We start from the raw sequence: 57,671 nt of genomic DNA on the forward strand, positions 1-57,671 counted from the left end.
GAACAGCGCGCAATCAGAACCGATGTTTGCGCCCGGTGCGATACCGATGCCGCCAACCTGTGCCGCCAGGGCATCAGAGATGTAGTCACCGTTCAGGTTCATACAGGCAATAACGTCGTATTCAGCAGGACGCAGCAGGATCTGTTGCAGGAAGGCATCAGCGATGACGTCTTTGATGATGATGTCTTTACCATTGTTCGGGTTCTTGATTTTCACCCACGGGCCGCCATCGATCAGCTCACCGCCGAACTCTTCACGCGCCAGCTGGTAGCCCCAATCCTTGAAGGCACCTTCGGTGAACTTCATGATGTTGCCTTTGTGAACCAGCGTCAGTGAATCACGATCGTTAGTGATGGTGTATTCAATCGCCGCACGAACCAGACGCTTGGTGCCTTCTTCGGAGCAAGGTTTGATGCCGATACCGCATTCCTGTGGGAAACGGATTTTCTTCACACCCATTTCGTCTTGCAGGAATTTGATCACTTTGTCGGCTTCAGCAGAGCCAGCTTTCCATTCGATACCCGCATAGATATCTTCGGAGTTTTCACGGAAGATCACCATATCGGTATCTTCCGGACGTTTAACCGGGCTTGGCGTGCCGGTGTAATAACGCACCGGACGCAGACAGATGTACAGATCGAGCTGCTGGCGAAGGGCTACGTTCAGGGAGCGAATGCCGCCGCCAACTGGCGTAGTCAGTGGGCCTTTGATAGCAACACGGTAATCACGGATCAGATCCAGAGTTTCTTCTGGCAGCCATACGTCTTTGCCGTACAGTTCTACTGATTTCTCACCGGTGTAGATTTCCATCCAGGAGATTTTACGCTCACCTTTGTAGGCTTTCTGAACTGCCGCATCAACAACCTTGATCATGGCTGGAGTCACGTCAACGCCGATACCATCACCTTCGATGAATGGGATCACAGGATTATTAGGAATAACCAGTTTACCCTGAGCGTCTACTGTAATCTTTTTACCTTCAGCCGGAACAACTACTTTGCTTTCCATTAACCTCTCCTTCGAGCGCATTTTTGTTAAAAATTTGTAAGATGCCGGTTGATACTACTCGAATATTTCCCGCTAGCCAATCCGAAACATTTTTCAAGTATAATGCGCTAATTCTCTCTAACTTCAATGCCTATGAACCCGCTATCTTTTAAAAATCACAACGTTAAACGTTTCAGCAAACGGCCTGCCAAAGAACAATCTGCCCCAAAAGGGCCGAGAAAAGTGATTCTCTTCAATAAACCGTTCGATGTACTGCCACAATTCACTGATGAGGCGGGTCGCGCGACACTAAAGGATTACATTTCGTTAACAGACGTGTATGCCGCAGGCCGTCTGGATCGCGACAGCGAAGGTTTACTGGTGTTGACCAACGATGGCAAACTGCAGGCTGTGCTGACACAACCGGGCAAGCGTACCGGGAAGATTTACTATGTTCAGGTCGAGGGTGAACCCGATGCTGCGGCGGTTCAGGCGCTGCGTGAGGGCGTTGTACTGAAGGATGGTGCCACCCTGCCCGCTGGCGCTGAAATCGTTGATGAACCGGAATGGTTATGGCCGCGTCATCCGCCAATCCGTGAGCGCAAAGCGATCCCCACTGCGTGGCTGAAAATCACGTTGTACGAGGGGAGAAACCGCCAGGTGCGCCGCATGACGGCACACGTGGGTTTTCCGACGCTGCGTCTTATCCGTTACAGCATGGGCGAGTTTACACTCGGCGACTTACAACCCGGCCAATGGAAGGAAATTTCACATGTTTAAACCGCACGTTACCGTTGCCTGCGTCGTACAGGCTCAGGGAAAATTTCTGGTGGTGGAAGAAACCGTCCACGGTAAAGTCACCTGGAACCAGCCCGCCGGTCATCTGGAGGCTGACGAAACATTAGTCAGCGCCGCGAAACGTGAATTATATGAAGAAACGGGCATTCATGCCGAACCTCAGTCGTTCCTTGGTCTGCACCAGTGGCAGGCACCGGACGGCACGCCCTTCCTGCGTTTCGCCTTCGTGATTGATCTGCCACACATGTCCGACACCGCGCCGCAGGACGACGACATCGACCAGTGCCGCTGGGTCACTGCCGAAGAGATTATGGGTTCCTCACAGTTGCGCTCGCCGCTGGTGGCGGAAAGCATCCGCTGTTACCAGCAATCCCCGCGTTACCCTCTGGAAATCCTGCACAATTTCAACCTGCCGGAATAACCTGCCGGGCCGGTTGTTGCTTTCCTGTGAATCAGCGATGCAGCAACCGGCCTGACGTGATAAAATTTCGCGCGTTCTTTTTTGCGTAATCTTTAAGAAGTAACCGATGTCCGGGTTGCTGTGGTGTTTTTTGTCGCGCGCGGCCTTCATCCTCGTGGGACAAATACCCTGAAAAACACCGTCAGCGCCGGGCAATTAATTCCTATGTTTCGGGACTATTATGTCTGACAACAGCCAGAAAAAAGTGATCGTCGGGATGTCCGGCGGTGTCGATTCCTCCGTATCTGCCTACCTTTTGCAACAGCAGGGTTATCAGGTCGAGGGCCTCTTCATGAAAAATTGGGAAGAGGATGACGACGAAGAGTATTGCACAGCAGCCACCGACCTCGCCGATGCACAGGCCGTGTGCGACAAACTGGGCATTGAACTGCACACCGTGAATTTCGCGGCGGAATATTGGGACAACGTGTTCGAATTATTCCTCGAGGAATATAAAGCCGGACGCACGCCGAACCCGGATATTCTGTGCAACAAAGAAATCAAATTTAAAGCCTTCCTCGAATTTGCAGCAGAAGATCTGGGCGCGGATTACATCGCGACCGGTCACTATGTGCGCCGTCAGGATATCGACGGTGTCAGCCATTTGCTGCGTGGCGTCGATGGCAACAAAGATCAGAGTTATTTCCTCTACACGCTCGGTCACGAACAGGTCGCACAAAGCCTGTTCCCGGTGGGTGAACTGGAAAAACCGGAAGTCCGCCGCATCGCGGAAGAACTGGATCTGATCACCGCTAAGAAAAAAGACTCTACCGGCATCTGTTTTATTGGTGAGCGTAAATTCCGTGACTTCCTTGGCCGCTATCTGCCTGCACAACCGGGCGTGATTAAAAGCGTTGATGGTCAGGTCATGGGCCAGCATCAGGGGCTGATGTATCACACGCTTGGTCAGCGTAAAGGTCTGGGTATCGGCGGCCAGAAAGACGGCAGCGAAGAGCCGTGGTACACGGTGGAAAAGGATGTGGAAAACAACATTCTTTACGTCGCACAAGGCCACGAGCACCCGCGTCTGATGAACGTCGGTCTGATTGCCCAGCAGTTGCACTGGGTCGATCGCAAAACGCTGACCGCCCCGCTGACCTGCACGGTGAAAACCCGTTATCGCCAGGAAGATATTCCCTGTGTGGTGACACCGCTCGGCGAAGACCGCATTGAAGTGCGTTTTGATGCGCCTGTTGCGGCCGTGACCCCCGGCCAGTCAGCGGTATTTTACCTCGGTGAAATCTGTCTGGGCGGCGGCATTATCGAACAACGCCTGCCACTTCAGGTCTGATACTGAACAATCTGGCGCATGAATACGGGACGCTTTCGGGCGTCCCGCTTTATTTCTGCCCGCCTGTGACGTTCTGCACTGATTCCGAACTGTGTTTAGGGGCAGTTTTATGGCATGATCTGTCGCCATTAGTTTGGGCTATTTTCTTTGGCACCGCGTCTCATCGTTTCGAAAACGCTTACAGGAGTAAACGTGGCTAAAAATTACTATGACATTACGCTGGCATTGGCGGGGATCTGTCAGGCAGCACGCCTGGTTCAGCAACTGGCACATGACGGTCAGTGCGCTCAGGAAGAAATGTCAGTTTCACTGCGCAGCCTGCTGGAGATGAATCCGGCGTCCACGCTGGCGGTGTACGGTAATAATGAAGCCAATTTGAAGATGGGGCTGGAGACACTGTTAGGCGTACTCAACGCCAACCGTCAGGGGCCGGGCGCTGAGTTAACGCGCTACGCATTAAGCCTGATGGTGCTGGAGCGCAAGCTTTATGCCAATAAGCCGGCGATGAATCAGCTTGGTGAACGCATCGATCAGCTCGACCGCCAGCTGGCACATTATGAGCTTGAATCAGACACCATGATAAGTTCACTGGCCTCAATTTATGTTGATGTCGTCAGCCCGGCCGGTCCGCGTATTCAGGTGACCGGTTCACCGGCCATTTTACAAAACTCTCAGGTGCAGGCGAAGGTTCGCGCTATTTTACTGGCCGGTATCCGTTCCGCTGTGCTGTGGCATCAGGTCGGCGGTGGCCGCCTGCAGCTGATGTTTTCCCGTAATCGTCTGTTTGAACAGGCGAAAAATATTCTCGCTCATTGTTAATAAGATCCCAGGAGTTGCTACCGATGGAATTATCCTCACTGACCGCCGTTTCCCCCGTTGATGGACGCTACGGTGATAAAGTCAGCGCGCTGCGCACTATTTTCAGCGAATTTGGCCTGCTGAAATTCCGTGTGCAGGTTGAAGTACGTTGGCTGCAAAAACTGGCCGCCTGTGCAGAAATCAAGGAAGTTCCTGCTTTTGATGCCGACGCAAACGCTTTCCTTGACCAGTTAGTGGCCAATTTCGATGTCAACGATGCGCAGCGCATCAAAGACATCGAAAAGACCACCAACCATGACGTCAAAGCGGTGGAATACTTCCTGAAAGAAAAAGTGGCTGCCATCCCTGCCCTGCACGCGGTGTCTGAGTTCATCCACTTCGCCTGCACCTCAGAAGACATCAATAACCTGTCCCACGCGCTGATGCTGCAAACGGCACGTCAGGACGTTGTACTGCCGTACTGGAAACAAATTATTGATGCGGTCAAAGGTCTGGCGCACAAATACCGCGACATTCCGCTGCTGTCACGCACCCACGGCCAGCCTGCGACGCCATCCACCATCGGTAAAGAACTGGCTAACGTCGCTTATCGTATGGATCGCCAGTTTAAGCAGCTGGAAAACGTTGAAATTCTGGGGAAAATCAACGGTGCTGTCGGCAACTATAATGCCCACATCGTTGCCTATCCGGAAGTGGACTGGCACCAGTTCAGCGAAGAGTTTGTGACCTCTTTAGGCGTGACATGGAACCCGTACACCACGCAGATCGAACCGCATGATTACATCGCGGAATTGTTCGACTGCGTGGCGCGTTTCAACACCATTCTGATCGACTTCGACCGCGACATCTGGGGTTACATTGCCCTGAACCACTTCAAACAGCGCACCATCGCTGGCGAAATCGGTTCTTCCACCATGCCGCACAAAGTCAACCCAATCGACTTTGAAAACTCAGAGGGTAACCTGGGTCTGTCCAACGCCGTATTGCAGCACCTGGCGAGCAAACTGCCGGTATCACGCTGGCAGCGCGACCTGACCGACTCCACCGTACTGCGTAACCTCGGCGTGGGTCTGGGCTATGCGCTGATCGCTTATCAGGCAACCATGAAAGGCGTCAGCAAGCTGGAAGTGAACGAAGCGAATCTGGCGAATGAACTGGATCACAACTGGGAAGTGCTGGCCGAGCCAATCCAGACCGTGATGCGCCGTTATGGTATTGAAAAGCCTTATGAAAAACTGAAAGAACTGACGCGCGGCAAGCGTGTTGATGCTGCGGGTATGCAGACGTTCATCGATTCTCTCGAATTACCGGAAGAAGAGAAAGTCCGCCTGAAAGCCATGACACCGGGCAATTACATTGGCCGTGCAACCAAAATGGTTGATGAACTGAAGTAATGTTCTCTTCACGGACGCGCCTGCTCAGCGGGTGCGTCCGTGTTGTTTGTATGGCTTAACTCTGGGTCTGGAATTTACTCTGACGCAAATCACCGATGATGTCGTTCATCCGGTCTTCAGTTAAACGGTAATAGCGGATGGAGAACGCGGTAATCAGATAGAAAATTGCCGGTAAAACGGTAAACAGAATTAATACACCCCGTATCGCTTCTGCTGACTGTTGTTCAACGCCTGCCTGATAACCAAACCATGCCAGCCCCCAACCTGTCAGTGCACCACCGATTGCCACGCCGAGTTTAATGACGAAAATATTCGCCGCAATATTCATGCCCGTAATACGACGTTGCGTTTTCCACTCGCCATAGTTATTGGCATCGGTAATCATTGACCATTGCAGCGGTGCATTTATACCCTGTAATAAATTCAGCGCGATATGCACGATAAATGCGGGGATCCAATATTCTGTTGGCAGTACAAAGAATAATAACCCGACCAGCGCACTTAATACGTTAACCCACACGGAAGCGCGGATTTTACACATCCACGTACCCAGTGATTTCGCGAATAAACTCCCGATAACAGAAGCGACTGTCGTTGCCAGCATAAAGATGGAAATAATACCGCTGCCCTGGTGCAACACATATTGCACGAAATAGACCAGCAGGCTTCCGCGAACTACTACCCCACAAAGCATGGCAAGATTATAGACAGACAGGATCCGCCACTGGTCATTTTTCATCAGAATACGCACATCCCGAAGGATATTCATATTCTCTTCTTTGACCGGCGTAATACGCTCGCGCGTCGTCAGGAAGCAGGTCAGGAACATCAGGCAACCAATCACACCAAAAATCCCCATCGCCCACTGCATGCCGGTGGCACGATCGCCGGGAGCGATAAAATCAGCCAGCGGCAGGATGAGTGCAGTCCCCATTGCGCCACCGATAGGAGCAATCGCAAAGCGCCAGGACTGGAGTGACAGGTTGTCCTGCGGGTCTGCGGTAATTGCTGCCCCTAACGAACAGTAAGGAATATTGATTGCCGTATACATGATCGTCATGAAGATATAGGCCAGCACCGCGTAAACAATTTTCGCCGTTTGTCCGAAGTCAGGTGTGGAATACACCAATACGCAACTCACGGCAAAAGGCACACAAATAATCAGTAACCAGGGGCGGAAACGTCCCCAGCGACTTTTCGTCTGATCGGCAATTGCGCCCATTATCGGGTCAGTAATCGCATCAAGTATGCGTACCACCAAAAATAGCGTGCCCATCACGGCGGGAGAAAGCCCGTAAATATTTGTATAAAAGTAAGCCAGAATAGCGACAGAGGAATCAAAAACGATATGGCTTGCCGCATCACCTAATCCAAAACCCAGCTTTTCTTTGTTGGTGATCCTTTCAGTTAACGCTGACATGCATTCACCTTAATTTTTAAATTAGAATTCCTTTGTCTTTATAATTCCTGGCATTGAGGCGGGATATTCTGATATTTCACTTATGTTTTATGCTTTTAATCAAATGTGACGCAGGCACGGCTTATTCCTGCTTTTTGTAATAAAAAAAATTAATATATTCGAGCCGCATCACATTTAAGGGAGAAAACCAAAAAACATAAGTTGGATGGCGGTTTCGGCAATTGTTGTGTTTGCTTTGCGCTACCAGTATTGATGGTCAGAAAACATATCCGCGCCGTCGTGCGGATGGCAACACTTACAAGGGGAAAGCATGTCTGCCATTTATAAGGATGCCCACCGTCCGGTGCCTGAACGTGTCGCCGATTTGCTGGCACAAATGACGCCAGAAGAGAAATTCGCACAGATGCACGCGTTCTGGCTGATATTGTCCGCCGCGGGCGATCATCGCGAGCGCACCGATCTGAGCGATGAATTCGCCGGCGTCACTCAACAGGCGGCGCTCAGCGAACGCCTTAAACGCGGGATCGGGCAGATTACCCGTCCGCTGGGAACGCATATTGTCGAACCCAAAGAAGGGGTTCGCGCCCTTAATCGTCTGCAAAGAACCTTAATGGAAGAAACCCGTTTGGGTATTCCGGCTTTATTTCATGAAGAATGTCTGGTCGGTTTACTTTGCAAAGATGCCACTCTGTTTCCTTCGTCGCTGAACTACGCCTCCACCTGGGATCCGGCGTTGATGCAACGTATCGCTGCCGCCATTGGCGATGAAGCCCGCAGCACCGGTTGCCGTCAGGGGTTAGCGCCGGTACTGGATGTCTCCCGCGACGTACGCTGGGGGCGGACTGAAGAGACGTTTGGGGAAGACCCCTACCTGACGGGTGTGATGGCGACCCGTTTTGTGCGGGGTTTACAAGGTGAAAAACGCGATGTGCTGGCGACGCTGAAACACTATGTCGGGCACTCTTTCAGCGAAGGGGCGCGCAACCATGCGCCGGTGCATCTGGGGTTTAGTGAGCTTAATGACACCTTTCTCCTGCCGTTTGAAATGGCAGTGAAACTGGCAAATGCCGGTTCAGTCATGCCTGCCTATCACGATATTGATAATCAGCCCGGCCACTCAGATGCCTTCCTGATGACGACGCTGCTACGCGAAGAATGGGGCTTTGACGGTCTGATAGTGGCGGATTATGGCGGCATCAGTCTGCTGCACCAGCATCATGGTATCAGCCGCAACGCCACAGAATCCGCCGCGCTGGCTTTTAACGCCGGTCTGGATATCGAGCTGCCGAAAGATGACTGCGCACGCCATCTTGCGCAAGCCGTTGAACAGGGTCTGATCTCCATGGCAAAAATCGACGAGATCGTCGGACGCGTTCTGCAGGAGAAATTCCGTCTGGGGCTGTTTGAGCACCCTTATACTGATGAAAATGCCATTGCGCTGCAAAGACCCGAAACCCGTAAACTGGCGTATGAAGCCGCAGTGAATTCCATCACGATGCTGGAAAATAATGGCGTTTTGCCGTTGGCTGGCCAGCAACGGCTCGCGGTCATCGGGCCGACGGCCGATGATCCGCTGGCGCTGCTCAGCGGCTACAGTTTTCCGGTTCATCTGATCATCAGTGATATGCAGGACAGCGCGTCGCAGGTCGTGACGCCCTTACAGGCATTACAAGAACGCGTAAGCAGCCAGAATCTGCGCTATGCCAAAGGCTGCCACATTATTGAACATCGGGTGGCGGGTGCTCCGGTCTTCCCCGGTGATACAGGTAAACCGATACAAACCTCCCCCGTCTCACGGGATACCCGGTTGATTGCACAAGCGGTTGAAGCCGCAGAACAGAGCGATGTCGCGCTGGTCTTTGTCGGTGATCTGGCCGGATTGTTCCAAAGTGGCACCGTTGGCGAAGGGTCAGATACAGACAGCCTGCGCCTGCCCGGCGTACAACAGGAGCTTGTCGCCGCCGTGGTGGCAACAGGAAAACCTGTGGTTGTCGTGATGACTGGCGGCCGCCCTTATAATCTCGGCGGGCTTGAAGATCAGGTCGCCGCATTGGTGATGGCATGGGCACCAGGCCAGGAAGGCGGAAATGCAATTGCCGATGTGCTGACCGGCGTGCGGGAACCTGCAGGGCGCCTGGTGGTATCCGTTCCCCACAGCGCGGGCGCCATGCCCTATTACTACAACCACAAACTCAAGAGCGGCGGCACACCCTATGCTTTCCATTTCGGCTCACGCTATCCCTTCGGGTACGGTAAAACATGGACCACATTCCGTTATGGCGAACTGTCGATTGTTCAGCCACAGGTAGCGTCGCTGAACGGTAACGTCATCGTTAAAATTACCGTCAGTAATAGCGGGGATAAAGACGGCAGCGAGGTGGTACAAGTGTACGTTCGCGATCGCGTGGCCTCGCAGGTTCGCCCGGTTCAGGAGCTGAAAGCCTTCCAGCGGGTGCATCTGCGCGCAGGCGAAAGTGCTGAGCTGACCTTCACCCTGCCCACCGACATGCTGAATTTCACTCAGCGTAACGGGCAGCGCGTGGTCGAACCCGGAGAGTTTGACATCCGCGTGGGGGCCTCAAGTGGGGATATCCGCAGTCAGGGCGTAGTGGAAATCACCGGCGAAGCACGTGCGCTCGAGAAAATGTGGCGGATGGAAAGCCACTGCGTCATCACACATTAACCTTGCGGGGCGTTTGAATTTATCTTTAACGCCCCTTTTCCCTCCCGCAGATTTAATCCCGCATACGCGTAAAATGTCACTGCAAAAATTCTCTTTCCTTCTAAAATAGAGGCCATTACAGCCATCAGGAAAAGCCCGTATGAGCATGGACACTAACCAGCAGGTGCTGGAAAAACTGAAAACCGATCTGGCTCAGACAGGCACTATGCCGCTGTATTTGTGTTTTAAAGAATCGGTTCGTCAGGCAATGGAATCGGGTATTTTGCAGGACGGCGATTTCCTGCCAAGTGAGCGACAGTTCACCGAAGCGCTGGGGATCTCACGGATCACCGTGCGTAAGGCGCTGGCAAAGCTGGAACAGGACGGGCACATAGGCCGCTCACGCGGTTACGGCACCTTTATCAAAAAAGCGGTTGATGCCAGGCTTTCTTACTCGCTGGCCGGGGTGAAAGGGTTTTCGCGCGAAGTGATGTTACAAGGCCGCAAGCCCGATACGCTGTGGATCAGCCGTGATCAGATACCGGCATCCGCGCTGATTGCCAGCAAACTGGCGATCACCGAAGGCACACCGGTTTATATGCTCAAGCGAATTCATTACATCGACACGCGCCCGATGTCCGTGGCGGTTTCATACGTGATCATGGCCGCCATCGGGGATGTGCAGGATATCGGCGTCTCGCTCTATGACTATTTCAGCCGCAATAATATTGAGCTTGGCGCACTGCAAAGCCGGGTCAGTGCAGCAATGTCTGACGCTGAAACGTTGCAATCTTTGCAGCTGACTGAGCCCATGCCGCTGCTGATCATAAAGCAGACACTGTTCGACGGGCAAAACCGGCCGATTGAATACAGTGAAAGCTTTTGCCGCAGCGACATGTATGAGTTCATCAGCGAAGACTGATTCACAGCGGCGGTTCACTCTTTTCAAACGTGCTGGCCAGTTGCGCCAGCGTCGGCGCGCAATCCCCGCCAGTCTGCGAAACAACATAGGCCGCCACGCAATTTGCCAGCGTCATGCTTTGCCAGTGTGTCAGGCCGAGTGAAAGCCCTGCCAGCAAACCGGCGCAATGGCTGTCACCCGCACCTATGCTGTCAGCCACGGTGATTTTACGCGCCGCAATCCAGCCGCAATCACTGACCTCCGCAAAATAATAGCTTCCCTTTTCCCCGCAGCGCAGGACCACCAGCTCACCGGTTTTAGTATTCAGCTCACGGCAGAAGGCTTCGGCGTCATCGGTAAACCCCAGCAGCGTGGCTTCCCGTTCGTTGAGCGTCAGGATCACGCCGGGGCGGATCACGCGGCGAATGCGCTCTTCGGGCATCACATCCAGACGCGGCCCAAAATCCACCACCACACGCACCGCATCGGGCAAGGTTTCCAGCCAGTCGAGCAGCACCGTTCCCTGTTTCGCGCCTAACTGATAACCCGACACATACACCAGCCCGTTTTGTGGAGTAGCGTCGGTCAGCCAGCCGGGCTGCCACTGATTTTCAATGCCGTCGACAGAGATAAATGTCCGCTCGCCGTCCGGCTCAACCAGCGCCAGACACCAGCCGTTATCCGCGCCGCGCACCTGCAAATCCGAGGTGACTTCCCGTGCCGCCATTTCACGTCTCAGACGATCGCTCCACATGCCCTCGCCCACCGGCAACAGATTACGGCTGTGAATACCCAGCTGTTTCAGCCCGAGCGCAATATTCAGCGCGCAGCCACCGAGGTGAAAACCGGTTACGTCGGCGGCAATATCCCCGCCGCGCTCCGGTAACGCATCGGCTCTGGCAACCATGTCCATGACCGCAGCGCCGACGACCATCACCGGTGCCTGCTGATGCCAGTCGCCCTGCATCAGCGTCTGTAATAATTCGCGATGGCCCTGACTCATTCAGCCTCCTGCGCCTGCTGGCGGAAACGCTGAAATGCGTCGCTGTAGCGCGTCATATTCTGCGGATTGACCCGTTTCAGTTCATCCAGCCACTCTTTCTTAAACACCTCAATGCCGTTCAACGCGCCGCAAATGGCGGTTGCCATCGCACCAATGGTATCGGTATCGCCGCCGAGATTGGCACACAACACTGCGCACTGATTCGGGCATGTTCCGGCCAGCTCCACCATCGCCAGCGCGGCAGGCACAGACTCAATGGTGCTGACGCCCGCGCCAACCAGCTGATAAACCGCTTCAGACGCCTGCTCCGTTCCTTCGGCTTTCTGCACCGTGGCGAAAGCCAGTTCGATGCGTGCCGCCAGTGAAGCGCTGAAAGTGGTGGGTTTACGCATTTGGGCATATTTCGCAATATCCGGCAATGCCAGGCGGATTTCAGGCCAGCTCGCCCCTTCAATGGCCCGCGACACAGCCCAGGCAATCACCACCGCGCCTGCCACGGCGATATCAGATTTATGCGTCGGGCTGGACGCCAGCCACACCTGCTCGCAGAATTTCTCCAGCGGCGCCGAAGGCAGTACGCAGCCAAGCGGGGAAACGCGCATCGCCGCGCCATTGGTCACACCATTGTTTTCCAGCGCCTCAATGGCCACGCCTTTCTTCTGTTCGGCCAGCGCAAGTCTGGAGCTCGGGCCAAGAATGTTTTTATTAAACGCGTCAAACCTGTCTACCCAGTGGATCACATTCCGCGCAATCAGTTCCGGTACGACGCGGCCTTCCGCTTCCAGCAGCGCATCGGCCAGCGCCAGCGCCATCGACGTATCATCAGTAAACTGTGCAGCGGTGAAATAACAGGCGGCGCTATTTTCTGCCGGGCCATCAAGAAAACGATCGATCCAGCCGAAGTGTTGCTTAACCCGCTCGCGCGGCCAGAGCTCCGATGGCATGCCCAGCGCGTCGCCCAGCATTTGTCCGTACAACGCGCCGAGCATACGGCTCTCAAGGCTTAGCTGTGTCATGTAAATCTCCTGCTATCAATGTCAGAGGGGCAGCCTGCCCGCCTGTTGTGAAAAGAATGCTTAGGAAGGCTGGTTCAGGCTGATCGGGGTAATGGTTTTGCTGCGTTCGCGAAAGAACAGCAGAAACAACAGCATCACGCCGACAACCATCGCAGCACCCACGCCCCAGACCGCAAACCAGTCGAACGTCATGCCATTTTTCGGCGTGCTCAGTGCGAAAGTGGTCATCGCCCGGCCACCCAGCCAGTTGCCGATAAAACTGCCCAATCCCTGACAAATCAGTGTGATCAGGCCCTGTGCCGCCGTGCGCATATGCGGCGGTGCTTTTTTATCGACATAGATATACCCGGTGACAAAATAGAAATCGTAGCTGACGCCGTGCAACAGAATGCCGAGGAACAGCATGCTGTAAGCCCAGACATCCGCCGTGCCGCCATAAATAAAGAATACGTAGCGGATTGCTGCTGTGACAAAGCCCAGCATCAGCACTTTTTTGATACCGTAGCGTTTGAGCAGGAACGGTAATGCCAGCATGGCGAAGATTTCAGACACCTGGCCAAGGGTCATCCAGCCGGTTGCGTTGGGCAAACCCACCTGCGTCAGGTAACCGTTGGCGAACTGGTAGTAAAACGCCAGCGGCATACAAAACAGAAATGAGCACAATGCGAAAATCGCGAAAGAGCGATCTTTCAGCAAGCCCAGCGCATTCAGGCCGAACAGCGCTTTGATATCCACCGGCCCTTTGCCTTTTGCCGGTGTCTCCGGCAGCCAGAAGCTGTAAACCCCAAGCACCAGCGAGGCAATAGCAGTGATCCAAAGCGGCAACCCGGTATCAGAAATGTTGTTCATGCCAAGCAGCGGCGGCAGCACAAAACCGATCACCAGCCCGGAAGCAATCCAGCCCAGCGTGCCAAGTACGCGGATGCGCGGGAAATCCTTCTCGGTGTCATTGATGTTGGCGAACGCAATGCTGTTGGTCAGCGCCACCGTTGGCATATAGGTGATGGCGTAAACCACCAGCAGCGGGAAGAAGGTGGAAAATTCGGTTTGCAGCGCGATAAACGCCATCAGCACACCCCCGGCCAGCAGCAGCCAGGCAAGCACTTTTTGCGCGGCGAAGTAGCGGTCAGCCATCACGCCCACCAGCACCGGCGAGAGAATGGCCGCTATGGCGGTGCTGCTGTAAGACCAGGCGATTTCGGAGGGAGTAAAACCCAGCTTATTCAGGTATTGCCAGAGAGGCACAAACCACGCCCCCCAGATAAACCACTCGATAAACATCATAACGGACAGCTTCAGATGGGTACGTTTCATTATTATATCCTTGCTGAATGAGGGGCCCGCGCGGTGCGATACGCACCCAAAGCGACGGAAAGAGTCAGGCATTCAAGATACCTTTGAAATACCTTAATAGTACCTTTGGTATTTAACAGCGATCGATCTCACATTTTATGCTTCTGCCCGGCAAGCCCGTTTATAATTGGTTTAGGTTTTGTTTAGATTGCCGGTCACGGCGTTGATGTGAGGTTGATTAAAATGTTTCTGAATCATTTACAATTACACTCAGAATGTTTCTGTCGCCTTACGCGCCACAAGGATAAGGAATTACCATGCGAATTTTAGTCATTGAAGATAACGCACTGTTGCGCCATCACCTTTCAGTTCAGATGAGAGAGATGGGGCATCAGGTTGATGCCGCTGAAGACGCCAAAGAAGCCGATTATTTTTTGCATGAACATGCACCGGATATCGCGATTGTCGATCTTGGTTTGCCGGGCGAAGACGGCCTGAGCCTGATCCGCCGCTGGCGCAGTCACCAGGCAAATTTGCCGATTCTGGTGCTGACCGCCCGCGAAAGCTGGCAGGATAAAGTCGCGGTGCTGGAAGCCGGTGCCGACGATTACGTCACCAAACCTTTCCATCTGGAAGAGGTGCTGGCACGTATGCAGGCGCTGATGCGCCGCAACAGCGGCCTGGCATCACAGGTCATTACCCTGCATCCGTTCCAGATTGATTTATCCCGCCGTGAACTGACCGTTAACGAAAATCCCATTAAACTGACCGCTTTCGAATACACCATCATCGAAACGCTGATCCGCAATGCCGGAAAAGTGGTCAGCAAAGACTCACTGATGCTTCAGCTTTACCCGGACGCAGAACTGCGTGAAAGCCATACCGTGGATGTCCTGATGGGGCGCCTGCGCAAAAAACTGCAGGCAGAGCACCCGGAAGATGTGATCACTACGGTACGCGGCCAGGGTTATCGTTTCGACATCCGCGCATAACGACGTGGTTTACTACCGCCTGATGCCTCACTACGTAAGGACGCGTCATGAAAGGACGTACTAAAAAACCCTTCTCCCTGCGCGTGCGTTTTATGATGGCGACGGCCGCCGTTGTGCTCGCGCTTTCACTGGCCTACGGGCTGGTGGCGGTGGTTGGCTACATGGTGAGTTTCGATAAAACGGCCTATCGCCTGCTGCGTGGTGAGAGCAATCTCTTCTTTAGTCTGGCGCAATGGCGCGAAGGCAAACTCTCCATCAATGTTCCGCCCGATCTGGACCTTAATACGCCCACGCTGGTGTTTATTTACGACGCCGACGGTAAATTGCTGTGGGCGGAACGCCGCATCCCGGAACTGGAAGCTCAGATCAACAAGGCCTGGATGAATAAACCGGGTTTTTATGAGCTGGATACCGACACGCAAATCAGCAGCGAAGTGTTGGGGAATAATCCGCAGGCGCAGGACAAGCTGAAAGATTACGACGACACCGATGCCAACGCCATGACGCACTCCATCGCGGTGAATACCTACAATGCCACGGCGCGCCTGCCGGCACTGAACATCGTGGTCGTCGATACGATCCCGCAAGAGTTACAGCGTTCCGATCTGGTCTGGGAATGGTTCAGTTATGTGCTGCTGGCCAATCTATTGCTGGTGGTGCCGCTGCTGTGGCTGGCGGCGTACTGGAGCCTACGGCCCATCAAAGAAGTGATCCATCAGGTCGCCGAACTGGAAACCCATGAGCGCGAATCGCTGGATGAAAATCCGCCGCGCGAGCTGCTCGGGCTGGTGCGCAATCTGAACATCCTGTTGCACGGCGAACGTGGGCGTTACGATCGCTATCGCACCACGCTGGCAGACCTGACTCACAGCCTGAAAACGCCGCTGGCGGTGTTGCAGTCCACCCTGCGCGCCCTGCGCAATGGCAAACAGATGACCATCGAAGAAGCTGAACCGGTGATGCTCGAGCAAATCAGCCGCATCTCTCAGCAGATTGGCTATTACCTGCACCGGGCCACCCTGCGCTCAGAGCAAAATTTACTGATCCGCGAAGTGCATTCGGTGCCTGCGATCCTCGACGGTTTGTGTTCGGCGCTGAACAAGGTGTATCAGCGTAAAGGGGTGGTGATCACCGTCGATATCTCGCCGGAAATCACCTTCGTCGGCGAAAAGAATGACTTCATGGAAGTGATGGGCAACGTCATTGATAACGCCTGTAAATACTGTCTGGAGTTTGTGGAAATCAGTGCGGTGCATACCGAAAACCAGCTGGTGATCCTGATTGAGGATGACGGCCCTGGCATTCCGGTCAGCAAACGTGAAGTGATTTTCCAGCGCGGGCAGCGCGCCGATACCCTGCGTCCGGGGCAAGGGCTGGGACTTTCTCTGGCGAACGACATCATCGAGCAATACGACGGCCAAATTATCATTGGCGACAGCCCGCTCGGCGGGGCCAGCATGCGGGTTTGCTTTGGTTTACAGCAAGGCATCGAACTCGAATAACAGACGACGGGTGCAATCTCCGGCAAATTTCGGTGCTTTATTCAGCGGAGTACGAAATTTGCTGGCAATTGCCCAACGCAGCCGCAACACCTTCCGTTATAATCCTTTACAGACCCACCTTCTTTTGGAAAAAAAATGGATTACAAACTAGACCTGGACTGGAACGATTTCCTGCAACGTTACTGGCAAAAACGTCCTGTCGTGTTAAAGCGCGGTTTCAAAAATTTCGTCGATCCTATTTCTCCGGATGAACTGGCCGGTCTGGCAATGGAAAGTGAAGTCGACAGCCGTCTGGTCAGCAATCAGGACGGTCGCTGGAACGTCAGCCACGGACCATTTGAGAGCTATGATCATCTGGGCGAAAACGGCTGGTCGGTACTGGTTCAGGCCGTCGATCACTGGCATGAGCCCTCCTCGCATCTGATGACGCCTTTCCGTCATATTCCTGACTGGCGCATGGACGATTTGATGATTTCTTTCTCGGTGCCCGGCGGTGGCGTAGGCCCGCACCTTGATCAATATGACGTGTTTATCATTCAGGGCACCGGCCGCCGCCGCTGGCGCGTGGGCGAAAAAATCGCCATGAAACAACACTGTCCGCATCCGGATTTGCTTCAGGTTGAGCCGTTCGAGGCCATTATCGACGAAGAACTGGAACCTGGTGATATCGTCTACATTCCGCCGGGCTTCCCGCATGACGGCTATTCGCTGGAGAATTCCCTCAATTATTCAGTGGGTTTCCGCGCGCCGAACACCCGCGAAATGATCAGCGGATTTGCCGATCATGTCCTTTCCCGTGAACTGGGAAGCCATCGTTATACCGATCCGGATCTGGTTGAGCGCGAACATCCGGCTGAAGTCCAGCCTGCCGAGCTGGATAAGCTGCGCGGCATGATGCTCGAACTGATCAATAACCCTGAGCATTTCAACAGCTGGTTTGGCGAATTCATCTCACAGTCACGTCATGAACTGGATCTGGCTCCGCCGGAACCACCGTATCAGGCGGGTGAAATCTATGAACTCATGGCGTCGGGCGAAACGCTTGAACGCGTCGGTGGTTTGCGCGTACTGCGCGTAGGGGATGTGTGTTACGTGAACGGCGAAGCGATGACGTCTGAACAAACCGCCGCCGTTGACGCCATGGCACGCCACAAGACGGTGACCCGTGAAATGCTCGGTGATGCGCTTGACGATCCGTCGTTCCTCGCCCTGTTGCCTGCACTGGTGAACAGCGGCTACTGGTATTTCAACGACTGATATTGATAAAAAAATAAGGGCACTCTGATGCCCTTATTTTCACCACTCATAGTTGAGAACTCAGCGTAAACGAAATGCTATTTTGAAGGGATTTAGATTCACCGTCTTTGCTGCTAAAACTAATTTCACCGCCATATTCTTATTACGTAATTCATTACAAACAACCGCAATACGTTTAGGTGTTTGCACGTAAAAGTTGCCGTCCAACATTCCGAACACACTATGTCTGAGCGGAGAATTTACTAAACCCGCTTTTATAACCCTGGCCACGATATGTGCGCAATTCTTCGATAACGACTGAAATGAGGGTGAAGCTTTTGAAAAGCAAATTTCTCGCCATGCGTGAAGCATTGCCGCTTCATCAAGTGATTTCAGGCCGTATATAACGTCAGGGCTACAATCTTCTCTTGAACAATCTCTTTCATAACCATCCGACGCCCGGGCAGGATATTTTCTGAAAAGAAATTTGTCATCTTCAAACTGAGGCCACCAGCTTACATAAGTACTTTCATAAGCAATCGGACCAATATACATAGCCGCATGCCCTAAATTCCCGCCACCGGTATACCAGATAAAAACCCATGCATTTATTTTGTGATTTATAACATCGGAAGGTATTCTTTTCTCGATAAATTTCTTAATCCCGTCAACTGTTTGCAGCATGGCCGATTGATGTTCTGTCTGTGCTGTTTCCACGTTATCTCTCCATAATTAACCTGCCAAAATTATGGCATTGATGGAGGCGTAAATATAATGTCATTAATGAATAGAGGTATTATTGATATTGATGGGGGTTATCGTTGATATTCAGATAAACTGTAAGTAATCTCTGCGGGTCATTTAATAAACACCTCCGGATTTAATAATAAATCCGGAGGTGTTTAATCAACTTATCTCGATTTCTCTGCGGTGAGCTCTGCAATACGCATAATCACGGACACCGCTTTTTCCATTCCTTCCAGCGTGACAAATTCATGTTTACCGTGGAAGTTATAGCCGCCGGTAAAAATATTCGGGCAAGGTAAACCCCGGAAAGAAAGTTGTGCGCCATCCGTACCGCCGCGAATGGGCTTCATGATCGGTTCAATATCACAATCCTTCATTGCCTGTTGCGCCAGCGCAATAATGTGCGGATGCTGGGCCACTTTATCGCGCATATTGTAATAGTGATCGTCGAGCGTCACTTCAATATAGCAATCCCGGTGCAGGCCTTTGCCGACCAGATGCGCGATATCAATAATCTTTTGCTTACGGGCTTCGAATGTCACTTTGTCGAAGTCACGGATGATGTAATGCATTTCCGCGCGTTCAACGTTGCCCTTAATGGTGGTCAGGTGATAGAAACCTTCATAACCTTCAGTCTGTTCCGGGGTTTCATCGGCGGGTAATTCGCTGTGGAACCGGGTGGCGAGAGAGAGTGCGTTCACCATCACGCCTTTCGCACTGCCGGGATGAACATTATTACCGACGATTTTAATGGTCGCTGAGGCAGCATTGAAGTTCTCGAACTCCAGCTCCCCTACTCCGCCACCGTCAACGGTATAAGCCCACTCTGCGCCAAAAGCAGGAATATCAAAGCTTTGTGCGCCTTTGCCGATTTCTTCATCCGGCGTAAAAGCAATGCGGATCGGCCCGTGCGGCACATTGCTGTTTTGCAGACGCACCATCGCGGTAATGATTTCCGCGATACCCGATTTATCATCAGAACCAAGCAACGTTTTGCCGTCTGTGGTGATGAGCGTCTGGCCCAGTAACTGATGTAGCACCGGGAACATCACCGGAGAAAGCACTTCATCACCGTTACCCAGCGCAATATCGCCACCACGGTAGTTTTCGACTACCTGCGGATTGACGTGTTTGGCGGTGAAATCGGGGGCGGTATCAAGGTGGGAAATAAAACCGATAACCGGTACTTTCCAGGCCACATTGCCCGGCACCGTAGCCATGACGCAGCCTTTATCACTGAGCGTTACCTGTGAAAAGCCCAGCGCCATCAGTTCATTACGCAACGCCTGCGCCAGCTTAAGCTGTCCGTCAGTGCTCGGCGTATGTTTTACATTGGGCTTTGATTGGGTATCGAAAGAAACATAGTGAAGAAAACGGTCAAGCAACTTATCCATTTGGGTATCCTCTGGCGGCTGTATTTTATTATGCGCAGCATGAATACCGTGAATATTGCGTCAGGTCATTTTTCACCAAGTTTACGCAAAGAACTCTTAGGATCAGGCGCAATTTTTGGGATGTATCGTTAAAAAAGCCCGGCTATGACCAGGCTTCATCCTTCTTCGTCAGGAATTTATGCACGAATTCAGGCACCACTTCGCTCGCCAGCCCGTAGTGTTTCATATCAAATTCACTTTCAACCTGACTGGGTTCGAGGTTGAGTTCCACCGCACAGGCGCCGCCGATGCGCGCTTCATGAACAAATCCCGCTGCCGGATAAACATGGCCGGAGGTGCCAATCGCCACGAAGAAATCCGCCTTTGCCAGCGCATCGTAGATGTTATCCATACCCAGCGGCATTTCGCCAAACCACACAATATGCGGGCGCAGCGGAGCCGGGAACTGGCAGCAATGACAGCGATCGTCAACGCTCAGATCACCCGGCCAGTCCAGAATTTGTCCTGACTGGGTGCAGCGCACTTTCAGCAATTCGCCATGCATGTGCAGCACGCGTGAACTGCCTGCGCGCTCATGCAGATTGTCGATGTTCTGCGTAACCAGCAGGAAATTGTCACCGAGCGCTTCTTCCAGCGTGGCCAGCGCGTAGTGTGCGGCATTAGGTTTGAGATCGTCCTGCTGCAACTGGCGGCGGCGTTCATTGTAAAAGCGCTGCACCAGCTCAGGGTCGCGGCGATAACCTTCCGGCGTCGCCACATCTTCCACGCGATGTTCTTCCCATAAGCCATCGGCAGCACGGAAAGTCCGGATGCCGGACTCGGCGGAAATCCCCGCGCCGGTGAGCACCACCACGAACGGTTTCTTCAATGACGCGGCGGCCATTGAATCACGGTGGAAAATGTTCGACCGGAACCGCTGATGCCGGATACGTTTATTTTTGCGAAACCGACACAGACGATGACGTGTGCGCATGAAGTGCTCCTTACTCTCTGTGTCTGAACATAAAGGCTGTTTTTGACAATGTGATCACTGACCGCCACTGAGTACCCGGGCCGGATCGATACGGCTTGCACGGCGCGCAGGATACCAGCTGGCCAGCAAACTCAGCACCAGTGCGGTAAACAGTACGCCCGCCACGTCAGTCCAGTGAACTTCCGATGGCAGGAAGTCGATGAAATAGATGTCGCCCGACAGGAACTGATGTCCGGTAAGCTTTTGCAGCGCGTTAATGATATTGGTCAGCTGGAACGCGGCGATCACGCCGATCACTACCCCGGCGATGCTGCCGACCAGCCCGGCCAGTAAACCGTACCAGATGAAGACGGCGCGGATAAGCCCGTCTTTCGCGCCCAGTGTGCGCAAAATCGCAATATCACTGCTTTTATCTTTCACCGCCATCACCAGCGTCGAAACGATATTAAAACAGGCTACGCCAATCACCAGCACCATCGCCATATACATAATCGCGCGCACCATCTGGATATCGCGGTACATATAGCCGTAAGTGCCCACCCAGCTGCTGATGTAAACATACGCCTGCGTCACTTCACCGGCGTCGTGCACCAGTTTTTGCGCGGCGAAAACATCGTTCACTTTGATATCGATACCGGTGACGCTGGTACCCATATCCTGATATTGCTGCGCATCAGCCAGTGGCACCATGCCGAGGCTGTGATCAAGCTGGCCGCTGAGTTGCAAAATGCCGGTGACCTGCAAACGGATCCGTTTTGGCTGCAACAGCTTCATTTCAGGATCGCTGTTTGGGATCATCACCGTCACCCAGTCGCCCTGCTTCACACCGACCGCATCGGCAACGCCTTTACCAAGGATCAGCTGTTGCTCCCCGGCTTTAAAATTCTGCCATGCGTTGTTTTGCACAAACTTCGGCGCGGCGCTTACGCGGGGTTCACTCTGCGGATCTACGCCTTTAAGCTGAATCGCGCGCAATTTTGCGCCGTGTTCGATCAGACCGTTGAACTGGATATACGGCGCAGCGGCCACAATGCCCGGCACTTTTTCAACACGTTCCAGCACGCCCTGCCAGTCATTGAAAGGCTGATTCACCGGACGAATTTCACCGTGAGGCACCACCGCCAGCACGCGATCTTTCAGTTCGCGTTCGAAGCCGTTCATCGCACTCAGACCGACGATTAGCACCGCCACACCCAGCGCGATACCTAAGGTCGAAATCACCGAAATCAGCGACACCATGCCGCTGCGACGGCGGCCACGGCTGAACCGCAGGCCGATCAGTAAGGAAAACGGAATGCCTGACATTACTTCGCTCCCAGCAACATCGAATCCTGCTGCAACCTGCCGTCGCGCATTTCGAGCTGACGCGTCAGGCGGTTTGCCAGTTCCAGAGCATGCGTGACCACCAGAAACGCGGTGCCCTGACGCACGTTCAGTTCGCCCAGCAATTCAAAGATACTGTCGGCATTGCGCTGATCCAGGTTACCGGTCGGTTCGTCGGCCAGCACCAGTGAAGGATTATTGACCAGCGCACGGGCGATCGCCACACGCTGACGCTCGCCGCCGGAAAGCTCGGAAGGACGGTGATGGCTGCGGTGTTGCAGCCCAACGGCTTCAAGCATCGCCATCGCACGTTCCTGCACTTCGGCGGATTTCTTTTTACCGATCAAAAGCGGCATCGCGACGTTTTCCAGCGCGGTGAAATCAGGCAGCAAATGGTGGAACTGATAGATAAAGCCGAGCTCGCGGTTGCGCAGTTCTGATTTCGCGGAAGAAGACATCGAATTCAGCGACTGGCCTTTAAAAATGACTTCGCCGGAGGTCGGTGAGTCCAGACCCCCCAGCAAATGCAACAACGTACTTTTACCGGAACCTGAGGTGCCAACGATCGCCATCATTTCGCCCGGCTGCATGGCAAATGTCACGTCACGCAACACGTCGGTGCGCAGTTTGCCTTCCTGATAAGTCTTACAGAGGTTGTCACACTGCAATAATAAAGAATTACTCATAACGTAAAGCCTCTGCGGGGTGGGTGGCAGCAGCGCGCCAGGAAGGATACAGCGTAGATAATAAAGCAATGATCATGGCGGCCAGCGCGATAACCACTACCTGAACCGGTTCAATATCGACCGGCAGCGACGCGCCATCAAGCATCAGCCCGATAGCCGGCATAATTGTATTGAGCTGGGTCGCGAGCACCACGCCCAGTACGGCACCGAGCAGCGCGCCGATCACACCGGCACTGGCGCCCTGCACCATAAATACGGCCATGATCTGACGGCGGCTTAGCCCCTGCGTTTGCAGAATCGCCACTTCGCCTTGTTTTTCCATCACCAGTAAACCCAGCGAGGTAATGATGTTGAACGCGGCAACCGCCACGATCAGGCTAAGTAGCAGGCCCATCATATTTTTTTCCATGCGCACGGCCTGGAACAGCTCACCCCGACGCTCACGCCAGTCTTTCCAGCTGGTGCCTTCCGGCAGCTTCTGAACGCTCAGGCTGTCGACATCCAGCGGTTTATCAAGGAATAAACGCCAGCCGGTCACGTTGCCTTTCGGATACAGCATCAGACGTGAAGCATCCTGGATATTGACCAGCATCTGATAACCATCGACTTCGCTGTTCGCTGAGAACGTGCCAATCACGGTAAACAAACGCTGACTTGGCACACGCCCGACCGGCGTGAACTGGCTGACGCTGGTCACCATCAGACGCAGCTTATCGCCACGACGCACTTTAAGCTGTTGCGCGAGCTGATCGCCCAGAATGACGTTGTATTTACCGGGTTGCAGCTCCTGCTGGGCAACACCAATCATATATTTCGCCAGCGGATCCTGCTGTGTCGGATCGACACCGAGCATGACACCCACGGCCACGCTGCCGGGGCTTTGCAGCACCACGTCACCGGTGGTCAGAGGCACAGCGCGGTTGACACTTTTCAGCGCCGTTATCTGTTGGTGGGTAATTTTTTGAGGATCCAGCGATCCGGCCGGTGTGGTCACCAACGCCTGAGGCATCAGACCCAGAATATTTCCTTCCAGATCCTTCTCAAAACCGTTCATGACCGACAGCACCGTGACCAGCGCCATCACCCCGAGGGTAATGCCAATGGTGGACAGCCAGGAGACAAACCGCCCAAAGCGGTCCGAACCACGCCCGCGCATGTAGCGCAGGCCTATGAATAACGCGACAGGTTGATACATGACTTCCGTTTTAAGTGCTTGGCCGCAAATAAGTGCATGGCGCAGACTAAAGTGATGAAGGATAATAAAGGCTAGCACCGCTTTATGGAACCATTAACCCAAAGTAATCGGTTTAATCCCGGGGCTCTTTTGTCCTTTTTTATTGCAGAGCCGGGTTGACCCCGATTGTATGCGCATCGCAAGATACGGTCTGCTAATTGGCCCCCTGCTGCCGCCAAACGAGAACGCAAAACAGCCTATGTCTCAAGATTATCGTTATTCATTGCCTGAACGCCCCGGTGACACCCGCCTTTTAGGGCAACTGACCGGCTCCGCCTGTGCCCTGGAATGCGCCCAAATCAGTGAACGCCATGCGGGCCCGATCATGCTGATTGCACCGGACATGCAAAATGCCCTGCGTCTGCGCGATGAAATTCAACAGTTTACCGATCATAAAGTGCTGAGCATTTCGGACTGGGAAACCCTGCCCTACGACAGTTTCTCGCCACATCAGGAAATCATCTCTTCGCGCCTTTCCAGCCTTTATCAGCTTCCAACCATGGAGCGCGGCATCATTATTTTGCCGGTGAATACGTTGATGCAGCGCGTCTGCCCGCACGAGTTTTTGCACGGCCACGCGCTGGTGATGAAGAAAGGCCAGCAACTGTCACGCGATAAACTGCGTTCACAGCTGGAACAGGCCGGTTACCGCAGCGTCGATCAGGTGATGGAGCACGGTGAGTTTGCCACCCGTGGCGCCCTGCTCGACCTCTATCCGATGGGCAGCGATGAGCCTTTCCGCATCGATTTCTTCGACGATGAAATCGACAGTCTGCGCACATTTGACGTCGATACACAGCGCACACTGAGCGAAGTTGATCACATCAATTTGTTGCCCGCGCATGAATTCCCGACCGATAAAAATGCCATTGAACTGTTCCGCAGCCAGTGGCGCGAGAAGTTCGAAGTTCGCCGCGATGCCGAACACGTGTATCAGCAGGTCAGTAAAGGCACGTTCCCGGCCGGGATTGAATACTGGCAGCCGCTGTTTTTCAGCCAGCCGCTGACCACCTTATTCAGCTATCTTCCGAAAAATACGCTGGTGCTTAATACCGGCGATCTTGACGTTGCTGCCGAGCGTTTCTGGCAGGACGCCAACCAGCGTTACGAAAACCGCCGGGTGGATCCGATGCGTCCGCTGCTCGAGCCTGAAAATCTGTGGCTGCGCGTGGATATCCTGTTCGCTGAACTCAAAGCCTGGCCGCGCGTTCAGCTGCGTACCGATTCGCTGCCGAAAAAAGCCGCGAACACCAATCTCAGTTATGAAAAGCTGCCGGATTTATCTGTTCAGCCACAGAATAAAGCGCCCATGGATAACCTGCGCCGCTTTAATGAATCCTTTGCCGGCAGTCTGGTTTTCTCAGTCGAAAGTGAAGGCCGCCGGGAAACGCTGCAGGATTTACTGGCGCGCATCAAACTGATGCCGCAGCTCATCACCCGTATTGAAGAAGCTGAAACGGCCGGTCGTTACATTATGATTGGCGCCTGCGAACGCGGTTTTCTGGATGCCGATAAACAGCTGGCGCTGATTTGTGAGAGCGATCTGCTCGGCGAGCGCGTGGCGCGCCGTCGTCAGGATAGCCGCCGCACCATCAACACCGATACGCTTATCCGCAATCTCGCGGAACTGCGCCCCGGTCAGCCGGTGGTGCATGTCGAACACGGCGTGGGCCGGTATCTGGGGCTGACCACGCTCGAGGCCGGTGGCATCAAAGCCGAGTACCTGATCCTGACCTATGCGGGTGAAGATAAACTCTATGTGCCGGTGTCGTCCCTGCATCTCATCAGCCGTTATGCGGGCGGTGCCGATGACAGCGCGCCGCTGCACAAACTCGGGGGCGAAGCCTGGTCAAAAGCGCGGCAAAAAGCCGCCGAGAAGGTGCGCGACGTGGCCGCCGAGTTGCTGGATATTTACGCCCAGCGCGAAGCCAAAACCGGTTTCGCCTTCAAACACGACAAAGAACAGTATCAGCTGTTCTGCCAGGCCTTCCCGTTTGAAACCACGCCGGATCAGGCACAGGCCATCAATGCCGTACTGACCGACATGACACAGCCGCTGGCGATGGATCGTCTGGTCTGCGGCGACGTCGGTTTCGGCAAAACCGAAGTGGCGATGCGCGCGGCCTTCCTCGCCGTCGCCAACAACAAGCAGGTGGCGGTGCTGGTGCCGACTACGCTGCTGGCGCAGCAGCACTTTGACAACTTCCGCGACCGCTTTGCCAGCTGGCCAGTGCGCATCGAAATGATGTCCCGTTTTCGCAGCGCCAAAGAGCAGCAGGCGGTGATCGAAGAAGCCGTGGAAGGCAAAGTGGATATTATTATCGGCACGCACAAACTGCTGCAAAGCGACCTGCGCTGGAAAGATCTCGGCCTGCTGATTGTCGATGAAGAGCACCGTTTCGGGGTACGCCACAAAGAGCGTATCAAAGCGATGCGTGCTGACGTCGATATTCTGACCCTGACCGCCACACCTATCCCGCGCACGCTGAATATGGCGATGAGCGGCATGCGTGATCTGTCGATTATCGCCACCCCGCCAGCGCGGCGTATGGCGGTGAAAACCTTCGTCCGCGAATACGACAGCCTGGTGATCCGCGAGGCTATCCTGCGTGAAATTCTGCGCGGCGGGCAGGTGTATTACTTATTTAATGATGTCGAAAATATCGAGAAAGCCACTGAGCGCCTGGCGGAACTGGTGCCGGAGGCGCGTATCGCCATTGGTCACGGTCAGATGCGGGAACGCGACCTCGAGCGGGTGATGAATGATTTCCACCATCAGCGTTTCAACGTGCTGGTGTGCACCACGATCATCGAAACCGGCATCGACATCCCGACGGCGAACACCATCATTATTGAACGTGCCGATCACTTTGGTCTGGCGCAGCTTCACCAGCTGCGTGGCCGTGTCGGGCGTTCGCACCATCAGGCGTATGCTTACCTGCTGACGCCGCCGCCGAAAGCCATGTCTGTTGATGCGCACAAACGCCTCGAAGCGATCGCCTCACTGGAAGATCTCGGTGCAGGTTTTGCGCTGGCAACGCACGATCTGGAAATTCGTGGCGCAGGCGAATTGCTCGGCGAAGGCCAGAGCGGACAGATGACCAGCATTGGTTTCACGCTGTACATGGAATTGCTGGAAAACGCCGTGGAAGCGCTGAAAGAAGGCCGCGAACCTTCGCTTGAGGATCTGACCACCAGTCAGACCGAGGTCGAGATGCGCATGCCTGCCCTGTTGCCGGAAGAATTCATTCCTGACGTCAATACGCGATTGTCGTTGTATAAACGTATCGCCAGTGCGCGCAATGAAAGTGAACTGGATGAGCTGCGTGTCGAACTGATCGACCGTTTCGGCTCCCTGCCGGACGGCGCGCGCAATCTGATTCAAATCGCCATACTGCGTTTAAAGGCGAAAGATCTGGGTATCAAACGCATTGAAGGCAATGAGCGCGGCGGCTTCATTGAGTTTGGCGATAAAAACCGTGTCGATCCGGGCCACCTGATTGGCCTGCTGCAAAAGCAGCCGCAGGTGTATCGTCTCGACGGCCCGACCAAACTGAAGTTTATGCTGGATCTGACTGACCGGCCAAAACGGCTGAAGTTTGTCAGCGAGATGCTCGGAGAATTCGCTGAGCATGTGATCTGAGGGTCTGGTGATGAAAAAAAGCCCGGTGAACATATCATTCACCGGGCTTTTTTATGCCTTCAGGTTAACCGCTATGGCTTACGCAGGGCTTTCACCTGTTCCGGTGTGATGTCTCCCGGCAGGCCGCCGAAGGTCACACGCAGGTAATTCACCATTTCAGCGATTTGCGCGTCGTTCAGTCGATCAGCAAAACCCGGCATGGACTGCATGCTTTCACCGTTAGGGAATTCCTGCGCCGGTAAACCGTCGAGCACCGAAACGATCAGGTTGCGGCCATCCGGCTGGCGCAATGTGGCGTTATTTTGCATCGCCACCGCAACATGCGGTTTGCCTGCGCCGTCAGCCATATGGCACCCGGAACACTGGTCGAGATAAGTGATCCGGCCAGCGTCATTGCCGCCCTGCGCGATGCTCACCGGTACCGCGGCAGGCGGCTTGTCGCCCAGTAAATAGGTGACAATGGCGCGATGATCTTCTTCAGTCAGATGACGGGTGCTGAGATCAATAACCTTGTGCATCTCATCAAACGCTGAGCCCTGGGGTGCAAAACCGGTGGCAAGAAAACGGCTCAGATCGGCCGGGTTCCAGCCACGCTGCGCCAGTGCATCCGGGGTGATCGCCGGTGCGGTGATGCGCCCGAGTGTCCCGCCCTTAAGGTTATTCTCCGTGTCCATCTGGCCGAGTTTGCCGCGCGGCGTATGGCATTCGCCACAGTGGCCGAGCACGTCCGTCAGGTATTTCCCGCGCTGCCAGTCGGCAGAATGCCCCTGCGAGCTGGCTGGCATCGGGTCAGACGTGCGGAACAACAGATTCCAGCCAATCATCGCCATGCGCTGATTGAACGGGAATGGCATTTCGTTTTCCGGCACCGGCAAATCCACCACCGGGCGCGTCATCAGAAACGCATACATATCGTCAGAATCCTGACGGGTCACGCCTTTGTACGAGGTATAAGGCATCGCCGGATACAGATGACGCCCGCCCGGCGCCACGCCTTTGGTCAGCGCCAGATAGAAATCCTCAGAGGTCCAGCGGCCGATACCGGCGTCAGCAGAAGGCGTCAGGTTGCTGCCGAAGATTTTGCCGAACGGTGTTTCCAGCGGATAACCGCCCGCCAGCGGTGCGCCGCCGGAGGCCGTGTGGCAGGCCGCGCAGTCAGACGCCTGCACCAGATAGCGGCCACGTTCTGTCTGCGCGGTGTCCGCCGTCACTTTCTGCACCGGTGCATCCAGCGTGCGGTTTTCCCGCCACCACAACACCGCAATAACGATGATAATCACCGCCAGCAGCGCGAGGAAAAGACGTTTTTTCATCACGCGTGCTCCCTGATCAGACCCGGCGTTTTCAGCACAACATCACGCACCGCTTCGTAGTAACGCACATAGCCTGTACAGCGGCAAATGTGGTTTTCCAGCGCACCGTTGATAGCACCTTCCAGCTCATGGAGCGCAATCGGATGTTTTTCCAGGCGTTCCAGCAGCAGCGTCGCGGCATTCACAAAACCGGGGGTGCAGTAGCCACACTGGAAACTGTAATGTTCCAGAAACGCCTGCTGAACCGGGGATAACGTCACGTCGCCCTTATCGTCGGTTTTGGCATGGCCTTCCACGGTACGGACTTTTTTACCGTTGAAAAAATGCGCGCCGGTAATGCAGGTACGCACCTCTTCGCTGGTGCCGCTGTCGTGATCGAGAATAGCCACGCAGGCATGGCAGATGCCCTGACCGCAGCCGAGGCGGCAGCCGGTCAGCGCGACGTATTCGTGCAGGAAGTCGATCATCATCAGGCCTTCAGGTACGTCCAGCGGGCCGTAATGTTGATTGTTAATGGTCAGCTCTAAGGGCTTAGTTGGGATGCTCATTGTAAAACCTCACGAATATTTTCAGCACGAACGGGCAAATCACGGAAACGGTGGCCGGTGGCATGGGCGATGGCGTTCACCAGCGCGGCGACGACCGGGATCATCACCACTTCGGCCATGCCTTTCGGCGGATCGGTTTCCGACAGCGCAGGCAGGATGTCGCTGGTCTGTTTCCAGACCGCCACATCGCTGGCGCGCGGCAAATGGTAACGGTTGAAATTCCAGGTTCCGTTGCCCGGCCCGTCTTCGTACAGCGGTAAATACTCGTGCAATGCGTGGCCGATCCCCATCGCCAGCCCGCCCTGCAACTGGCCGGACACCAGCTCAGGCACGATCAGGTTGCCGCACTCCATAATGGAATGGTGGGTGAGTAATTCGACCTTGCCGGTGGCAATGTCCACCGCGATTTCAGTCAGGGTGCCGACCGCGCTGTAATAGGTCACGGAGGCGTTGTTACGCTGCGTCGGCGGATAATACACCGCGTCACGCGCCAGCGTGCGGAACTCGCCCGCACCGTTTCGCACCGCCATGCCATCCACCGGAATGCGCTGGCGCACCGTGTTCAGAGTGAAATCGGCTTCCGCCCATTGCCAGCGGTTGAAAACGTGTACCGCCGCGCCGGTCATGCCGTTCATTTCGTAGACTTTTTTCGCCAGCGTTTCGAGGCTGAGAATTTGCATGCCGTTGGCGGTCAGGCCGCCTTCAACCCAGCGGGCATCTTCCTTGCGCACGATGTACGGCGCGGCCTGTCCGCCGCCGATGCCGGTTTGCCAGATAGCCATCGCCGCAGGCCATAACCCCTGGTCGAAAATCAGACGCGCGGCTTCGCGGGTGCTGTGGGAGAAATAATAGGCGGAGTTACTGGCGCTGGACGGCGAGCAGTAAGACGGCGACCAGCGCGGATTGGTTTGCAGTTTGTCCTGCTCTTCCTGCGACATAATGTACGGGTCGCCGCTGGTTTCCACCGGCAATACCGACCAGTCGGTCACTGAGAAATGCGCCTGTTCAGCCGGTTTTCCCAGCCATTCGGCGCACAATACGGATTGCGACGTGGACATCCCCGTGCCCATTTCTGCGCCGCTGTGCCACAGGCTGATTTCGCCTTTTTCACTGAGTTCCACGCGAGCGAAAGAGGTTTCCGCGCCGGTGCCGAAGTCTTTCTGCACACAACCAAAACCGACGCCATAACGTTTACCCGGATTCTGGCTTTCGTATTCGGCTTTGCGCTTCTGGCGCTGCGTCCATAACGGATGAACGGCGGCTTTTTCCAGCACTTCATCCGCGCGAATTGCGCCCGCAGGAATGGCGCCCTGGGTGTTTTTCATGCCCGATTTCAGGACGTTGCGCAGACGGAACGCAATCGGATCCAGTTTCAGTTCGGCGGCCAGTTCATCCATCATCATTTCGGTGGCGGCCATGCTTTGCAGCGTGCCGTAGCCGCGGGCTGAACCGGCATCCAGCGCGCGCGACGCCAGCCCGACGGCTGAGAGATCACTTTTCGGGAAGTAGTAAATCGACTGCGCGGCGGTCGCACCCACCATCACCACCGACGGCGTAAAGTTGCTGCGCCCGCCGCCATCTGCGGTCATTGCTGCATGGAATGACTGCAACATGCCGGTTTCACGGTTAACCGCGATGTCGTAATTCATATCAAACGCGTGGCGTTTGAGGGAAGACTGGAACTGCTCGAAGCGGTCATTGGCCAGACGCACCGGCAAACCGTCGCCGTACATCGCCGCGACGGCACCGTAATACGGGAAGTTGTAGTGATCTTTCGAGCCGTAGCCGACGGTGTAACAGGGATGCATAATCAGCGTTTTCACCGTGCGGTGCGATTTCGCCATCATGCGTGGCATTTCGTCGGCCACTTCCTGCGGCGACTGGGTTGGCACCACCATATGCAGCGTTTGCGTCGCCGCATCGTACCAGCCGTTGGCGTTATCCGGCTCGAGGGCGGAAGTATCGACGGACTGCGTGGTGAATTTGCGCGACATCACCAGCCAGTCCTGTGGCGGAGAGTTGAGCTCATCGGCCATTTCCCCGGCGTAGAACATACCCTGTTCATCCAACTTACCGCCCTCGCGCCCTTCCGGCCACACCGGCAGATGTTTGCGCATACTGACCGGGAAAACCGGCATGTCTTTCAGGCTGGAGAATTTATCGTCTTCAAAGGCGGTTTCACCCCCTACGCGCACAAAGCGGAAGGTTCCCCAAGGATCCCTTTCCAGCGGGCCGGTCTTCTCACCGTAGCGCACCACGCTGTCTTTGAACTTGAGGGCGTTTTTGGCGAAGCGGAATTTCGCGAAATCCTGATACACCAGAATCGCCACCGCCTGCCCCAGATAAGCCGGGGTTTTGCCTTCCGGCAGCAGCATGTCTTCACCATAGAATGCCGGGAAGGCCAGGCCGTCACGCGCCAGCACGTCGGCGGTCACCAGCTGATCGGGCTGCAAATCATCGCCCAGCAGAGAGAGGTCTAACCCGGTATAAATTTTGTCGGCCTGGGTCACGCGAAGGATAAAGGCATGCGCCTGTTTTTGCGGCCAGTGTGGCATGTCCTGCGCGCGGATATCGCGGGCAAACACCTTCTGCCCCATGACTTTCGCCTTTCCGTCAATGCGGAAACGGACGCGTTTGTTTTGTGCGTCCCATTGTGGCGATTGCAGAATTTTTTCTTCAAACAGCGCTGCGTATGCACGACTGTGCAGTGGCGCGAGATAAACGGAGACACCAGCGATCACAGCGCCTTTAACAAAGCGCCGCCTGGACGGGTTGAAATTGCTCATAAAGTTCCTTGCTTCTTATTGTCTTTCTTATAGTGCGGCGCTTTTACAATTTGTCATAAATTCTAAAAATACCGTTTAACGCGGGCGATTATAGGCAGTCATGTTGCGCTAAGTAATGACGTAATACACATTTTTAATATTTCGTTCACAATTTTGCGCAATAAAATGGGATAATTAATCCTGTTGCGCAAACAATGTACAAAAGGGATGCAAGGAAAATGGCAGGTATTATTCTTCTCGCCGCAGGGCTGGGGAGCCGGTTTATCGCCGCCGGAGGCAAAGGTAATAAGCTGAATGCAATATTGACCCAAACAGCACAAAATGCTGCCACCCTTTTTGACCTCACCCTCCGGCAGGTGCTGAGCAGCGGGCTGCCGGTGCGCGTGGTTACGCGTGCTGAAAACCGGCAGGTGCAGGCAACTTGCCTGCGTGAAGGGGTACCTTTCACGCTGACACAGAGCGCCGGCACCGGGGGTTCCGTCGCGGCCGGGGTGCGCGATACGCCAGACTGGGACGGGTGGCTGGTTCATCTTGCCGATATGCCTTTCGTCACGCCGGATATTTTTGCCGCCGTGGCCGCTTCCCTGCCTCTGAAGCCCGTGGTTCGGCCTTACTGGCAAAATCAGCCGGGACATCCGGTGGGTTTTGCCCGCCCGATGCGGGACGCCCTTTTACAACTTCACGGTGACCACGATGCCAGGGAACTTATCCGCAGCCAGCCGCTGTTACGCCTGGATGTCACAACGCCCGCCGTGATCACCGACATCGATTTGCCGGAACAACTTTCTCTTTCTGCGCTTTTTTCAAACGGATCTCCGCATGCAGCATCTTGATAATCAGGTTATTTCTCAGGCGCATGAATGGCTGACGCATCAGCCGGTGTGGTTGTGTACTGTTCTGACGACGTACGGTTCCTCCCCGCGCGCGCCCGGTGCCTTACTGGCGGCGACCGGCAATGGCCGCTACTGCGGTTCGCTGTCAGGCGGATGTGTCGAAGAGGATTTCTTACGGCGCATTGCCGCCGGAGACTATCAGCAGGCCAGCCAGATTGTGCGTTACGGTGACGGCGGGTTAACCCCCGATGTCGCGCTGCCCTGTGGCGGATCGCTGGATGTGCTGATCGAATATCTGCCCGCAACGCAGGGCAATCTGGATTATCTGCAAAAAATGGGGATGGCGCTGGCCGGGCATTTTGCGCTGGATAAATCACTTACCCTGCCCGCCGCCTGCGATCATCTGGCGCTCACGGGCTATCACAGCGCCACCCAGGTGATGCGTGACGGTGACTGCGTCAGATTACACCTGGCGGCACCGCCGCGTTTGCTGATTGCCGGGCTTTCAAGCGTCGCGATCTACTGCGCAGACTTTGCCTGTGCGCTGGGCTTTGACGTGGTGGTGTGCGAATGCCGTGAAGAGGTGCTGGAAAATTTTCTGCCTGCGCTGAAAGCTGAGATCCGGCTGGAGAAACAGTTTCCGGCAAAGTATCTCGAGTTACAGGGTTGCCATGCCAATACGGCGATAGTCGCCCTGACCCATGATCCGCGCATGGATGACCTGACGCTCATGGAGGCAGTGAATACACCAGCGTTTTACATTGGCGCAATGGGTTCACAACGCAACAGCCTTCGCCGTCGTGAACGCCTGCAAACCATCGCGGATTTTTCCGCTGAGGATTTCGCCCGTCTTCATGCCCCCGTCGGCTTGTCCATTGGCAGCAAAACCCCCGCTGAGATTGCGCTGGCCGTCATGGCCGATATTGTGAAACACAAAAACGGCCTGAATGCAGCGGTTACTGCGGCCTGAGCACGTCATCAGAGATATAAAAAAAAGCCTGAGGTTTGCGCCTCAGGCTTTTATTTGCCACTTACCGGTATCAGGAACGGGTAAGCTGCAACTGACCGCTTTTATCCAGCGGGATTTGTGTGCCCGGATCGTGGTCCATACGCACTTTGCCCTGCTGATCGCCTATTTTATAGGTCACATCATAACCGAGCATTTTGTCTTCTTTGTCGTAGACGGTTTTACAACGTTGCTGCTGCGTGCTGTAGGTATCGTTATCCTGCATGCTGCTCTGTACACGGTTACCCGCATAGCCACCGCCCAGCGCACCGGCAACTGTCGCCACATCACGGCCACGACCGCCACCAAACTGATGCCCGAGAACGCCACCGGCGACAGCGCCCAGCACGGAGCCGGCGATCTGATGCTCATCCTGAACAGGACGACGGTGAGTCACGGTGACATTGCGGCATTCCTGACGCGGCGTTTTGATGGTTTCTTTAATTGGCGTCGCGCTGACAACCTGCGCGTATTGCGGGTCAGATGAAAAGACATTCATGCTCGCCACACCGGCAATGCCTAATGCCGCAGCCACACCAATACCGACCCCAGCTAACATTGACTTGTTCACAGGACTTCCTCCGAAAATGTTACCACGCATATTGCGCCTGACTCAGGACACATACCTCAGTGGAAAACTTCACATCCTGAGGTTCGGCGTGCGTGAATCGCCGGCTGTAAACTTGTTAAAGTTTGTACCTGGAATGGTTAAGGAACAATAAGACGAAGTCTGTAAGTGAGAGAAATGCGGGTGTAACGAGGTGTTTCAGAGCATTCTTAGCGGACAAACTAGTTTTCGGTGGCAGGAGCATCTGGTTAGCAATAAAAAAGCCTGCGGGAAGCAGGCTTTCAGTGTCCAAACCGTGAGGAAACGATTCAGCGGACAGTCAAAAAAATCAATGCAATTTTAGACGCGGGCGGATCACCCGGTTGATTCCGCCTACCAGCATCATCAGGCCGGTTTTGATGTAACCGTGCAACGCAATCTGGTGCATACGGTAAAGCGACACATACACCAGGCGCGCCAGACGCCCTTCCACCATCATCGAACCGCGCATCAGGTTGCCCATCAGGCTGCCGACGGTGCTGAAACGGGAAAGAGACACCAGTGAACCATGATCTTTGTAGACATAAGGTTTCAGGCTCTGACCTTTGCGCTGCGCCATGATATTAGCAAAGCAACGTGATGCCATCTGATGCGCTGACTGCGCGCGCGGCGGCACAAAACCACCTGAGGGCTGCGGGCAGGATGCGCAATCACCGATCGCATAAATGTCAGGGTCGCGGGTGGTTTGCAGCGTTGGCTCAACCACCAGCTGATTGATACGGTTGGTTTCCAGCCCGGCGATGTCTTTCATGAAATCAGGGGCTTTGATACCCGCCGCCCAGACCATCAGATCGGCATCAATGAATTCGCCAGACTTGGTGTTAAGACCGTTTTTATCCGCACTGGTGACCATCGTTTGGGTCAGAACGCGCACGCCCAGCTTGGTCAGCTCCTGATGGGCCGCCGCAGAAATACGCGGTGGCAATGCAGGCAGAATACGTTCACCGGCCTCGACCAGCGTGACGTTCAGCGCTTCACTGTCCAGCCCTTTAAAGCCGTAGCTGTGCAGCTGTTTCACCGCATTATGCAGTTCAGCAGACAGCTCAACGCCGGTCGCGCCGCCGCCGACGATAGCAATGTTCACTTTCTTTTGCTTATCTGCGCTGGCTGAGAATTTGAGGAACAAATTCAGCATTTCGTTGTGGAAACGGTGCGCCTGATGCGGGTTGTCCAGGAAGATGCAGTGATCTTTCACGCCCGGCGTGCCGAAGTCATTAGAGGTGCTGCCCAGCGCCATGACCAGCTGGTCATAAGCGATATCACGCACAGGCACCAGCATTTCGCCGTTTTCGTCGCAAATTTCAGCCAGCTTGATGGTCTTATTTTCACGGTCGATATCGGTCAGTGAACCAATCTGGAACGTGAAACCGTGGTTACGTGCATGCGCCAGATAGCTCAGGGCATCAACACCATCATCCAGGCTGCCGGTAGCCACTTCATGCAACAGTGGTTTCCACAGGTGGCTGTGATTACGGTCGACCAAAATGATCTCCGCTTTCTTTTTACGGCCAAGCTTGTGCCCGAGGCTGGTCGCCAGTTCCAGACCGCCAGCGCCGCCGCCAATTATGACAATTTTCTTCATTGGTGATGTCAAAATGACCCCCTCAAATGTGAACCATTTGTTATATAAGAGTTAAAAAATAATCCTTATATTACATAGGGTTGCTTAAGTTAATTCGGTATCTGAGTGGGAGGATATCATGCGTGGTGATTTGGTCATACCAAAATTGATGTAGGTCAATTTAAAATGATTTGGTCTGATTGCCCTGATGAAATGGCACGCATTTTGACATTTTTAAATCAGGCAGTTAGCGCGTTTAGCGTGAAAACATCACCGGATGCTTTCTGCCGCCCATAAAAAAACCACCGCGCGGGGCAGTGGTTTTAGCGGGATATAAACATCTTCAGGCGATAGTTTTGAAGGCTTTGATCCGCTGCAAATGCGTCGAGATATCCTTGAATTTGTGGCTCTGTTTTTCGTCCCATTCCACAGGATAATAATGATGCAGTTTCTCGGCCGTCTTGCTGCTGTCGAGCACGCCGTCTTCGCGGGACAAAATCACCAGGCAGCGGTCGCGGTTTTTCTCACGAAAATCGCTGATGCACTTGGTGGCAATGTCTTCATACTCTTCGGGACGATCAATCTTTCCGGCCATATTATCCTGCGGAGATAAATTCGGATTGAACATCACCTGGCGGATACCGCACAGGAAACCAATGCGCTCCGCCCAGAACCCCCCGAGGCCGACGCCGCAAATCAGCGGGTGCGGATCCTGCGTTTCATGCAGCACTTTATCGACTTCTTTCAGCAGATGCTGCATGTCATGGCGTGGATGCAGCGTGCTGTAACTGATAAAGCGCACGTCCGGGTCAATAAACTGAAGCTGTAAAACCTTCTCGTGGTTACCGGGGCTGGTTGAATCGAAACCATGCAAATAGATAATCATCGTTTACCTCATCCTGAATGTGCGTTGACACCCTCTGCGGTCCGAAAACCGTTACCGGGCAGCCTGTTTGTGTTCCTGCCAGCGGGCATCGAGCGCCGTTAAGTCACGGTTTGCCTGCTGCCAGCGGGTTGAATTGAGCAAATCCTGACGGGCCTCTTTTCCACTGTACCGGCCGCGATGATACAACTGCGCAACACGCTCTGCGTTGACCGGCGACAGGTTATCGAGCACGCTGACCGCGCCCTGACGGTTGTTACAGGCAAGGATCATATCGCAACCCGCATCCAGCGAAGCCTGTGCCCGCTCCGGATACGTGCCCATGATGGCCGCGCCTTCCATCGAGATGTCGTCAGAGAAAATCACGCCGTCAAACTTCAGTTCCTTGCGTAAAATTTCCTGTAACCAGTAAGGCGAACCGCTGGCCGGTCGTGGATCGGCCTGGGTATAAATCACGTGCGCAGGCATGACCGCATCCAGCAATTTACGCTGGTTGAGCTGACGGAAAATCGCCATATCGTGTTCGCGGATTTCTTCCAGCGGACGATCGTCACGCGGTGTCTCTTTATGAGAGTCAGCGCTGACCGCGCCATGCCCCGGGAAATGTTTGCCGGTGGTTTTCATACCGGCAGAATGCATACCGAGAATATAGCGTTCGGCCATTTCCAGCGCTTTTTGCGGCTCTGCGTGGAAGGAACGTTCACCAATGGCGGCGCTGATATGTCCGATATCCAGCACCGGTGCAAAGCTGATGTCGATATCCATCGCAATCATTTCAGATGCCATCAGCCAGCCGCTTTCCTGCGCCAGCCGCCCCGCTTCCTGCGGCGCATTCAGCGCGGCAAAAGATTGTGCGGCAGGCAGACGGGTGAACCCGTCACGAAAACGCTGCACGCGGCCGCCTTCCTGATCCACCGCCAGCACCAGCCGGTCGTGCGAAGCCGCACGGATCTGACGGATCAGTTCATGCAACTGCTCGACGTCATGATAGTTACGGGTAAATAAAATCAGCCCGCCAACCAGCGGATGCTGCAAAATTTCACGTTCTTCGGCATCCAGCTCATAGCCAGCCACATCCAGCATTACAGGTCCCAACAAGATGGCCACTCCTTTTCATTCAATTCAGATAAGCGATTCAGCATTCATCACAGGCGCAGTTCAACGCTGGCGGTGCAGCGGCTGCGCCCATTCACAATATTTCTGCTCGCCGGTTTGCTGCCAGCGCACTTCAAACCACATCAGCATCAGGTAATCCACCCAGGGTAACCAGCGGTTTACCTGCTGCTGTAAAAGCGTTAAATCCCGATAACCGCCCGCGGACACGTAACGCTGTAAAAACGCGCGCTGTTGAGCAAAACTCCAGCCGTTGCCCCGAATAATGGCAGCCAGCTCCAGCGCGATATCGGCGTCAGCGGCGTATTCCCAGTCAATCAGCCGCAGCCCCTGCGGCGTTGCCAACACGTTGCCGGCGTGAATATCCATGTGAACCAGGGATAACCGCAGCGGCGCGGGAGGCGGCGTACACATCATCTTTTTATGCCATCGCAACCAGTGCGGCGTCAGACGACGGCGGTCCACGTGCTGCCAGTAACGGGCAAACTGCTGATGTAAATTCAGCCGGTAACCCGACAGAGGCAACTGATGCAGTAACACCAGACTCTCACTCAGCGCCTGCTGCCCGGCCGTGGCGGCAAAAGCCTGCCCGGTCAGCGGTGTGCCGTTGATCCAGTCCACCAGCAACCATGGCGGTGAATAAAGTCTGACACAGGGGCCGGGATAATGCCGGGCGATATGCCGCAAAACACGATGTTCGCGGCGTCTGTCCGCTCCGGAAATCTGACGATCAGGTGACTGATATCGCGCCAGTAAATCACCGGCAGGAGAGCTGATTTTCCAGCTCTCCCCCGTCAGACCGGCCACCGGCGACAAATGAAAACCGGCGGTTTTCACCGCCGGACAATGCTGTTCAATCAGTTGCTGTAATTGCGCGTTAATTCTGAACGGCGCCACGGCCAGACCAGACAATTTCACCGCTCGGCGCGGTAATCAAACGCATGGACATGGTCGGTGATTTCACATCACCGCTCACCGTGCTGTAGAGCACGTACTGCGCTTTGACGATATTGGCCAGACCGATGGCCTTGCTGACTGACGCCAGGCTGTCATCCGGCGATAACCCCAGCGATTGTTTGGCAGAAGCCAGCTGTTCAGCCGGGATCACCTGGAAGGTCGTGTTGTTCGCCAGCGCCGTGCGTAAAGCATCGGTGGCTTTGGCGGTTTGCAATGAGCCGTTGGTGCTGTTTTTCACACTGTCGACCAGCAGAACACTGCCTGACTGAACGCCATCTGCTTTCAGCATTTTCGCCAGCATAGGTTGAACAGTGGCTGTCCAGTCGATGTTGGCAAACTTAGGAGGCTGAGGAACAGGAGGAACGGTCGGTTGCTCTGGCACCGGCGGATTTACCGGCGGCTGAGGCTGCTGCGGTTGCTGGGGTTGTTCCGGCTGCTGTGGCTGTTGCTGGTTTGGCAATGTACAACCGCCGAGGATCAATGCGGCCATTGCCACAATGAGGAAATACTTTTTCATCAACCTACTCCGTCGAGAACATTAGAGATAAAGGTAAAGACGCACGCTGTCCGCATCAAGATTACCATTCAGGGAACTGACTTCCAGACTGCTGTTGGCAGGCACGGTGACCGTTCGGGGCTCGGCAACGGGCAGTAAATCCAGCCCTTGCTTGTCGTACCAGAAGAAACGGTAATGCAACGTCACGGCGTGCGGCTGGTTGTTATTGAGCGTACTGGTAGCTTGCTTTTGTCCACCGGATTCACCGACAGAGGGCGAACTGGGGATAATCCCCGCCGTCAGCACGGGCGATTCCATGACCACTTTTTGTTGATTATTCAGCGCAATGCCCGGACGACTGCTGCAACCTATCAACAAAAGTACCGGCAATATTGCCATCAAAAATCGCATTTTTTATCCTTACTGACGTGACAGCAATGGACCCAGCGCGCGGCCACCGACCAGGTGCATATGAATATGATAAACCTCCTGCCCGCCGTCACGGTTGCAGTTCACGATCAGGCGATAGCCGCTTTCAGCAATCCCTTCCTGCTCTGCAATTTTCGCCGCCACGGTCATCATGCGGCCAAGCGCTGCTTCGTGCGTGGCATCCACATCATTCATGGTCGGGATCAGCACGTTCGGGATAATCAGAATATGGCTGGGTGCCTGAGGAGAAATGTCGCGGAACGCGGTGACCAGTTCATCCTGATAAACCACATCGGCAGGAATTTCACGGCGGATAATTTTGCTGAAAATTGTCTCTTCGGCCATCTTAACTGTCCTTAACAAAGTAAAAAGCGATGTACGCAGTATGGGTCAGAATTTCCATTCCTTTCAACCTGATTACGCTTTTAGCTGCTTAATTGCCGCAGAAAGCGCCAGCGTAAGCCCGCGCGCGCCCTTGCCTTAAATCGCAGGCATGAAAAAAGGAGGCCGAAGCCTCCTTTCTCAGAACAGGTACCGCTCAGCATTAATGGCTGCGCATGTACTCATCCATATCGGTTTTCAGGTTGTCAGACTTGGTACCAAAGATTGCCTGAACACCAGAACCTGCCACAACCACACCGGCTGCACCCAGTTTTTTCAGGCCAGCCTGATCAACTTTGGAAATATCAGCCACGCTGACACGCAGACGGGTGATACAGGCATCCAGGTTGGTGATGTTGTCTTTGCCGCCGAAAGCCTGAACCAGAGACGCAGACATTTCTGAACCGCCCTGAGTCGTGGTTTCGCTTGCAGAGTCTTCACGACCTGGCGTTTTCAGATCCAGTTTGGCAATCAGGAAACGGAAGATGCTGTAATAAACTACCGCATAAACCGCACCGACCACAGGGAACAGCCAGATGCGGCTGCTGTTGCCGCTCAGCACGATGAAGTCGATCAGACCGTGTGAGAAGCTGGTGCCGTCACGCATCCCCAACAGGATACAGATTGGGAACGCCAGACCTGCCAGAATCGCGTGGATCACATACAGGATCGGCGCAACGAACATGAAGGAGAATTCGATTGGCTCAGTGATACCGGTCAGGAACGCAGTCAGTGCAGCGGAGATCATGATGCCGCCGACTTTTGCACGGTTCTCAGGTTTCGCTGAGTGCCAGATAGCCACAGCAGCTGCCGGCAGGCCGTACATTTTGAACAGGAAGCCACCGGACAGTTTACCCGCAGTCGGGTCACCCGCCATGTAACGTGGGATGTCGCCGTGGAACACCTGGCCCGCAGAGTTCACGTACTCGCCGATTTGCATCTGGAAAGGAACGTTCCAGATATGGTGCAGACCAAACGGAACCAGTGCGCGTTCTACCACGCCATAGATACCGAATGCCACTACCGGGTTCTGGTAAGCAGCCCATTGGGAGAAGGTTTGGATCGCGCTGCCGATAGGAGGCCAGATGAAGGACAGAACCACACCCAGAATAATCGCCGCCATACCGGAAATGATTGGCACAAAACGTTTGCCCGCGAAGAAGCCCAGATATTCAGGCAGCTTGATGCGGTAGAAACGGTTGAACATGTATGCCGCAATCGCACCGGAGATAATACCGCCCAGTACGCCGGTGTCCGCCAGATGGCTGGCTGCAATTTCTTCAGCCGGTAAATGCAGAACCAGTGGAGCCACAACCGCCATGGTTTTGACCATGATGCCGTATGCCACAACTGCCGCCAGTGCAGAAACACCGTCGTTGTTCGTAAAGCCTAAAGCAACGCCGATAGCGAAGATCAGAGGCATGTTAGCGAAGACTGAACCACCAGCCTCGGCCATGACATGAGAAACGATCAGCGGAAGCCAGCTAAAGTTTGCAGAACCGACGCCAAGCAGAATACCTGCGATTGGCAGTACGGAGACTGGCAACATCAGCGATTTACCGACCTTCTGAAGGTTTGCAAACGCGTTCTTAAACATAATTGAGTGTGCTCCTGAGTAATGATGCTTTTTGATACTTCATGCGGTGTAGCCTGATAACTCACCGCGTAGCAAGCGGTCTGAAACCCCGTTGCCGTCGGGTGTCTGAGCACCCCTTTTAATTTTTACGCAGGGTAAAATAAATCCCTTTGTTAATGTTTGATGGCAGTCACGTTTTTCTGAAAAATGCTGAAAAACTGGATTAAAAACCGTCACTTTCACACGAAAAATCCGAATGAGGCTTTCCCGACAACCGAAAAACGGTGCCAAGATACCTCATTCAGACGATTAATTACGAGGTGAAAAATAAATCCAGCGAATATGACTAAGCTACAGCCTAGATCAAGGAGGAAGTGTCGACATGAAATAATCGTGAAAAGTTCTGAGTTGTCGCCTCTGCCAGTTGCTCCAGACTGACGCCTTTAAGCACCGCCATGTATTCGGCAACATCACGCACGTAAGCAGGCTGATTTTCTTTTCCACGATGAGGCACCGGTGCCAGATACGGCGAGTCAGTTTCCACGAGCAGACGATCCAGCGGCACGTAGCGGGCAACCTCGCGCAAGGCTTCGGCATTACGGAACGTCACGATGCCGGAGAAGGAAATGTAAAAGCCCAGATCAAGCAGGAATTCTGCTGTCGGCAAATCTTCAGTGAAACAGTGCAGAACGCCTCCACATTCCCCGGCATTCTCTTCTTTCAGAATATCCAGCGTGTCCTGGCGTGCATCGCGGGTATGGACGATCACCGGTTTATTCAGCGCACGGCCAATGCGGATGTGCTCGCGAAAAGAGTCCTGCTGCAACTTCAGCTGGTGCGCTTCTTTCTGATAGAAATAGTCCAGACCGGTTTCGCCCATCGCCACCACTTTCGGGCTGGCCGCCAGACGGCGCAGTTCCGCAAAGTCATAACCGTCATCAATATTCAGAGGATGTACACCGCAGGAAAACGCCACATCAGGGCGATCGCCAATCAGTTGGGTCATCGCCTCATAGCCAGGCAGCGTGGTGGCGACCGCCAGCATGAATTTCACATCACGCTCACGGGCTTTTTCCAGCACGTTGTCCACGCCGGAATGCACTTCGTTGTAATCCAGGCTGTCGAGGTGACAATGGGAATCGACTAAAAACATAGTGGTTAACTCATTACGATTGAAAGTGGGGTTCAGCGCGACAGGTCAGAACTGAAGTAAGAAGGGACAACTGCGCCTTGCAACATATGTTCCCATTCGAGCAATTGTTCCGTCAGCAGCAGTTCGCGGTTTACACCTGTGATGGAGAGCAACTGCTGACGGCACTGCATCCATGCCGATACGGATTGTTGCAGTGACGCATTGGACTGCGCGCTGGCAAGCAACGCGATCAGAGGTTGCTGGTCATGATTAACGATAAACTGCGCAGCCTGTTGCTGCCATTTGATGGCATCCAGCAGCAGCGAAGCCAGCCAGCTGATGCGGTCTGCGGCATCATCATGGTTCAGCTGTGGCAGCAGAGCCAACATATCCTGCTGCTGACATTGGGTGAAAAGCTGCTGGCATAGCGCCAGACGCTGTTTCCAGCGTTCCGGCTGCAACAGTTCGAGCGCAGAAAGAGGCGCGCCCTGCGTCAGGCGTAATGCGGTTCTGACCGTTATTACATCTGCGCTGAGCTGACGGTTGATCCACTGAACCGACAAAGCTTCTTCGGGCACCGGCAGATGCCAGTAGAAACAGCGGCTGCGGATAGTTGCCAGTAACGCAGAAGGTTCACGACAGCCCAGCAGAAAATAGGTTCCGGCCGGAGGTTCTTCCAGCGTTTTGAGCAAAGCATTGGCTGCCGCTTCAGTGAGCAATTCGGTCTGCGGGATCCACACAACTTTCGCCCCGCCCTGCTGCGAATAGTTGTAGAGCGTCTCAATCAGCTGACGCACCGGATCAATACCCAGTGAGCTTTTACCCTTTTCGGGCTGCAGCACATGCCAGTCAGGGTGGTTTCCGGCGATCATCAGCTGACAGCTGTGGCATTTGCCGCAGCTTTTCTCGCCGTCTTTATGCTGACACAACAACCAGCGGCTTAGCCCGTAGACCAGCGCATCGTCGCCCATGCCCGCCGCAACATGCATCAGTACGGCGTGATGTCCCCGGCCGGTCTGATACTGTCCAATCAGCTGACGATAGGGGGCGCTAAGCCACGGATACCAGCTCATGATGCGCGACCTTGCGCCAATGATTGTTCATCGAACCAGTTTTTCAGCGTCTGTTCGATAGACGCAGTCACCTGTTCGATAGCCTGAGAGGCATCAATGGTTTTGATGCGGCTGTCCTGACCAGCAAGTTCCAGATAACGGGCACGCGTGCGTTCGAAAAACGGCAAGGCTTCCTGCTCAATACGATCCAGCTCACCACGGGCGCGGGCTCGTTGCAGGCCAAGCGCGGGTGGAAGGTCAAGATAGAGCGTCAGATCGGGACGAAAGTCACCCAGTACGGTGTCACGCAGCGAACTCATCAGCGCCGCATCGATACCCCGGCCGCCGCCCTGATAGGCCTGGGAAGAAAGATCATGACGATCCCCCACCACCCATGCACCGCGCGCCAGAGCGGGCAAGATCACCGTCTCAACCAGCTGAACACGCGCTGCGTAGAGCATCAGCACTTCAGCTTTCACGGTAGGTTTTTCACCGTCCACGCCGCGTTTAAATAAATCCCGCAGCTTTTCCGCCAGCGGCGTGCCGCCGGGTTCACGGGTAAAAACAATTTCTTCGACGCCATGTTGGCGTAACGCATTCACAACCACTTCATGAGCGGTCGTTTTGCCCGCCCCTTCAAGGCCTTCAATTACAATGAAGTTACTTTTCATTCTTATTCTTCAGAGCCTCTAAATACACGCGAACCGCCTTGTTATGATTCACAAGGTTAGTGCTGAAAGTATGCCCGCCTTTGCCGTCAGCGACAAAGTAAAGATAGGGCGTTTTTGCAGGGTGTGCCGCAGCCTGAAGAGAAGCTTCACTTGGCATCGCGATGGGCGAAGGCGGCAAACCGGAAATGACGTAGGTATTGTACGGCGTCGGCGTCTCGAGATCTTTTTTGCGAATATTGCCGGTATAACTTTCGCCCATGCCATATATGACCGTCGGATCGGTTTGCAAACGCATACCAATGCGCAAACGGTTAATGAATACCGATGCCACTTCTGCGCGTTCACCCTTGACTGCTGTTTCCTTTTCGATGATTGACGCCATTGTCACCAACTCAGCAGGCGTTTTATAGGGTAAGGCATCCGCGCGCTCCTTCCAGATATCCGCAACGGTTTTTTCCATGCGCACGTGCGCACGTTTAAGCAGCGATAAATCCGTCATGCCCGCCGTGTAGTGATAGGTATCAGGATACAACCAACCTTCGGCATTTTTCGTGTCGGTCATGCCCAGCGCTGCGGCGATCTCTTCCCCGCTTTTGCCTTTTAATTCGTGTTTAATAAACTCTGAATTATCCAGAACCTTCATCCAGTCACTGAGCTTAAAGCCTTCGACGAAACGAATGCTGAACTGCGCTTCTTTGCCACTTTTCAGCAACTCGAGCATCTGGCGCACGGTCATACCTTTCTCAAAACGGTAAGTGCCCGCTTTGAATTCACTCAGTTCAGGCTCAAGGCGCAACAACCATGGAAACCACGGATTGGGCTTCATGAGTTTTTTATCAATCAGTAATGTTTCCAGCACCACGCGCCCGGTGCCCGCTGGCAGGGTAAAAATGGTTTCGCTGCTGACGTTAATCGGACGGTCAGCGAACTGTTTCACTTTATGGTAGGAAAATGCCGCCATCCCGAGCAGGATCAGGACAATCAGGGCGAGGATTTTAGTTTTTTTGTGTGTCATGGATTGTTCACTTTTTAACAACTGTGGCGCAGGAAATCGTACAAATGTCGCGAGGAATAATGGCGTTCATCCACTTGCGTCACCGGTAATAATGGCATTAATGCGTTACAAATCAGGATCTCATCAGCATCGGCCAGTGTTTCCGGCGTTTCACTGACAATATCGACTGTCCAGTCTGACCTTGAACGTAGCTCCCGAATAATGTGCTGGCGCATAATGCCGTCCACACCGGACTGCGATAAATCCGGGGTGTAAACGCGGTTCCCCTTACGCCAGAATAAATTGGCCGCACAGCATTCCACCAGGCAACCGGAAGTGTCAACCACCAGTGCCTCATTGGCGTCCGTCTGGTCAAGATGCATGCGGATCATGACCTGTTCAAGCCGGTTTAGATGCTTGATACCGGCCAGCAATGGATTTTTGCTTAACGTGACCGGGCTTGATATGAGCTTCACGCCCTGCTCACGCCACAGGTGATAATGGGCAGGATAATCAGAGAAAGAGACAATGCGCGATGGGGCACTGCATCCTGCGGCGCTGTAACCACGCCCTCCCTGACCGCGGGTGAGGATCGCTTTCACCACGCCCTGAGCATGTCCCGACGCGGCCTGCACCATTTCGGACTCAAGTGCCTGCCAGTCAGCCTGAGTAATACTGAGGGCGCTGGCGGCTCGCTGCATGCGGGCAATGTGTAAGGGCAGAAACTGTATGACTCCCTGAATCACCCGCGCGGTTGTAAAGCACCCGTCGCCAAACTGCACCGCCCGGTCGCCTGCCAGCAATGTATTTGTCACCACACCGTTAATCCACATGGTTACACCCTCCGGGCATCAAAATTTCTGTCAGCAGAGCCTGCGGGAGCAGGCTCATCTCAGCAAGTGGAGCATTCCGACTTTACCGCACTGCAATCTGCAGCTGGCATCAACACGCATTCTGTTGAACTGCCGTTTGAGGGCGCCCTTTCACCCAGACAGCAAAAAGGCCCGATCAACGGGCCTTCTATTTCAGTCATCACCGACTGAGTCAGATTTTACGGAATACCAGTGAACCATTGGTGCCACCGAATCCGAATGAGTTACACAAGGTGTACTCCATATCTTTGACCTGACGTGCTTCGTGAGGCACGAAGTCAAGGTCACAACCTTCATCCGGATTATCCAGGTTGATGGTTGGAGGAACCGCCTGATCGCGCAGCGACAGAACCGTGAAAATGGATTCTACCGCGCCCGCAGCGCCTAACAAGTGTCCGGTCATCGACTTAGTGGAACTGACCAGCACGCGATGCGCATCCGCACCAAAGACAGATTTCACCGCCTGAGCCTCGGCTTTATCTCCCGCAGCGGTGGATGTGCCGTGCGCGTTGATATAACCCACTGAAGAGGCAGAAATGCCTGCATCACGTAACGCATTTTCCATTGCCAGCGCAGCACCTGCACCGTCTTCCGGTGGTGAGGTCATATGGAAGGCGTCGCTGCTCATGCCAAAACCAACGATCTCAGCGTAAATCTTCGCCCCACGTTTGCGGGCGTGTTCATACTCTTCCAGCACCATAATGCCTGCGCCGTCACCCAGTACGAAACCATCACGATCTTTATCCCAAGGGCGACTTGCCGCCTGAGGGTTGTCATTGCGCGTCGATAACGCACGGGCCGCGCCAAAACCACCCACACCCAAAGGGGTACTGGCTTTTTCTGCGCCGCCTGCCAGCATCACGTCAGCGTCGTTATACGCGATAATACGTGCCGCATGGCCAATGTTGTGTACGCCAGAAGTACAGGCTGTAGCAATAGAAATGCTCGGTCCACGCAATCCAAACATAATGCTCAAATGGCCTGCGATCATGTTTACGATGGTGGAAGGAACGAAGAAAGGACTGATTTTGCGTGGTCCGCCGTTAACCAATGAGGAATGGTTTTCTTCTATCAGACCAAGCCCGCCGATACCGGAACCGATCGCCGCACCAATACGGGGCGCGTTCTCAGCCGTCACTTCAAGCCCTGAGTCTTGCATCGCCTGAATACCGGCGGTAATACCATACTGAATAAAGGCATCCATCTTGCGGGCATCTTTGCGCGGGATGAACTCTTCACAGTTGAAATCTTTAACTAAGCCTGCAAACCGTGTTGCGTAGGCGCTAGTATCAAAATGGTCGATCAGGCTAATGCCACTCTGACCGGCAAGGAGAGCGTTCCAAGTGGACTCTACAGTATTGCCGACAGGAGACAGCATGCCCAGTCCAGTCACTACAACTCGACGCTTAGACACGGGTGTCCTCCAGGGAGGGAAAAAAGTAGTAATACCGTGGGATAAAAAAAACTTAGGCGGTCAAATGACCGCCTAACTATCTAAACTTAAAGCATGTACGCTTACTGTTGGCTAGCGTTGATAAAATCAATTGCTGCCTGAACAGTAGTGATCTTTTCAGCTTCTTCGTCAGGGATCTCGGTATCAAACTCTTCTTCCAGAGCCATAACCAGCTCAACGGTGTCGAGAGAATCAGCGCCAAGGTCGTCTACGAAAGATGCAGCATTCACTACTTCTTCCTGTTTAACACCCAGCTGTTCAACGATGATTTTCTTAACGCGTTCTTCGATAGTGCTCATACTCTTAAATTTCCTATCAAAACTCGCTTTCGCGATGGTTTTCGTAGTGTATAAAATGTTGAAAAAGATGCAACTAAATCCAGGCTGTTCAAACCACGAATTTGCTCTATTTTGCGGTTTTTACCGCAAAAAACGCAAATAATTTCGTAATTTTTAAATCATGTACATGCCGCCATTGACATGTAATGTTTCACCGGTGATATAGCTGGCCTCGTCAGAGGCTAAAAAAGCAACGGCGCTGGCAATTTCTTTGGCATCGCCCAACCGGTTGGCTGGAACTGATGACAAAATGCCTGCGCGTTGATCATCTGTCAACGCCCTTGTCATATCCGTCTCAATAAAGCCGGGAGCCACGACGTTGACAGTAATGCCACGTGAAGCAACTTCACGCGCCAAAGACTTACTAAAACCAATCAAGCCAGCTTTAGCCGCCGCGTAGTTCGCCTGCCCTGCGTTACCCATGGTGCCAACAACGGAACCAATTGTAATAATCCGTCCACACCGTTTCTTCATCATAGCCCGCATGACAGCTTTTGACAGCCGAAACACTGAAGTCAGGTTTGTATCCAGGATATCCTGCCACTCATCATCCTTCATACGCATGAGAAGGTTATCACGGGTAATGCCGGCATTATTAACTAAAATATCAATTTCGCCAAATTCAGCTCGAATCGTCGTCAATACTTGCTCAATAGATGCAGAATCAACCACATTGAGCATAATACCTTTGCCGTTATCGCCTAAATATTCACCGATCGCTTCAGCACCTTTCTCGCTGGTCGCCGTGCCGATCACTTTCGCGCCGCCAGCAACCAGTTTTTCTGCGATAGCGCGGCCAATACCACGGCTGGCACCTGTTACCAGTGCAATTTTGCCTTCGAAGCTCATAATATCCTCTTTTTACTGTTCCAGCGCCGCTGTCAAGCTTGCAGTGTCGTTCACTGCGACAGCCGTCAGGGTATCAACAATACGTTTCGTCAGCCCTGTCAGCACCTTACCAGGCCCTACTTCGACCAACTGCTCTACACCCTGAGCCGCCATGAATTCGACAGATTCAGTCCAGCGTACCGGGCTGTATAGCTGACGAATTAATGCACTGCGGATCGCGTCAGGCGAGGATTCTACTTTAACATCCACGTTGTTGACCACAGAGAACTGTGGTGCACTGAAGGTAATGTTTTCAAGCGCTACGGCCATTTTATCTGCTGCTGGCTTCATTAAAGCACAGTGAGACGGCACGCTGACAGGTAACGGTAAGGCACGTTTTGCACCCGCGGCTTTACAGGCAGCCCCAGCACGCTCTACGGCTTCTTTGTTACCCGCAATCACAACCTGCCCCGGCGAATTGAAGTTCACCGGAGAAACAACCAGGCCTTGGGCAGATTCTTCACACGCTTTTGCAATGGCGTCGTTATCCAGACCGATGATGGCATACATCGCACCGGTGCCAGCAGGAACAGCTTCCTGCATCAATTTGCCACGCAGTTCAACCAGAGAAATAGCCTGTTTGAAATCCAGAACACCGGCACAAACCAGCGCTGAATATTCACCGAGGCTATGACCTGCCATCAGAACGGGTTTAGCACCGTTCTGTTGTTGCCACACACGCCAGATAGCCACGGAAGCTGCCAGCAACGCAGGCTGTGTCTGCCAGGTTTTGTTCAACTCCTCAACTGGTCCTTCTTGCACCAGCTGCCATAAATCGTACCCCAGCACCGAAGAGGCTTCGGCAAATGTTTCTGCTACAACCGGATATGCAGCGGCTAAATCCGCCAACATGCCGAGCGTTTGAGAACCCTGACCAGGGAAAACAACTGAAATATTTGTCATTTTTATGATCCTGTTAAATCAAAAACGAACCAGCGCCGAGCCCCAGGTAAAGCCACCGCCAAATGCTTCAAGCAACACTAATTGCCCGCGCTGAATTCTGCCGTCACGTACCGCTTCATCAAATGCCGCTGGCACGGAGGCCGCTGACGTGTTGCCATGACGATCCAGCGTAACCACAACTTTATCCATCCCCATGCCCAGCTTTTTCGCTGTGGCACTGATGATGCGCAGGTTAGCCTGATGCGGCACCAGCCAGTCGAGTTCGGAGCGATCCAGGTTATTCGCCGTCAGTGTTTCATCAACAATGTGCGCCAGCTCAGTGACCGCCACTTTGAAGACTTCGTTCCCCGCCATGGTGACGTAAGCAGGTTTTTCCGGCTCAGTCTGGCTTGGATACGGTAACGTCAGCAGATTGCCATAATGTCCGTCGGCGTGCATATGGGTGGAAATGATGCCTGGTTCTTCGGATGCGCCGAGCAAGACCGCACCGGCACCATCACCAAACAGAATCACCGTACCGCGATCCTGAGGATCGAGTTTACGCGACAGAACATCTGAACCGATCACAAGCGCATGTTTTACCGCACCGTTCTTGATGTACTGATCGGCCACACTCAGCGCATAGGTGAAACCTGCGCATGCAGCAGCCAGATCGAACGCTGCGCAATCCTTGATGCCCAGCATATTCTGCAACTGGCAGGCTGAGCTTGGGAATGCATGTGAAGATGAGGTTGTTGCAACAATGATTAAACCCACGTCGCTTGCGCTGACGCCGGCCATTTTAAGTGCTTTTTCTGCTGCTTGCAGGCCCATTGTGGCCACAGTCTCATCCGGAGCAGCGATACGACGTTCACGAATACCTGTGCGGGTGACAATCCACTCGTCGGAGGTATCCACCATTTTTTCTAAGTCGGCGTTGGACCGAACTTGCACGGGCAAATAGCTCCCCGTACCGAGAATCTTTGTATACATGTACGATCAGTCACTCTTGGGTAATACAGCTTCAAGGCGCGCGGCAATCCGCTGAGGGACCTGCCGCTGCACCGCCTGCACAGCCTGTTCGATAGCAACAGCAAACGCACGCTGATTTGCTCCACCGTGGCTTTTAATAACGATGCCCCGTAATCCTAACAAACATGCGCCATTATACTGGTCGGGGTTGAGATGGCTAAAACGCTTTAGCAATTTCTTCTGTAAAATCCGACCTAACCACTTCAACCACCAGGCCTTCTTGCCACCCTCTCCAGAGGATTTTAACAGTGACAAAAACATCCTTATTACACCTTCCATGGTTTTGAGCGTAACGTTTCCGACGAAACCATCACACACCATCACATCTGTCTTACCGGTCAGAAGGTCATTGCCTTCAAGATAGCCGATATAGTTGATAGAGGTGGTTTTTTTTAAAATAGCTGCGGCTTCACGGATGTTATCCAGCCCTTTGCTTTCCTCTTCACCGATGTTAAGTAAGGCAACGCGGGGGTTACTGATACCCACCACCTGCTCCGCCATTACTGACCCCATCACGGCAAACTGAACCAGCATCGTGCTGTCACACTCAACGTTAGCCCCCAGATCGAGCACCACCGTTTTACTACGCTGCTGATTGGGCAATACGCTCATCAGCGCCGGGCGCTCAATACCTTCCAGGGGTTTTACAACCAGTTTCGCTAATCCCATTAACGCGCCGGTATTTCCCGCGCTGACGCACGCCTGCGCATCACCACTTTTGATCAATTCCAGCGCCACACGCATTGAGCTTCCTTTACTGGCGCGTATAGCTTGCGACGCGCGCATGTCGCTGGTTATAACGGACTCAGCAGGAATTATCCGAATTCGTTCTAAAAGAGAAGGATCGGCTTTGGCTAAAAAAGGTGTGATGTCGTCGGGAATGCCGACCAGAAGAAGGTCTAATTCAGAATTAGAGATAAGTGCCTGCAATGAAGCAGGCACTGTGACGGATGGACCGAAATCCCCGCCCATTACATCTAACGCGAGGGTTAGACGAGTCAAGGTATCGCCTTGCTAGCACTTATCACGTGAATAAGTAGCTGGCAGATATCAGCCGATTACCTTGCGACCGCGGTAGAAACCGTCGGCAGTGATGTGGTGACGCAGGTGAGTTTCACCAGAAGTCTTGTCCACAGACAGAGTGGAAGTGGTCAGAGCATCGTGTGAACGACGCATGCCACGTTTAGAACGGGTTGGTTTATTCTGTTGTACGGCCATGGACCTTACTCCTTAAGTACTTTTCTTTAAACTCGCTAATACGGCAAATGGATTTGGTTTCTCCACCTCTGCAGGCAGTTTACCAAATACCATGTCCGCGTCGGACACTTCACAGTGTTCAGATTCATGTACCGGAACGACAGGCAGTGAAAGAATAATTTCGTCTTCAATCATCGCCAGCAGATCGACTTCGCCAAACTCATCGACTTCAATCGGCTCGTACGCTTCCGGTAATGCTTCAGCCTGTTCATCATTACGGACAGGACTAAAACAATATGTTGCGTGAACCTGGTGCTCAAACGTCTTACCACATCTCTGGCATTCCAGAGTCACAGTAACATCAGACTGACCATTAATAACGGCCAGACGAAGATTGTCGATATCAAAAGACAAAGAAGTCTGGACATCAGAGTCAACGCTCACCACTGATGCTGCTAATCGTGTCACCTGACCAGGCGTATAAACACCGGAGTAGTCTAAACGCTTTTGGGCGGTACGAATCGCATCAACGGCTAAGGGTAATTTTACTTTTTGCATAGGGCGCGCATATTAACTTTGTAACGACAGAGAGTCAAAGAAAAAGGCCTCAAAACCGCACCTTTCACCAATATTCGCTTCCACAGCGGCCAACAGTTTAAAATGTACTATTCAATAACGCTACGCTTTGTGAAAAAAATTATGACTATGCCTTCTCCACAACTGCTTTTAGCCTCAACCTCGGTCTACAGAAAAGCACTGCTTGAAAAAACCGGCCTCGTCTTTCGCTGTGCTGCGCCAAATATTGATGAAACACCGCGCGCAGAGGAACAGCCTGAAAATTTGGTGCAACGCCTGGCACAAGCTAAAGCCAGCGCACTCAGCGTCTCGCATCCACATCATCTGATTATTGGATCGGATCAGGTCTGTGTCATCAATGGCCACATCACAGGCAAACCCTACACATTTGAGAACGCCTTTCGCCAATTGCGCGCCGCCAGTGGCCAAACTGTCACGTTCTACACGGGTCTGTGCCTGTTGGATGTAAAAACCTCGCAGGTACAAACGCTGTGCGAAACTTTTAACGTTGTATTCAGATCATTATCTGATGACGAAATTTCCGGCTATCTGCACCGAGAAAAACCTTACGACTGTGCTGGCAGCTTTAAGTGCGAAGGACTGGGCATCACGCTGTTTGAAAGCCTGAACGGGCGTGATCCTAATACACTGATTGGTTTACCGCTTATCGCCCTGCTTGGCTTGCTGCGTGAACACTGCATCAATCCACTTCTCTAAATTTAATCCAGAAAAAGGGCGCAACCTGTGCGCCCTTTTTAGGATAGACGATGACTTATCGGGCGCTGCTTTTACCACGCAGTGCTTTCAAACAGTTACGCAATTTGGCATCCATCGGCGCCTCAATTCGCATCGTCTCACCGGTATTGGGATGTTCAAAACGCAATGCCGCTGCGTGCAGGAACAAACGATTCAGACCGGTTCCTGACAGTTTTGCATCGAAATCACGCTCACCATAACGGTCATCAAACGCGATAGGATGACCGGCGTGCAAAGCATGGACGCGGATCTGATGGGTTCTGCCCGTCACCGGGCTGGCTTTAACCAATGTGGCAAACTCGTAGCGCTCTTCAATTTTAAACCGGGTTTCAGAAGGTTTACCTTCGGCATTCACCCGGACGATACGCTCGCCGCTTTGCAGAATATTTTTCAGCAACGGAGCCTGAACGACTTTGCAATGCGAAGGCCATTCACCCCGTACCAGTGCAAGGTAGTCTTTCTGCATACTCTTTATACGCAACTGCTCGTGCAATGAACGTAACGCAGATCGTTTTTTCGCAACCAGCAAAACCCCGGAAGTATCGCGATCCAGACGGTGAACCAGTTCCAGGAAACGGGCTTCAGGACGCAATGCACGCAAACCTTCAATCACACCGAAACTCAACCCGCTGCCGCCATGTACTGCGGTGCCCGACGGTTTATTAAGGATAAGGAGGTGATCGTCTTCATAGAGGATGCAATCCGTCAGAGCAGCGACTTTATCCAGTTTGGCGGAAACCGGCGCTTCATCTCTTTCAGCAATTCGCACCGGAGGAACGCGAACTTCATCACCGGCGAGAAGCTTATATTCTGGTTTAATGCGTTTTTTATTAACCCTGACTTCGCCCTTACGCACGATGCGATAAATCATGCTTTTCGGCACGCCTTTCAGGATTTTAAGTAAGAAGTTGTCGATGCGCTGACCGGCTTCATCTTCCGAAATGGGAATTAATTGTACAGTTGGATTATCAGTTTTCATGGCTCGGGATTCTAAATATCAGGCACGATTCGCGCCACAGATTTTTATGTGCTTAACTCATAGCTTACCAGCAACTACCATGGAAAACCTGCAAGAAAACCAGATAAAAAGCATGAGCAATGTGCATTGCCTCGCAGATGGATAAGATTCTTGGTCAGAACGGGAAAAGTCACCTTGCTATCACAGTGCCTGCAATGGAATAATGAAGTCACTTTCCGCGTTGTTTCTCTTAAGTTAGGGAAAACGCAGGAATTATAGATTTGCCTGATCGCACAAAAACGCAGCAATGGCGTAAGACGTAATGTGAAATCAAGCAATTAGCGGGCTGCGGGTTGCAGCTTGGCCGGCAAACGGAATGAGATCTGTAAACTTAAATTCAGAAGCTATTCCCCTAATAAAAGTGCTGCTTTCATAACGCTGGTGTCTTTAATACAGCAAAAGCAGACTTACCGAAATAATGCGCCCCTATGCAAGCGACAGCCGTGAGGTTGACGATTTGCGAGAAGACTCGGGGCCAACGGTTTATCCGGTCATGACGTCATTTTGCCCGCAGCTCTGTCAATAATGGAAAAATAACGAGTAAGTTAAGATGAAAAGAATGTTGATTAACGCAACTCAGCAAGAAGAGTTGCGCGTTGCCCTTGTAGATGGACAGCGTCTGTATGATTTGGATATTGAAAGTCCGGGCCATGAACAGAAAAAAGCGAATATTTACAAAGGTAAAATCACCCGCATTGAACCTAGTCTTGAAGCGGCATTCGTAGATTACGGTGCAGAACGACATGGTTTCCTTCCTCTGAAAGAAATTTCCCGCGAATATTTCCCAAACAATTACGCCTCACATGGCCGCCCGAACATCAAAGATGTTTTACGCGAAGGTCAGGAAGTGATTGTTCAGGTTGATAAAGAAGAACGTGGAAATAAAGGCGCAGCGCTGACGACGTTTATCAGCCTGGCCGGTAGCTACCTGGTTCTGATGCCAAACAATCCACGTGCTGGGGGAATTTCCCGCCGGATTGAAGGTGATGACCGCACTGAATTAAAAGAAGCGCTGTCTTCTCTGCAACTGCCTGACGGCATGGGCCTGATTGTGCGTACTGCCGGTGTCGGCAAATCCGCAGAAGCCCTGCAATGGGATCTGACATTCCGCCTGAAACACTGGGATGCCATTAAGAAAGCTGCTGAAGGCCGCCCTGCTCCGTTCCTGATCCATCAGGAAAGCAATGTTATCGTCCGTGCGTTCCGTGATTACCTCCGCCCGGACATCGGTGAAATCCTCATCGATAACCCTAAAGTCCTTGAACTGGCTAAAGAGCATATCGCTGCTCTCGGACGCCCAGATTTCAGCAGCAAGATTAAGCCGTACGTAGGTGAAATCCCGCTGTTCAGTCATTACCAGATTGAGTCTCAGATTGAATCTGCATTCCAGCGTGAAGTGCGTCTGCCTTCCGGTGGTTCAATTGTTATCGACAGCACCGAAGCGCTGACCGCTATCGACATCAACTCCGCGCGTGCAACCCGCGGCGGCGATATCGAAGAAACGGCCTTCAACACCAACCTCGAAGCCGCTGATGAAATTGCTCGTCAGTTACGCTTACGTGACCTCGGTGGTCTGATCGTTATCGACTTTATCGACATGACGCCAGTACGCCATCAGCGTGAAGTGGAAAACCGTCTGCGTGATGCGGTTCGTCAGGACCGTGCTCGTATCCAGATCGGTCGCATTTCCCGTTTCGGTCTGCTGGAAATGTCCCGTCAGCGCCTCAGCCCGTCATTGGGTGAATCGACGCACCACATCTGCCCACGTTGTGCCGGTACCGGTACTGTGCGCGATAACGAATCACTTTCCCTGTCGATTCTGCGTCTGATCGAAGAAGAAGCTCTGAAAGAAAACACCAAAGAAGTTCACGCCATCGTACCGGTGCCGATCGCTTCTTACCTGCTGAACGAAAAACGCGAATCGGTGAATGCCATCGAGAAACGTCAGGGTGGCGTGCGTGCTGTGATCGTACCAAACGATCAGATGCAGACTCCGCACTACCACGTTCTTCGTGTGCGCAAAGGTGAAGAAATTTCTGCACTGAGCTATCTGCTGCCGCAGATTCATGAAGCTGAAATGCTGCAACCTTCAGAAGAAACTCCGTCTGAGCGTCGTCGTCCTGAGCAACCCGCTCTTGCCGCATTCGCTCTTCAGAGCGAAGCACCGCCATCAAGCTTCGAGCAGACAGCAGTTCCGGATGAGCCAGTACAGACACGCACGACAACCGTCAACGCACCTGCTGCACCGGCCGCTGAGAAACCTGGATTTGTCAGCCGTCTGCTGAGCGGCCTGAAGGGCTTGTTCGCTGCGGAACCTCAACAAGAAGTTAAACCTGTTGAAGAGCCAAAAGCGGAACCTGAAACCACTGAAGCTGCAGAAAACCGCCGTAACAACGATCGCCGCAATCAGCGACGTCAGGGTGGACGTCGCGAACGTAACGGCGAACGAGGCGAACGCGGCGAACGCGGTGAGCGTACCGATCGCGGTAATCGTGGTGAAGGCCGTGATAACAATCGTGATAATCGTGGCGAGAGCCGTGATACCCG

At 53.6% G+C, this 57,671-nt stretch carries 52 protein-coding genes (1 of these 52 cut by a window edge); 15 read left to right on the plus strand and 37 right to left on the minus strand.

The genetic code is table 11. The features are described 5' to 3' along the window. The coding region (gene icd / locus ED901_RS09095) for an NADP-dependent isocitrate dehydrogenase (RefSeq protein ID WP_240993902.1) at positions 1–1,008 on the minus strand (1,008 nt) is incomplete at its 3' end. 132 nt (positions 1,009–1,140) lie between these two features. On the opposite strand from icd, the gene rluE reads away from it, so the two are divergent. From rluE to purB, 5 genes are all read left to right on the plus strand, one after another. Continuing rightward, a complete protein-coding gene (rluE, locus tag ED901_RS09100; protein WP_122095719.1) occupies positions 1,141–1,767 on the plus strand; it encodes a 23S rRNA pseudouridine(2457) synthase RluE in 627 nt (208 codons plus the stop codon). Continuing rightward, positions 1,760–2,206, plus strand: coding sequence for an NUDIX hydrolase (locus ED901_RS09105; RefSeq protein WP_056778844.1), 447 nt, complete (start codon positions 1,760–1,762; stop codon positions 2,204–2,206). Before rluE ends, ED901_RS09105 begins: the two co-directional genes overlap by 8 nt. A 220-nt stretch (positions 2,207–2,426) precedes the next feature. After that, positions 2,427–3,536, plus strand: a complete 1,110-nt coding sequence (mnmA, locus tag ED901_RS09110; protein WP_122095720.1) for a tRNA 2-thiouridine(34) synthase MnmA — start codon at positions 2,427–2,429, stop codon at positions 3,534–3,536. A gap of 192 nt (positions 3,537–3,728) precedes the next feature. Continuing rightward, positions 3,729–4,355, plus strand: a complete 627-nt coding sequence (gene hflD / locus ED901_RS09115) for a high frequency lysogenization protein HflD (protein WP_056778839.1) — start codon at positions 3,729–3,731, stop codon at positions 4,353–4,355. 23 nt (positions 4,356–4,378) lie between these two features. Beyond that, the gene (gene purB, locus ED901_RS09120) at positions 4,379–5,749 is read left to right on the plus strand and encodes an adenylosuccinate lyase (RefSeq protein WP_056778838.1); all 1,371 of its coding nucleotides are present in this window, start codon (positions 4,379–4,381) and stop codon (positions 5,747–5,749) included. Between the two features lie 55 nt (positions 5,750–5,804). Here purB and ED901_RS09125 read toward each other — a convergent pair whose 3' ends face one another. Then, positions 5,805–7,169, minus strand: a complete 1,365-nt coding sequence (locus tag ED901_RS09125; protein ID WP_056778837.1) for a glycoside-pentoside-hexuronide (GPH):cation symporter — start codon at positions 7,167–7,169, stop codon at positions 5,805–5,807. Positions 7,170–7,479: 310 nt separating this feature from the next. Here ED901_RS09125 and ED901_RS09130 point away from each other — a divergent pair, with 310 nt between their 5' ends. Beyond that, positions 7,480–9,852, plus strand: coding sequence for a glycoside hydrolase family 3 N-terminal domain-containing protein (locus ED901_RS09130; RefSeq protein WP_122095721.1), 2,373 nt, complete (start codon positions 7,480–7,482; stop codon positions 9,850–9,852). A gap of 139 nt (positions 9,853–9,991) precedes the next feature. Further along, entirely contained in the window at positions 9,992–10,753 is a 762-nt protein-coding gene (locus ED901_RS09135; protein WP_122095722.1) for a GntR family transcriptional regulator, read from the plus strand. A gap of 1 nt (position 10,754) precedes the next feature. On the opposite strand, the gene ED901_RS09140 is transcribed toward ED901_RS09135, so the two are convergent. From ED901_RS09140 to ED901_RS09150, 3 genes are read right to left on the minus strand one after another with little or no spacing between them, the layout of a single operon-like run. Beyond that, entirely contained in the window at positions 10,755–11,735 is a 981-nt protein-coding gene (locus ED901_RS09140; protein WP_122095723.1) for a PfkB family carbohydrate kinase, read from the minus strand. Next, positions 11,732–12,751 carry an ADP-ribosylglycohydrolase family protein gene (locus ED901_RS09145; RefSeq protein ID WP_122095724.1) on the minus strand — a complete coding sequence of 340 codons (1,020 nt, stop codon included), beginning with the start codon at positions 12,749–12,751 and terminating at the stop codon, positions 11,732–11,734. The genes ED901_RS09140 and ED901_RS09145 overlap by 4 nt, the downstream gene beginning before the upstream one ends. Before the next feature lie 60 nt (positions 12,752–12,811). Then, positions 12,812–14,065: a nucleoside permease gene (locus ED901_RS09150; protein WP_122095725.1), complete on the minus strand. Its 1,254-nt coding sequence runs from the start codon at positions 14,063–14,065 to the stop codon at positions 12,812–12,814. 296 nt (positions 14,066–14,361) lie between these two features. On the opposite strand from ED901_RS09150, the gene phoP reads away from it, so the two are divergent. The 3 genes from phoP (at position 14,362) to ED901_RS09165 (ending at position 17,795) form a co-directional block, all read left to right on the plus strand. After that, positions 14,362–15,036, plus strand: a complete 675-nt coding sequence (gene phoP / locus ED901_RS09155) for a two-component system response regulator PhoP (protein WP_056778830.1) — start codon at positions 14,362–14,364, stop codon at positions 15,034–15,036. Positions 15,037–15,083: 47 nt separating this feature from the next. Then, positions 15,084–16,538, plus strand: a complete 1,455-nt coding sequence (gene phoQ / locus ED901_RS09160; RefSeq protein WP_056778829.1) for a two-component system sensor histidine kinase PhoQ — start codon at positions 15,084–15,086, stop codon at positions 16,536–16,538. A gap of 135 nt (positions 16,539–16,673) precedes the next feature. After that, a complete protein-coding gene (locus ED901_RS09165) occupies positions 16,674–17,795 on the plus strand; it encodes a cupin domain-containing protein (RefSeq protein WP_122095726.1) in 1,122 nt (373 codons plus the stop codon). 60 nt (positions 17,796–17,855) lie between these two features. Here ED901_RS09165 and ED901_RS09170 read toward each other — a convergent pair whose 3' ends face one another. The 6 genes from ED901_RS09170 to lolC all read right to left on the minus strand — a co-directional run bounded on the left by ED901_RS09170 (position 17,856) and on the right by lolC (position 24,092). Then, positions 17,856–18,491, minus strand: a complete 636-nt coding sequence (locus ED901_RS09170; RefSeq protein ID WP_122095727.1) for a hypothetical protein — start codon at positions 18,489–18,491, stop codon at positions 17,856–17,858. A 194-nt stretch (positions 18,492–18,685) separates the two neighbouring features. Then, entirely contained in the window at positions 18,686–19,915 is a 1,230-nt protein-coding gene (gene pepT, locus ED901_RS09175) for a peptidase T (protein ID WP_056778821.1), read from the minus strand. A 142-nt stretch (positions 19,916–20,057) separates the two neighbouring features. Continuing rightward, positions 20,058–20,888 (minus strand): Sir2 family NAD+-dependent deacetylase, encoded by an 831-nt coding sequence (cobB, locus tag ED901_RS09180; protein WP_056778819.1) that lies wholly within the window; start codon positions 20,886–20,888, stop codon positions 20,058–20,060. A 54-nt stretch (positions 20,889–20,942) separates the two neighbouring features. Beyond that, complete coding sequence (lolE, locus tag ED901_RS09185; protein ID WP_056778814.1) at positions 20,943–22,193, minus strand: lipoprotein-releasing ABC transporter permease subunit LolE; 1,251 nt, start codon at positions 22,191–22,193, stop codon at positions 20,943–20,945. After that, positions 22,193–22,897, minus strand: coding sequence for a lipoprotein-releasing ABC transporter ATP-binding protein LolD (gene lolD / locus ED901_RS09190; RefSeq protein ID WP_056778810.1), 705 nt, complete (start codon positions 22,895–22,897; stop codon positions 22,193–22,195). The genes lolE and lolD overlap by 1 nt, the downstream gene beginning before the upstream one ends. Next, the gene (gene lolC, locus ED901_RS09195) at positions 22,890–24,092 is read right to left on the minus strand and encodes a lipoprotein-releasing ABC transporter permease subunit LolC (RefSeq protein WP_122095728.1); all 1,203 of its coding nucleotides are present in this window, start codon (positions 24,090–24,092) and stop codon (positions 22,890–22,892) included. Before lolC ends, lolD begins: the two co-directional genes overlap by 8 nt. A gap of 238 nt (positions 24,093–24,330) precedes the next feature. On the opposite strand from lolC, the gene mfd reads away from it, so the two are divergent. Further along, positions 24,331–27,774 carry a transcription-repair coupling factor gene (mfd, locus tag ED901_RS09200; RefSeq protein ID WP_122095729.1) on the plus strand — a complete coding sequence of 1,148 codons (3,444 nt, stop codon included), beginning with the start codon at positions 24,331–24,333 and terminating at the stop codon, positions 27,772–27,774. Positions 27,775–27,845: 71 nt separating this feature from the next. On the opposite strand, the gene ED901_RS09205 is transcribed toward mfd, so the two are convergent. Genes ED901_RS09205 through ED901_RS09215 form a run of 3 tightly spaced genes read right to left on the minus strand, consistent with a single transcriptional unit; the run spans position 27,846 to position 32,421 of the window. Beyond that, positions 27,846–29,087 (minus strand): cytochrome c, encoded by a 1,242-nt coding sequence (locus ED901_RS09205; RefSeq protein ID WP_122095730.1) that lies wholly within the window; start codon positions 29,085–29,087, stop codon positions 27,846–27,848. Further along, on the minus strand, positions 29,087–29,635 hold the full coding sequence (locus tag ED901_RS09210) for a (2Fe-2S)-binding protein (protein WP_122095731.1): 549 nt from the start codon (positions 29,633–29,635) through the stop codon (positions 29,087–29,089). Before ED901_RS09210 ends, ED901_RS09205 begins: the two co-directional genes overlap by 1 nt. Continuing rightward, the gene (locus tag ED901_RS09215; protein WP_122095732.1) at positions 29,632–32,421 is read right to left on the minus strand and encodes a xanthine dehydrogenase family protein molybdopterin-binding subunit; all 2,790 of its coding nucleotides are present in this window, start codon (positions 32,419–32,421) and stop codon (positions 29,632–29,634) included. Before ED901_RS09215 ends, ED901_RS09210 begins: the two co-directional genes overlap by 4 nt. A 218-nt stretch (positions 32,422–32,639) precedes the next feature. Between ED901_RS09215 and ED901_RS09220 the strand changes: the two genes are divergently transcribed. Next, positions 32,640–33,254 (plus strand): NTP transferase domain-containing protein, encoded by a 615-nt coding sequence (locus ED901_RS09220; RefSeq protein WP_122095733.1) that lies wholly within the window; start codon positions 32,640–32,642, stop codon positions 33,252–33,254. After that, positions 33,241–34,224 carry an XdhC family protein gene (locus tag ED901_RS09225; RefSeq protein ID WP_122095734.1) on the plus strand — a complete coding sequence of 328 codons (984 nt, stop codon included), beginning with the start codon at positions 33,241–33,243 and terminating at the stop codon, positions 34,222–34,224. The genes ED901_RS09220 and ED901_RS09225 overlap by 14 nt, the downstream gene beginning before the upstream one ends. Before the next feature lie 70 nt (positions 34,225–34,294). On the opposite strand, the gene ED901_RS09230 is transcribed toward ED901_RS09225, so the two are convergent. The 22 genes from ED901_RS09230 to yceD all read right to left on the minus strand — a co-directional run bounded on the left by ED901_RS09230 (position 34,295) and on the right by yceD (position 53,332). Continuing rightward, the gene (locus ED901_RS09230) at positions 34,295–34,831 is read right to left on the minus strand and encodes a glycine zipper 2TM domain-containing protein (protein ID WP_056779168.1); all 537 of its coding nucleotides are present in this window, start codon (positions 34,829–34,831) and stop codon (positions 34,295–34,297) included. Between the two features lie 325 nt (positions 34,832–35,156). Beyond that, positions 35,157–36,461 carry an NAD(P)/FAD-dependent oxidoreductase gene (locus ED901_RS09235; protein WP_056778787.1) on the minus strand — a complete coding sequence of 435 codons (1,305 nt, stop codon included), beginning with the start codon at positions 36,459–36,461 and terminating at the stop codon, positions 35,157–35,159. A 310-nt stretch (positions 36,462–36,771) separates the two neighbouring features. Further along, on the minus strand, positions 36,772–37,314 hold the full coding sequence (gene ycfP / locus ED901_RS09240) for an alpha/beta hydrolase YcfP (protein WP_056778785.1): 543 nt from the start codon (positions 37,312–37,314) through the stop codon (positions 36,772–36,774). Positions 37,315–37,365: 51 nt separating this feature from the next. Next, positions 37,366–38,394 (minus strand): beta-N-acetylhexosaminidase, encoded by a 1,029-nt coding sequence (gene nagZ / locus ED901_RS09245; protein ID WP_122095735.1) that lies wholly within the window; start codon positions 38,392–38,394, stop codon positions 37,366–37,368. Between the two features lie 75 nt (positions 38,395–38,469). Next, on the minus strand, positions 38,470–39,321 hold the full coding sequence (locus ED901_RS09250) for a phosphotransferase (protein WP_371414300.1): 852 nt from the start codon (positions 39,319–39,321) through the stop codon (positions 38,470–38,472). Then, positions 39,302–39,898, minus strand: coding sequence for a penicillin-binding protein activator LpoB (gene lpoB, locus ED901_RS09255; RefSeq protein WP_056778781.1), 597 nt, complete (start codon positions 39,896–39,898; stop codon positions 39,302–39,304). Before lpoB ends, ED901_RS09250 begins: the two co-directional genes overlap by 20 nt. Before the next feature lie 21 nt (positions 39,899–39,919). After that, entirely contained in the window at positions 39,920–40,288 is a 369-nt protein-coding gene (locus ED901_RS09260; RefSeq protein WP_056778777.1) for a YcfL family protein, read from the minus strand. A 9-nt stretch (positions 40,289–40,297) separates the two neighbouring features. Next, complete coding sequence (gene hinT, locus ED901_RS09265) at positions 40,298–40,651, minus strand: purine nucleoside phosphoramidase (RefSeq protein WP_056778776.1); 354 nt, start codon at positions 40,649–40,651, stop codon at positions 40,298–40,300. Positions 40,652–40,850: 199 nt separating this feature from the next. Further along, positions 40,851–42,284 carry a PTS glucose transporter subunit IIBC gene (gene ptsG / locus ED901_RS09270; RefSeq protein WP_056778775.1) on the minus strand — a complete coding sequence of 478 codons (1,434 nt, stop codon included), beginning with the start codon at positions 42,282–42,284 and terminating at the stop codon, positions 40,851–40,853. 337 nt (positions 42,285–42,621) lie between these two features. Next, the gene (locus tag ED901_RS09275) at positions 42,622–43,416 is read right to left on the minus strand and encodes a metal-dependent hydrolase (RefSeq protein WP_122095736.1); all 795 of its coding nucleotides are present in this window, start codon (positions 43,414–43,416) and stop codon (positions 42,622–42,624) included. A gap of 32 nt (positions 43,417–43,448) precedes the next feature. Then, the gene (gene holB / locus ED901_RS09280; RefSeq protein ID WP_122095737.1) at positions 43,449–44,468 is read right to left on the minus strand and encodes a DNA polymerase III subunit delta'; all 1,020 of its coding nucleotides are present in this window, start codon (positions 44,466–44,468) and stop codon (positions 43,449–43,451) included. Then, on the minus strand, positions 44,465–45,118 hold the full coding sequence (gene tmk / locus ED901_RS09285) for a dTMP kinase (protein ID WP_122095738.1): 654 nt from the start codon (positions 45,116–45,118) through the stop codon (positions 44,465–44,467). The genes holB and tmk overlap by 4 nt, the downstream gene beginning before the upstream one ends. After that, positions 45,108–46,133 carry an endolytic transglycosylase MltG gene (gene mltG / locus ED901_RS09290; protein WP_056778769.1) on the minus strand — a complete coding sequence of 342 codons (1,026 nt, stop codon included), beginning with the start codon at positions 46,131–46,133 and terminating at the stop codon, positions 45,108–45,110. Before mltG ends, tmk begins: the two co-directional genes overlap by 11 nt. 14 nt (positions 46,134–46,147) lie before the next feature. Then, positions 46,148–46,945 carry an aminodeoxychorismate lyase gene (gene pabC / locus ED901_RS09295; RefSeq protein ID WP_122095739.1) on the minus strand — a complete coding sequence of 266 codons (798 nt, stop codon included), beginning with the start codon at positions 46,943–46,945 and terminating at the stop codon, positions 46,148–46,150. A 211-nt stretch (positions 46,946–47,156) separates the two neighbouring features. Next, a complete protein-coding gene (gene fabF, locus ED901_RS09300; protein ID WP_072158133.1) occupies positions 47,157–48,398 on the minus strand; it encodes a beta-ketoacyl-ACP synthase II in 1,242 nt (413 codons plus the stop codon). 101 nt (positions 48,399–48,499) lie between these two features. Beyond that, positions 48,500–48,736: an acyl carrier protein gene (gene acpP, locus ED901_RS09305; protein ID WP_015690190.1), complete on the minus strand. Its 237-nt coding sequence runs from the start codon at positions 48,734–48,736 to the stop codon at positions 48,500–48,502. 153 nt (positions 48,737–48,889) lie between these two features. After that, the gene (gene fabG / locus ED901_RS09310; RefSeq protein WP_122095740.1) at positions 48,890–49,624 is read right to left on the minus strand and encodes a 3-oxoacyl-ACP reductase FabG; all 735 of its coding nucleotides are present in this window, start codon (positions 49,622–49,624) and stop codon (positions 48,890–48,892) included. A 12-nt stretch (positions 49,625–49,636) separates the two neighbouring features. Continuing rightward, positions 49,637–50,566, minus strand: a complete 930-nt coding sequence (gene fabD, locus ED901_RS09315; RefSeq protein WP_122095741.1) for an ACP S-malonyltransferase — start codon at positions 50,564–50,566, stop codon at positions 49,637–49,639. An 18-nt stretch (positions 50,567–50,584) separates the two neighbouring features. Further along, positions 50,585–51,538 (minus strand): beta-ketoacyl-ACP synthase III, encoded by a 954-nt coding sequence (locus ED901_RS09320; RefSeq protein WP_122095742.1) that lies wholly within the window; start codon positions 51,536–51,538, stop codon positions 50,585–50,587. Positions 51,539–51,544: 6 nt separating this feature from the next. Further along, positions 51,545–52,579, minus strand: coding sequence for a phosphate acyltransferase PlsX (plsX, locus tag ED901_RS09325; protein ID WP_122095743.1), 1,035 nt, complete (start codon positions 52,577–52,579; stop codon positions 51,545–51,547). Between the two features lie 48 nt (positions 52,580–52,627). Next, entirely contained in the window at positions 52,628–52,795 is a 168-nt protein-coding gene (gene rpmF, locus ED901_RS09330; RefSeq protein WP_013576249.1) for a 50S ribosomal protein L32, read from the minus strand. 12 nt (positions 52,796–52,807) lie between these two features. Next, positions 52,808–53,332, minus strand: a complete 525-nt coding sequence (yceD, locus tag ED901_RS09335) for a 23S rRNA accumulation protein YceD (protein ID WP_056778749.1) — start codon at positions 53,330–53,332, stop codon at positions 52,808–52,810. 141 nt (positions 53,333–53,473) lie between these two features. On the opposite strand from yceD, the gene ED901_RS09340 reads away from it, so the two are divergent. Further along, complete coding sequence (locus ED901_RS09340; protein WP_122095744.1) at positions 53,474–54,067, plus strand: nucleoside triphosphate pyrophosphatase; 594 nt, start codon at positions 53,474–53,476, stop codon at positions 54,065–54,067. 55 nt (positions 54,068–54,122) lie between these two features. On the opposite strand, the gene rluC is transcribed toward ED901_RS09340, so the two are convergent. Next, entirely contained in the window at positions 54,123–55,085 is a 963-nt protein-coding gene (gene rluC / locus ED901_RS09345; protein ID WP_122095745.1) for a 23S rRNA pseudouridine(955/2504/2580) synthase RluC, read from the minus strand. A 589-nt stretch (positions 55,086–55,674) separates the two neighbouring features. On the opposite strand from rluC, the gene rne reads away from it, so the two are divergent. Further along, positions 55,675–57,671 carry the 5' portion of a ribonuclease E gene (rne, locus tag ED901_RS09355; protein ID WP_122095746.1) on the plus strand. It continues 1,360 nt past the right edge of the window, so 1,997 of the gene's 3,357 nt are visible here — the first part of the coding sequence; the start codon lies at positions 55,675–55,677; the stop codon falls past the right edge of the window.

It is taken from the genome of Rahnella sp. Larv3_ips (assembly GCF_003697865.1).
Lineage (GTDB): Bacteria > Pseudomonadota > Gammaproteobacteria > Enterobacterales > Enterobacteriaceae > Rahnella > Rahnella rivi.

Bases quoted from the DNA above. Each gene is read 5' to 3' on its own strand.
- rluE (WP_122095719.1), top strand. From the start codon at position 1,141: ATGAACCCGCTATCTTTTAAAAATCACAACGTTAAACGTTTCAGCAAA.
- ED901_RS09105 (WP_056778844.1), top strand. From the start codon at position 1,760: ATGTTTAAACCGCACGTTACCGTTGCCTGCGTCGTACAGGCTCAGGGA.
- mnmA (WP_122095720.1), top strand. From the start codon at position 2,427: ATGTCTGACAACAGCCAGAAAAAAGTGATCGTCGGGATGTCCGGCGGT.
- purB (WP_056778838.1), top strand. From the start codon at position 4,379: ATGGAATTATCCTCACTGACCGCCGTTTCCCCCGTTGATGGACGCTAC.
- ED901_RS09125 (WP_056778837.1), bottom strand. From the start codon at position 7,169: ATGTCAGCGTTAACTGAAAGGATCACCAACAAAGAAAAGCTGGGTTTT.
- ED901_RS09130 (WP_122095721.1), top strand. From the start codon at position 7,480: ATGTCTGCCATTTATAAGGATGCCCACCGTCCGGTGCCTGAACGTGTC.
- ED901_RS09135 (WP_122095722.1), top strand. From the start codon at position 9,992: ATGAGCATGGACACTAACCAGCAGGTGCTGGAAAAACTGAAAACCGAT.
- ED901_RS09140 (WP_122095723.1), bottom strand. From the start codon at position 11,735: ATGAGTCAGGGCCATCGCGAATTATTACAGACGCTGATGCAGGGCGAC.
- ED901_RS09145 (WP_122095724.1), bottom strand. From the start codon at position 12,751: ATGACACAGCTAAGCCTTGAGAGCCGTATGCTCGGCGCGTTGTACGGA.
- ED901_RS09150 (WP_122095725.1), bottom strand. From the start codon at position 14,065: ATGAAACGTACCCATCTGAAGCTGTCCGTTATGATGTTTATCGAGTGG.
- phoP (WP_056778830.1), top strand. From the start codon at position 14,362: ATGCGAATTTTAGTCATTGAAGATAACGCACTGTTGCGCCATCACCTT.
- phoQ (WP_056778829.1), top strand. From the start codon at position 15,084: ATGAAAGGACGTACTAAAAAACCCTTCTCCCTGCGCGTGCGTTTTATG.
- ED901_RS09165 (WP_122095726.1), top strand. From the start codon at position 16,674: ATGGATTACAAACTAGACCTGGACTGGAACGATTTCCTGCAACGTTAC.
- pepT (WP_056778821.1), bottom strand. From the start codon at position 19,915: ATGGATAAGTTGCTTGACCGTTTTCTTCACTATGTTTCTTTCGATACC.
- cobB (WP_056778819.1), bottom strand. From the start codon at position 20,888: ATGCGCACACGTCATCGTCTGTGTCGGTTTCGCAAAAATAAACGTATC.
- lolE (WP_056778814.1), bottom strand. From the start codon at position 22,193: ATGTCAGGCATTCCGTTTTCCTTACTGATCGGCCTGCGGTTCAGCCGT.
- lolD (WP_056778810.1), bottom strand. From the start codon at position 22,897: ATGAGTAATTCTTTATTATTGCAGTGTGACAACCTCTGTAAGACTTAT.
- lolC (WP_122095728.1), bottom strand. From the start codon at position 24,092: ATGTATCAACCTGTCGCGTTATTCATAGGCCTGCGCTACATGCGCGGG.
- mfd (WP_122095729.1), top strand. From the start codon at position 24,331: ATGTCTCAAGATTATCGTTATTCATTGCCTGAACGCCCCGGTGACACC.
- ED901_RS09205 (WP_122095730.1), bottom strand. From the start codon at position 29,087: ATGAAAAAACGTCTTTTCCTCGCGCTGCTGGCGGTGATTATCATCGTT.
- ED901_RS09210 (WP_122095731.1), bottom strand. From the start codon at position 29,635: ATGAGCATCCCAACTAAGCCCTTAGAGCTGACCATTAACAATCAACAT.
- ED901_RS09215 (WP_122095732.1), bottom strand. From the start codon at position 32,421: ATGAGCAATTTCAACCCGTCCAGGCGGCGCTTTGTTAAAGGCGCTGTG.
- ED901_RS09220 (WP_122095733.1), top strand. From the start codon at position 32,640: ATGGCAGGTATTATTCTTCTCGCCGCAGGGCTGGGGAGCCGGTTTATC.
- ED901_RS09225 (WP_122095734.1), top strand. From the start codon at position 33,241: ATGCAGCATCTTGATAATCAGGTTATTTCTCAGGCGCATGAATGGCTG.
- ycfP (WP_056778785.1), bottom strand. From the start codon at position 37,314: ATGATTATCTATTTGCATGGTTTCGATTCAACCAGCCCCGGTAACCAC.
- nagZ (WP_122095735.1), bottom strand. From the start codon at position 38,394: ATGCTGGATGTGGCTGGCTATGAGCTGGATGCCGAAGAACGTGAAATT.
- lpoB (WP_056778781.1), bottom strand. From the start codon at position 39,898: ATGAAAAAGTATTTCCTCATTGTGGCAATGGCCGCATTGATCCTCGGC.
- ED901_RS09260 (WP_056778777.1), bottom strand. From the start codon at position 40,288: ATGCGATTTTTGATGGCAATATTGCCGGTACTTTTGTTGATAGGTTGC.
- hinT (WP_056778776.1), bottom strand. From the start codon at position 40,651: ATGGCCGAAGAGACAATTTTCAGCAAAATTATCCGCCGTGAAATTCCT.
- ptsG (WP_056778775.1), bottom strand. From the start codon at position 42,284: ATGTTTAAGAACGCGTTTGCAAACCTTCAGAAGGTCGGTAAATCGCTG.
- ED901_RS09275 (WP_122095736.1), bottom strand. From the start codon at position 43,416: ATGTTTTTAGTCGATTCCCATTGTCACCTCGACAGCCTGGATTACAAC.
- holB (WP_122095737.1), bottom strand. From the start codon at position 44,468: ATGAGCTGGTATCCGTGGCTTAGCGCCCCCTATCGTCAGCTGATTGGA.
- tmk (WP_122095738.1), bottom strand. From the start codon at position 45,118: ATGAAAAGTAACTTCATTGTAATTGAAGGCCTTGAAGGGGCGGGCAAA.
- mltG (WP_056778769.1), bottom strand. From the start codon at position 46,133: ATGACACACAAAAAAACTAAAATCCTCGCCCTGATTGTCCTGATCCTG.
- pabC (WP_122095739.1), bottom strand. From the start codon at position 46,945: ATGTGGATTAACGGTGTGGTGACAAATACATTGCTGGCAGGCGACCGG.
- acpP (WP_015690190.1), bottom strand. From the start codon at position 48,736: ATGAGCACTATCGAAGAACGCGTTAAGAAAATCATCGTTGAACAGCTG.
- fabG (WP_122095740.1), bottom strand. From the start codon at position 49,624: ATGAGCTTCGAAGGCAAAATTGCACTGGTAACAGGTGCCAGCCGTGGT.
- fabD (WP_122095741.1), bottom strand. From the start codon at position 50,566: ATGACAAATATTTCAGTTGTTTTCCCTGGTCAGGGTTCTCAAACGCTC.
- ED901_RS09320 (WP_122095742.1), bottom strand. From the start codon at position 51,538: ATGTATACAAAGATTCTCGGTACGGGGAGCTATTTGCCCGTGCAAGTT.
- rpmF (WP_013576249.1), bottom strand. From the start codon at position 52,795: ATGGCCGTACAACAGAATAAACCAACCCGTTCTAAACGTGGCATGCGT.
- yceD (WP_056778749.1), bottom strand. From the start codon at position 53,332: ATGCAAAAAGTAAAATTACCCTTAGCCGTTGATGCGATTCGTACCGCC.
- ED901_RS09340 (WP_122095744.1), top strand. From the start codon at position 53,474: ATGACTATGCCTTCTCCACAACTGCTTTTAGCCTCAACCTCGGTCTAC.
- rluC (WP_122095745.1), bottom strand. From the start codon at position 55,085: ATGAAAACTGATAATCCAACTGTACAATTAATTCCCATTTCGGAAGAT.